Source organism: Faecalibacillus sp. H12, from assembly GCF_013361255.1.
Classification (GTDB): Bacteria; Bacillota_I; Bacilli_A; order Erysipelotrichales; family Coprobacillaceae; genus Faecalibacillus; species Faecalibacillus intestinalis.
Genome location: NZ_JABWDK010000009.1, coordinates 1 through 57671, shown reverse-complemented (window position 1 = coordinate 57671; position 57671 = coordinate 1). Strand labels below are relative to the sequence as shown.

Annotated in this window: 55 protein-coding genes, 1 pseudogene, 1 riboswitch and 1 other annotated feature (1 of these 58 running past the window's edge); of the genes and pseudogenes, 7 read left to right on the top strand and 49 right to left on the bottom strand. The window is 29.4% G+C overall.

What is annotated here, in order from left to right; all coding sequences use genetic code 11:
* Together HUU89_RS07995 and HUU89_RS07990 are read right to left on the bottom strand one after the other, a co-directional pair.
* On the bottom strand, positions 1-606 hold the beginning of the coding sequence (locus HUU89_RS07995; protein ID WP_175301480.1) for an ABC transporter ATP-binding protein. It extends 1125 nt beyond the left edge of the window; the window shows 606 of its 1731 coding nt (coding positions 1-606); it begins with the start codon at positions 604-606; its stop codon lies beyond the left edge, outside the window.
* Positions 607-649: 43 nt separating this feature from the next.
* Entirely contained in the window at positions 650-1093 is a 444-nt protein-coding gene (locus HUU89_RS07990) for a MarR family winged helix-turn-helix transcriptional regulator (RefSeq protein ID WP_117851424.1), read from the bottom strand.
* A gap of 124 nt (positions 1094-1217) precedes the next feature.
* Here HUU89_RS07990 and pepT point away from each other — a divergent pair, with 124 nt between their 5' ends.
* A complete protein-coding gene (pepT, locus tag HUU89_RS07985; RefSeq protein WP_175301479.1) occupies positions 1218-2441 on the top strand; it encodes a peptidase T in 1224 nt (407 codons plus the stop codon).
* 147 nt (positions 2442-2588) lie between these two features.
* Here pepT and HUU89_RS07980 read toward each other — a convergent pair whose 3' ends face one another.
* The 13 genes and pseudogenes from HUU89_RS07980 to pflB form a co-directional block, all read right to left on the bottom strand.
* Positions 2589-3878, bottom strand: coding sequence for a PTS sugar transporter subunit IIC (locus HUU89_RS07980; RefSeq protein WP_175301478.1), 1290 nt, complete (start codon positions 3876-3878; stop codon positions 2589-2591).
* Between the two features lie 12 nt (positions 3879-3890).
* On the bottom strand, positions 3891-5294 hold the full coding sequence (locus tag HUU89_RS07975; RefSeq protein WP_199664653.1) for a 6-phospho-beta-glucosidase: 1404 nt from the start codon (positions 5292-5294) through the stop codon (positions 3891-3893).
* Positions 5291-6121: a MurR/RpiR family transcriptional regulator gene (locus HUU89_RS07970; RefSeq protein WP_175301477.1), complete on the bottom strand. Its 831-nt coding sequence runs from the start codon at positions 6119-6121 to the stop codon at positions 5291-5293. The genes HUU89_RS07975 and HUU89_RS07970 overlap by 4 nt, the downstream gene beginning before the upstream one ends.
* 351 nt (positions 6122-6472) lie before the next feature.
* Positions 6473-7402 (bottom strand): ABC transporter ATP-binding protein, encoded by a 930-nt coding sequence (locus HUU89_RS07965; RefSeq protein WP_032089804.1) that lies wholly within the window; start codon positions 7400-7402, stop codon positions 6473-6475.
* On the bottom strand, positions 7402-8487 hold the full coding sequence (locus HUU89_RS07960) for an ABC transporter ATP-binding protein (protein WP_032089803.1): 1086 nt from the start codon (positions 8485-8487) through the stop codon (positions 7402-7404). Before HUU89_RS07960 ends, HUU89_RS07965 begins: the two co-directional genes overlap by 1 nt.
* Before the next feature lie 2 nt (positions 8488-8489).
* Positions 8490-9422 (bottom strand): ABC transporter permease, encoded by a 933-nt coding sequence (locus HUU89_RS07955; protein ID WP_175301476.1) that lies wholly within the window; start codon positions 9420-9422, stop codon positions 8490-8492.
* Positions 9423-9424: 2 nt separating this feature from the next.
* A complete protein-coding gene (locus HUU89_RS07950; protein ID WP_175301475.1) occupies positions 9425-10369 on the bottom strand; it encodes an ABC transporter permease in 945 nt (314 codons plus the stop codon).
* An 88-nt stretch (positions 10370-10457) separates the two neighbouring features.
* Entirely contained in the window at positions 10458-12077 is a 1620-nt protein-coding gene (locus HUU89_RS07945; RefSeq protein ID WP_032089800.1) for a peptide ABC transporter substrate-binding protein, read from the bottom strand.
* Between the two features lie 304 nt (positions 12078-12381).
* Positions 12382-14004, bottom strand: coding sequence for a peptide ABC transporter substrate-binding protein (locus HUU89_RS07940; RefSeq protein WP_175301474.1), 1623 nt, complete (start codon positions 14002-14004; stop codon positions 12382-12384).
* 210 nt (positions 14005-14214) lie between these two features.
* A pseudogene (locus tag HUU89_RS15000) lies at positions 14215-15807 on the bottom strand (peptide ABC transporter substrate-binding protein).
* A gap of 85 nt (positions 15808-15892) precedes the next feature.
* A complete protein-coding gene (locus HUU89_RS07925) occupies positions 15893-16768 on the bottom strand; it encodes an ROK family protein (protein ID WP_147580572.1) in 876 nt (291 codons plus the stop codon).
* Positions 16769-16897: 129 nt separating this feature from the next.
* Positions 16898-17653: a pyruvate formate-lyase-activating protein gene (pflA, locus tag HUU89_RS07920; RefSeq protein WP_032089797.1), complete on the bottom strand. Its 756-nt coding sequence runs from the start codon at positions 17651-17653 to the stop codon at positions 16898-16900.
* Between the two features lie 62 nt (positions 17654-17715).
* Positions 17716-19980 carry a formate C-acetyltransferase gene (gene pflB / locus HUU89_RS07915; protein WP_032089796.1) on the bottom strand — a complete coding sequence of 755 codons (2265 nt, stop codon included), beginning with the start codon at positions 19978-19980 and terminating at the stop codon, positions 17716-17718.
* A gap of 236 nt (positions 19981-20216) precedes the next feature.
* Here pflB and HUU89_RS07910 point away from each other — a divergent pair, with 236 nt between their 5' ends.
* A complete protein-coding gene (locus HUU89_RS07910; protein WP_052010826.1) occupies positions 20217-20906 on the top strand; it encodes a BglG family transcription antiterminator in 690 nt (229 codons plus the stop codon).
* Positions 20907-20931: 25 nt separating this feature from the next.
* Here HUU89_RS07910 and HUU89_RS07905 read toward each other — a convergent pair whose 3' ends face one another.
* The 8 genes from HUU89_RS07905 to HUU89_RS07870 form a co-directional block, all read right to left on the bottom strand.
* Positions 20932-23418 carry an ATP-binding cassette domain-containing protein gene (locus HUU89_RS07905; RefSeq protein WP_175301471.1) on the bottom strand — a complete coding sequence of 829 codons (2487 nt, stop codon included), beginning with the start codon at positions 23416-23418 and terminating at the stop codon, positions 20932-20934.
* Positions 23419-23561: 143 nt separating this feature from the next.
* Positions 23562-24203: a deoxyribose-phosphate aldolase gene (gene deoC / locus HUU89_RS07900; RefSeq protein ID WP_022002489.1), complete on the bottom strand. Its 642-nt coding sequence runs from the start codon at positions 24201-24203 to the stop codon at positions 23562-23564.
* Positions 24181-25647, bottom strand: coding sequence for a UDP-N-acetylmuramoyl-L-alanyl-D-glutamate--2,6-diaminopimelate ligase (locus HUU89_RS07895; RefSeq protein ID WP_147580575.1), 1467 nt, complete (start codon positions 25645-25647; stop codon positions 24181-24183). Before HUU89_RS07895 ends, deoC begins: the two co-directional genes overlap by 23 nt.
* Entirely contained in the window at positions 25647-26927 is a 1281-nt protein-coding gene (gene mtaB, locus HUU89_RS07890; protein WP_022002491.1) for a tRNA (N(6)-L-threonylcarbamoyladenosine(37)-C(2))-methylthiotransferase MtaB, read from the bottom strand. Before mtaB ends, HUU89_RS07895 begins: the two co-directional genes overlap by 1 nt.
* An 8-nt stretch (positions 26928-26935) precedes the next feature.
* A complete protein-coding gene (locus HUU89_RS07885; protein WP_175301470.1) occupies positions 26936-27688 on the bottom strand; it encodes a hypothetical protein in 753 nt (250 codons plus the stop codon).
* Positions 27685-28425, bottom strand: coding sequence for an RsmE family RNA methyltransferase (locus HUU89_RS07880; RefSeq protein WP_175301469.1), 741 nt, complete (start codon positions 28423-28425; stop codon positions 27685-27687). Before HUU89_RS07880 ends, HUU89_RS07885 begins: the two co-directional genes overlap by 4 nt.
* Before the next feature lie 182 nt (positions 28426-28607).
* Positions 28608-31175, bottom strand: coding sequence for an ATP-dependent chaperone ClpB (clpB, locus tag HUU89_RS07875; protein WP_175301468.1), 2568 nt, complete (start codon positions 31173-31175; stop codon positions 28608-28610).
* A gap of 241 nt (positions 31176-31416) precedes the next feature.
* Positions 31417-31701 (bottom strand): DUF4143 domain-containing protein, encoded by a 285-nt coding sequence (locus tag HUU89_RS07870; RefSeq protein ID WP_394802867.1) that lies wholly within the window; start codon positions 31699-31701, stop codon positions 31417-31419.
* Between the two features lie 78 nt (positions 31702-31779).
* Between HUU89_RS07870 and HUU89_RS07865 the strand changes: the two genes are divergently transcribed.
* On the top strand, positions 31780-32019 hold the full coding sequence (locus tag HUU89_RS07865; protein WP_175301467.1) for a hypothetical protein: 240 nt from the start codon (positions 31780-31782) through the stop codon (positions 32017-32019).
* Between the two features lie 108 nt (positions 32020-32127).
* Here HUU89_RS07865 and HUU89_RS07860 read toward each other — a convergent pair whose 3' ends face one another.
* The 4 genes from HUU89_RS07860 to HUU89_RS15305 form a co-directional block, all read right to left on the bottom strand.
* Positions 32128-33414: a diguanylate cyclase domain-containing protein gene (locus HUU89_RS07860; RefSeq protein WP_032089787.1), complete on the bottom strand. Its 1287-nt coding sequence runs from the start codon at positions 33412-33414 to the stop codon at positions 32128-32130.
* Positions 33401-33946 (bottom strand): V4R domain-containing protein, encoded by a 546-nt coding sequence (locus tag HUU89_RS07855; protein WP_175301466.1) that lies wholly within the window; start codon positions 33944-33946, stop codon positions 33401-33403. Before HUU89_RS07855 ends, HUU89_RS07860 begins: the two co-directional genes overlap by 14 nt.
* Positions 33947-34473: 527 nt before the next feature.
* Positions 34474-34725, bottom strand: coding sequence for a MetQ/NlpA family ABC transporter substrate-binding protein (locus HUU89_RS15445; protein WP_411897125.1), 252 nt, complete (start codon positions 34723-34725; stop codon positions 34474-34476).
* Positions 34726-35014: 289 nt separating this feature from the next.
* Positions 35015-35656, bottom strand: a complete 642-nt coding sequence (locus tag HUU89_RS15305) for a LytTR family DNA-binding domain-containing protein (protein WP_317992332.1) — start codon at positions 35654-35656, stop codon at positions 35015-35017.
* A 209-nt stretch (positions 35657-35865) separates the two neighbouring features.
* Between HUU89_RS15305 and HUU89_RS07840 the strand changes: the two genes are divergently transcribed.
* Positions 35866-37029 carry an FprA family A-type flavoprotein gene (locus HUU89_RS07840; RefSeq protein WP_175301465.1) on the top strand — a complete coding sequence of 388 codons (1164 nt, stop codon included), beginning with the start codon at positions 35866-35868 and terminating at the stop codon, positions 37027-37029.
* Between the two features lie 24 nt (positions 37030-37053).
* On the opposite strand, the gene HUU89_RS07835 is transcribed toward HUU89_RS07840, so the two are convergent.
* The 9 genes from HUU89_RS07835 to HUU89_RS07795 all read right to left on the bottom strand — a co-directional run bounded on the left by HUU89_RS07835 (position 37054) and on the right by HUU89_RS07795 (position 45615).
* On the bottom strand, positions 37054-37467 hold the full coding sequence (locus HUU89_RS07835) for a peptide deformylase (RefSeq protein WP_032089784.1): 414 nt from the start codon (positions 37465-37467) through the stop codon (positions 37054-37056).
* Positions 37468-37469: 2 nt separating this feature from the next.
* The gene (locus tag HUU89_RS07830; protein ID WP_147580582.1) at positions 37470-37991 is read right to left on the bottom strand and encodes a nitroreductase family protein; all 522 of its coding nucleotides are present in this window, start codon (positions 37989-37991) and stop codon (positions 37470-37472) included.
* Positions 37991-38278 (bottom strand): putative quinol monooxygenase, encoded by a 288-nt coding sequence (locus HUU89_RS07825; RefSeq protein ID WP_175301464.1) that lies wholly within the window; start codon positions 38276-38278, stop codon positions 37991-37993. The genes HUU89_RS07830 and HUU89_RS07825 overlap by 1 nt, the downstream gene beginning before the upstream one ends.
* An 86-nt stretch (positions 38279-38364) precedes the next feature.
* The gene (locus HUU89_RS07820) at positions 38365-39231 is read right to left on the bottom strand and encodes a shikimate dehydrogenase (RefSeq protein WP_175301463.1); all 867 of its coding nucleotides are present in this window, start codon (positions 39229-39231) and stop codon (positions 38365-38367) included.
* 41 nt (positions 39232-39272) lie between these two features.
* Positions 39273-39506: a binding site (T-box leader), on the bottom strand.
* Positions 39507-39593: 87 nt separating this feature from the next.
* Positions 39594-41666 (bottom strand): hypothetical protein, encoded by a 2073-nt coding sequence (locus tag HUU89_RS07815; RefSeq protein WP_175301462.1) that lies wholly within the window; start codon positions 41664-41666, stop codon positions 39594-39596.
* Between the two features lie 222 nt (positions 41667-41888).
* Positions 41889-42287 (bottom strand): GNAT family N-acetyltransferase, encoded by a 399-nt coding sequence (locus tag HUU89_RS07810; protein WP_175301461.1) that lies wholly within the window; start codon positions 42285-42287, stop codon positions 41889-41891.
* A gap of 9 nt (positions 42288-42296) precedes the next feature.
* Positions 42297-43220, bottom strand: a complete 924-nt coding sequence (locus HUU89_RS07805) for an AEC family transporter (protein ID WP_022002318.1) — start codon at positions 43218-43220, stop codon at positions 42297-42299.
* Positions 43221-43389: 169 nt separating this feature from the next.
* The gene (locus HUU89_RS07800; protein ID WP_032089778.1) at positions 43390-44067 is read right to left on the bottom strand and encodes a Pr6Pr family membrane protein; all 678 of its coding nucleotides are present in this window, start codon (positions 44065-44067) and stop codon (positions 43390-43392) included.
* Between the two features lie 51 nt (positions 44068-44118).
* The gene (locus tag HUU89_RS07795) at positions 44119-45615 is read right to left on the bottom strand and encodes a Na+/H+ antiporter NhaC family protein (protein ID WP_032089777.1); all 1497 of its coding nucleotides are present in this window, start codon (positions 45613-45615) and stop codon (positions 44119-44121) included.
* A 48-nt stretch (positions 45616-45663) separates the two neighbouring features.
* A riboswitch (Lysine riboswitch) is annotated at positions 45664-45832 on the bottom strand.
* A gap of 106 nt (positions 45833-45938) precedes the next feature.
* Here HUU89_RS07795 and HUU89_RS07790 point away from each other — a divergent pair.
* Entirely contained in the window at positions 45939-46955 is a 1017-nt protein-coding gene (locus tag HUU89_RS07790) for a M42 family metallopeptidase (protein ID WP_175301460.1), read from the top strand.
* 24 nt (positions 46956-46979) lie between these two features.
* Here HUU89_RS07790 and HUU89_RS07785 read toward each other — a convergent pair whose 3' ends face one another.
* From HUU89_RS07785 to HUU89_RS07725, 13 genes are all read right to left on the bottom strand, one after another.
* A complete protein-coding gene (locus HUU89_RS07785; protein WP_175301459.1) occupies positions 46980-47603 on the bottom strand; it encodes a pentapeptide repeat-containing protein in 624 nt (207 codons plus the stop codon).
* Entirely contained in the window at positions 47600-48103 is a 504-nt protein-coding gene (locus HUU89_RS07780) for a GNAT family N-acetyltransferase (RefSeq protein WP_118661997.1), read from the bottom strand. The genes HUU89_RS07785 and HUU89_RS07780 overlap by 4 nt, the downstream gene beginning before the upstream one ends.
* A gap of 28 nt (positions 48104-48131) precedes the next feature.
* Complete coding sequence (locus tag HUU89_RS07775; RefSeq protein ID WP_175301458.1) at positions 48132-48947, bottom strand: Cof-type HAD-IIB family hydrolase; 816 nt, start codon at positions 48945-48947, stop codon at positions 48132-48134.
* Positions 48948-49077: 130 nt separating this feature from the next.
* Entirely contained in the window at positions 49078-49569 is a 492-nt protein-coding gene (locus tag HUU89_RS07770) for an HD domain-containing protein (RefSeq protein ID WP_175301457.1), read from the bottom strand.
* Positions 49562-49960, bottom strand: coding sequence for a C-GCAxxG-C-C family protein (locus HUU89_RS07765; RefSeq protein WP_032089773.1), 399 nt, complete (start codon positions 49958-49960; stop codon positions 49562-49564). Before HUU89_RS07765 ends, HUU89_RS07770 begins: the two co-directional genes overlap by 8 nt.
* 44 nt (positions 49961-50004) lie before the next feature.
* Entirely contained in the window at positions 50005-50613 is a 609-nt protein-coding gene (locus HUU89_RS07760) for a helix-turn-helix domain-containing protein (protein WP_175301456.1), read from the bottom strand.
* 78 nt (positions 50614-50691) lie between these two features.
* Positions 50692-52050 (bottom strand): MATE family efflux transporter, encoded by a 1359-nt coding sequence (locus HUU89_RS07755; RefSeq protein WP_175301455.1) that lies wholly within the window; start codon positions 52048-52050, stop codon positions 50692-50694.
* 184 nt (positions 52051-52234) lie between these two features.
* Positions 52235-52483, bottom strand: coding sequence for a transcriptional regulator (locus tag HUU89_RS07750; protein ID WP_022002329.1), 249 nt, complete (start codon positions 52481-52483; stop codon positions 52235-52237).
* A gap of 99 nt (positions 52484-52582) precedes the next feature.
* Complete coding sequence (locus HUU89_RS07745) at positions 52583-53785, bottom strand: class I SAM-dependent rRNA methyltransferase (protein WP_175301454.1); 1203 nt, start codon at positions 53783-53785, stop codon at positions 52583-52585.
* Positions 53786-53799: 14 nt separating this feature from the next.
* A complete protein-coding gene (locus HUU89_RS07740; RefSeq protein WP_175301453.1) occupies positions 53800-54417 on the bottom strand; it encodes a LiaF transmembrane domain-containing protein in 618 nt (205 codons plus the stop codon).
* A 73-nt stretch (positions 54418-54490) separates the two neighbouring features.
* Entirely contained in the window at positions 54491-54763 is a 273-nt protein-coding gene (locus HUU89_RS07735) for a DUF2624 family protein (RefSeq protein ID WP_032089768.1), read from the bottom strand.
* A gap of 63 nt (positions 54764-54826) precedes the next feature.
* Positions 54827-55234, bottom strand: coding sequence for a YolD-like family protein (locus HUU89_RS07730; protein ID WP_032089767.1), 408 nt, complete (start codon positions 55232-55234; stop codon positions 54827-54829).
* Positions 55234-56715: a DNA methylase gene (locus tag HUU89_RS07725; protein WP_254697729.1), complete on the bottom strand. Its 1482-nt coding sequence runs from the start codon at positions 56713-56715 to the stop codon at positions 55234-55236. The genes HUU89_RS07730 and HUU89_RS07725 overlap by 1 nt, the downstream gene beginning before the upstream one ends.
* A gap of 179 nt (positions 56716-56894) precedes the next feature.
* On the opposite strand from HUU89_RS07725, the gene HUU89_RS14985 reads away from it, so the two are divergent.
* Together HUU89_RS14985 and HUU89_RS14980 are read left to right on the top strand one after the other, a co-directional pair.
* A complete protein-coding gene (locus HUU89_RS14985) occupies positions 56895-57092 on the top strand; it encodes a hypothetical protein (protein WP_254697728.1) in 198 nt (65 codons plus the stop codon).
* Between the two features lie 38 nt (positions 57093-57130).
* Positions 57131-57571 carry an HAD-IA family hydrolase gene (locus tag HUU89_RS14980; protein ID WP_317992331.1) on the top strand — a complete coding sequence of 147 codons (441 nt, stop codon included), beginning with the start codon at positions 57131-57133 and terminating at the stop codon, positions 57569-57571.
* Positions 57572-57671 lie beyond the last annotated feature (100 nt).

The window sequence follows — 57671 nt, the reverse complement described above, 5'->3', positions numbered from 1 at the left end:
ACCAACAACGTTTTCTTGAACACTTTCATTTAAAGTATCATATTTAGGAAAAACATCATTAAAATATTTTGTGGCATGATACATAATTATTGTAAGGACCGCTACTAAGAAAACAATGGCAACAACAAAAATCATACTTAATCTAAAGTTGATCATCATTGCCATGGTAAGGGCACAAATAAGTGACATTGGCGCACGAATGCACATACGAATAATCATTTGATAAGCCATTTGCACATTTGTCACATCTGTCGTTAAACGTGTTACAAGTCCTGCAGTACTATATTTATCAATGTTTGAAAAAGAGAATGTTTGAATGTTTGTATACATGGCATCTCTTAAATTGGCTGCAAAACCCGTTGAAGCTTTAGCTGCATGGTTACCAGCTAAAAAACCAAGTGATAATGTTCCAATTGCAATAACAAACATGAATGTTCCATATTTTGTAACATTAGACATATTACCTGCCTCAATCCCTTTATCAATAAGACTTGCCATTAATAAAGGAATAATGATTTCTAAGATAACTTCTAATGCCGCAAATAACATTGTAAGTAATGAATCTTTTTTATATTCTTTGATTTGTTTCATTAAAGTTTTTACCATAATTGACTTCCTTTCCTATTCATTTACCGAACTTCATGAATATTTATAAATCTTCTTTGATATTATTAATTAATTTATCGGATATTTTAATAAACATATTTATTTCTTCTTCAGATAAATCTTTAATAAGTTTTTGATGCATTTCTTTCATCTTATCTTCAATTTGTCGATTATGATTTCTTGAAGATTCTGTTAAAACGATTTTCTTTAATCTTGCATCATATTCTACTTCTTCTCGTTCAATCATTCCCTTTTTACACATCAATTTCAACATTTCTGATGTCGTAGAACGATTGATTGAAAATTCTTTTTCTATATCTTTAGGAAATGTATCAAGCCCACTATCTTCTCTATCTTGAACAAACCCAATAATCCAACAATGCATTAAAGTTACACGATCAGGCCTCTGACCTGTTTTCTTATCCATTGTTTTTCTCATTAGGTTATTTATGGTCTTAATACGATGTCCAATGGGATCTCTATACATATCATTCCTCCTATATTGTTCGGTTACGAATTGTATGGTAACATACAATTTAAGATTTGTAAACTTTTTTCATAGAAGTTCTTTATAAGTCGTTGTATAATAGAAAAGAAAGTGAGGAAGACAAATGGAAATTAAAGAAAGGTTTTTAAATTATGTGAATTTTGACACACAATCAGATAGTTATTCACATACTGTTCCTTCAACTTCAAAACAATTAAAATTAGGAAATTATTTAGTTGAAGAATTAAAATCATTAGGAATTGAAAACGCAAAAATAGATGAATTTGGTGTAGTTTATGGAACAATTCCTAGTAATAATAATCATCAAGGAGATGTTATAGGTTTTATTGCCCACATGGATACTTCTCCTGATGCAAGTGGTAAAGATATTCATCCACAAATTATCAAAGATTATCAAGGTCAAAAAATTACTTTAAATGAAGATAAAGAACTTTATCTAGACCCTGAACAATATCCTCAACTCTTACAACTTATTCATCATGATTTAATTACTACAGATGGAACAACTTTATTAGGAGCTGATGATAAAGCTGGTATTGCAATCATTATGCAAATGGTGGAATATATTTATAATCATCCAGAATTTAAACATAATGATATTCAAATTGCTTTTACACCTGATGAAGAAATTGGACATGGTAGTGATCACTTTAATGTTGATTACTTCAATGCACAATATGCTTATACCATTGATGGTGGAGATATTCACATTGTTGAATATGAAAACTTTAACGCATTTAGTGCCGAAGTGAAAGTCCATGGAAGAAGTATTCATCCAGGAAGTGCTAAAAATAAAATGATCAATTCAACGCGTGTTGCCTATGAATTTGATTCACTTTTACCTGTGCATATGCGCCCTGAATCAACAGAAGGTTATGAAGGATTTAATCACCTTCACTCGATTCAAGGAACTTGTGAAGAAACAGTTGCTGAATATATTATTCGTAACCATGACTTACAACAAGCAAATAAACAATGCCAAGACTTTAAAGACATTGCAGAGTTCTTAAATAAAAAATATGGTTATAAAATTGTTGAAGTAACGATTACAGAAAGTTATTTAAACATGAAAGAAGCTCTAAAAGATCATATGTTCATTGTTGAACAAGCTTTAGCTGCCATTAAAGAAAATGGTTTAGATGCTTATTGTTCACCAATTCGTGGTGGTACAGATGGTGCACGTTTAACATTCAAAGGACTTCCTTGTCCTAATCTTGGTACAGGTGGTTTTAACTATCATGGACCCTATGAATATTGTTCACTTACTATGATGGAAAAACAAGTTCAAATCTTACTTCATATTTTAAAAAACACTGCTTCTAAATAAGCATTAACAAAAAATCGTGTGGATTTCTTAGACAATAAATAAAGCAAAAGTATTAACTTAATTTCTTAACTTAGTAGCATTACAAAAAAAGCCGTGATTTTTCACGACTTTTTGATATTAAAATTAAATATTTGTATTTCTTATAATTTACTTTTGATTTTCTTTATTTAATTCCAAAGTATCTATTTTTTTAATAAATGGTAAATAAATAACAAAAGATACAACAATCATCACAAATTGCCATAATGCAACACGCCATCCACCAATCAAAAGTCCTGATATAATTGGTGGTGTTGTCCAAGGAACCATAACCCCGCTAAATAATGGTAAAATTCCCATATACATTAATAAGTAACTACTTATACCTATAATTAAAGGAACAAGAACAAATGGAATTAATAGATATATATTAAGTACAATTGGTGTCCCAAAAATAATTGGTTCATTAATGTTAAAGATATTAGGTACAATGGATAATTTACCTAAGCTACGTAATGACTTTGATTTGGCAAAAAATGTAATATAAATCACTAACCCAATCACAATTCCAGCACCAGACATACATAAGAAATTGTCCCAAAATTGTTGTGTAAAAATATGTCCACCATTTTGAATTGTAAGAGGCAATCCTGAATCTATAATTTTTTGATTAGCTGCCATATTTGCTTGTAAAATTGGTGAAAGAATTCCTCCACATATAGAACCACCATGGACGCCTGTCCACCATAATAAAGACATAACAACTGTCATAATAATAACGCCAAAGAATGAATCTGTAATTCCTTGTAAAGGAATTTGAATTACCGAATAAATAAGTTCTGCAAATGTTGTATTAAATATAAAGTGACATATAGCATAAATAATTGCACAAATAGTAATAATAATTCCAGTTGGTAATAGTGACGAAAATGAATCTGCAACACCACTAGGCACACCATCTGGCATTTTAATGCTAATATCTTTTTTTACACATAAAGAATAAATATATCCAACTAAAAAACCAATTAAAATAGCACAAATCATTCCTTGACCAGCAGTCCAATCTTTAGAAATAATTCCTGTAACTGATTCCCCACTGTCTAATACCTTAGAAGATGGAGTTAATAAAATAAAAGCTGCTAAACCAGTTAAAGCGCCATTTATAGCTGTTATTACTTGATCATTCTTCAAATAAGAATAAGTAATTCCTATTACTGTAAAGAAGGCCATTAATGAAAACGTAGAAGAATATACTTGAGAACATATATCTCCTATTCCACTTTCACTAATTACTTTACTTACTGATTCAATTGGTAAGTTGGCAATCAACAGGAACAATGATCCTATCATTAAAAACGGTAAAGAAAACATCATTCCATCCTTTAAAGCCTTTATAACTTTTGTATTTGTAAACTTCGATATATAAATAACTAATGTTTCATTTATAAATTTGTTCATATTATTTATCTCCTATAAAATTTCACCATTTGATGAAATAACTCTTTTATACCATTCAAAAGAAGCTTTTCGATATCTTCTTCCACTACCTTTAGCTTGGTCATCTAAATCAACATAGATAAATCCATATCTTTTTGCCAATTCACCAGTAGAAGCACTTACAATATCGATTGCTGACCAAGGAGTATATCCCATGACTTCTACACCATCTAACTCAATTGCTTTTTTCATTTCTGAAATATGGTTTCTTAAGTAATCAATACGATAATCATCATTAATGATTCCATTTTCTAATTTATCATAAGCTCCAAAACCATTTTCAACAATAAACATTGGTTTTTGATATCTTTCATAAACTTCATTTAAAATAATCCTTAATCCTGTAGGATCAATAGCCCAACCCCAATCACTTTTCTTTAACAATGGATTTTGTACTTCAATAAAGTCATGTATTTTATCATATTCTGCAATCGTTGATTTATAATAACTAAACCCTATATAATCCACAGTACCTCGTTTTAAATCTTTTAAATCTTCATCAGTTATATCTAATTGAATATTACTCCTTTCCCACTTTTTTAAAGTATAGGTTGGATAATATCCCCTTACATGAACATCACTAAAGAAATACCTCTTATCCATTGCTTTAATTCCTGCAAGAATATCTTGTGGATTACAAGAAGAAGGATAAATTGGGCCAAAATGCAACATGCAACCTACTTGCATAGAGGCATTAATTTCTTTGGCTCTTTGAACTGCTCTAGCACTTGCAACAAACTGATAATGAGATATTTGATACATTGTTTGTTCAATATTTTCATTATCTTCATATAAAACACCTGCTCCAGTCCAAGCATTAAAAGGATTATCGGTATCTATAAGATTATTAATTTCATTAAATGTCATCCAATATTTGACCTTTTTGCTATATCTTTTAAAACATGTAATCGCATATCTTTCAAAGAATGTAATTAATTGTCTATTTCTCCAACCACCATATTTTTTTGCTAAATAAAGAGGCATTTCAAAATGAGATAAAGTAACAATAGGCTCTATTCCATATTTTAAACATTCATCAAAAACATGATCATAATACTCTAGCCCTTCTTCATTAGGCTCTAATTCGTCACCTTGAGGATAGATCCGTGGCCATGAAATACTTAAACGGAAACATTTAAAGCCCATTTCAGCAAATAATTTAATATCTTCTTTATAATGATGATAAAAATCAATTCCATAATGGTTAGGATAATATTTATCATCTAATATTTCATAAGAAATTTCTCGAGGGTGATCAACGTCACCAGCTGACATAACATCGGTTACACTTAATCCTTTATGTCCTTCTTGATAGCCACCTTCGTATTGATTAGCAGCAACAGCGCCACCCCATAGAAAACTTTTATTCATAATCATTCTCCCATTTTAAATTTATCAACTGCTTTTGTTGTTTCTTCTAAATAAGAATAATTACTTATTAATTTTAACGAAGTAAATATATTAAAAACATACTGTAAAGAAGCAATATAAACAGCATTAGATAGTTCAGTTGTATTTTGAGTGGTCATAATTACAATTGTTTCATCACAATATTTACAAATTTCTCTTTTTTTATGATCACAAATCACAATTGATTTAGCATGATATTTGCGAATATCCTTTGCTATTTTTAACATTTCCATATTTTGACCTGTATGTGTTAAATAAATGCAAACTGTATCATTTGGTTTCCTTTGCCTTAAGTATTGAAGATGCATTGGATTTAAACTGTTATATGCTTTAGAAATAACCCCTTCTTCTTCAAAATTCAAACTATAAATTTCTGCTAAAGAAAAATTAATACCAGTTCCATAAATTTCAATATATTTAGCATTTTTAATAAGTTGATAAATTCTTTCTATAACTTGTCTATCTAGTAAACTTTTTGTATACTCTATCGCTCTTTTATGTAAAAGTTCGATTTTATTTAAAGCATCATCAATTGAACTCTCACTTGAAAAAGGTTCAATTTTAAAATCATTTTTCAATTCAAGTAAATGAGAATATTCAGCCGCATATTGATATTTAAATTCTTTATATCCATTAAAGCCCAGTTTCTTACACAACCTAGAAATCGTTGCACTACTGGTATAACTTAATTTTGCCAGTTCATTAATATTCTTTTTTAAAATATCTTCTTGATTATTTATTATATAATCCACTAAATACTTTTCTTGAATTGTTAAATGGTCTAATGTTTTCATTTTGTCAATAATCATCATATTTCCTCTTTTCACCGGTTAAAAGATTCAAATTAATTATCTTCTTATCTAGAAGACATCTTCATCATAATTAACAACAACTTGTAAGTCAATCTTCTGTAAGCATTTACAATCAAATCGAAAAAAACTTTCAATTTCACAATTATTAACAATAAAAATTGAAAGAAATTATCAAAAAAGGTTATTACGAAATTCAATAAATAATTTCATAACAACCTTTTTATTTTGTATTATTTTTATTTATATAAAAAGAGAACAACATTTCGCATTCGTTCTCTTTTTTTGAAGATTTTCTTACAATATTTTAGGTTGCCTTCTTAAGTGCCTCCTAAACTATTTTTTTGTCCATTTTTCAAATTCTTCATCAGTAGCTAAAACATAATGAGTTCCATCTACTAAATGTTCAGTACCTTTTGTATAATCGACTCCACTTTCTTTATAATCGTAAGTAAATGATTTACGTACTTTTTCTACACGTGGATTAGGATGAGGAATAGCACTTAATAATGATTTTGTATATGGATGAATTGGATTATCAAAGATTTCTTCAGTAGTCCCTGTTTCTACTAAATGTCCTAAATGTAATACCCCAATTTTATCACTGATATATTTAACCATTGATAAGTCATGCGCAATAAATAAATATGCAATTCCTGTTTCTTTTTGAATCTTTTTCATTAAGTTAACAACTTGTGCTTGAATAGATACATCTAACGCTGAGATTGCTTCATCAGCAATAATTAAATCAGGATTCATAATTAATGCTCTTGCAATACCAATACGTTGTCTTTGTCCACCTGAGAATTGATGTGGATAACGTGAAGCATGTTCTCTTGATAAACCAACAAGTTCAAGCATTTCATAGATTTTTTCATTTCTTTCTTCAATAGAAGAATAAGATTTATGAATATCTAAACCTTGACCAATGATATCAATAACTTTCTTTCTTGGATTTAAACAAGCCATTGGATCTTGGAAAATCATTTGCATCTTTGTATGTAATTCTTTAGATGTTTCCTTATCTAATTTTCCACCAATTTCTTTTCCATTGAAAACAATTGAACCAGAAGTTGGTTTATATAAACGAATAATACTTCTACCAGTAGTTGATTTACCTGAACCAGATTCACCTACTAAACCATAAGTTTCACCTGGCATAATATCAAATGAAATACCATCAACTGCTTTTACAGTAAAGTTACGATTAATTTTAAAATGTTGTTTTAAATCTTTAACGACAAGGATAGGTTCTTTATTTTCCATTATTCAACACCCTCCTTTTTCATTTTTTCTAATCTGTTTTTTAATTCAACTGGCATTTCAACTTTTGGAGCTTTTTCATGCATTAACCATGAAGCAACTTTATGAGTTGTACTACCAGGTACTTTAAACATTGGAGGTTCAATTCTTAAGTCAATATTTAAAGCATACTTGTTACGTGGAGCAAAAGCATCACCTTTTACTTCATGTGCTAAGTTTGGTGGTGTACCAGGGATTGTGTATAATTCATCATCATCAGTATCTAAATCTGGCATAGATGATAATAATCCCCAAGTATATGGATGACGTGGATCATAGAAAATTTCATCAATGGTTCCAGTCTCTACGATTTTACCAGCGTACATAACATTTACATAATCAGCTACTTTAGCAACAACACCTAAGTCATGTGTGATATAAATAACTGATAAATCTTTTTTCTTTTGAATATCTTGAATTAATTCAAGAATTTTAGCTTGGATAGTAACGTCCAATGCAGTTGTAGGTTCATCACAAATTAAAACATAAGGATCACAAGATAAAGCAATTGCGATAACAATTCTTTGTCTCATCCCACCTGATAATTGGTGAGGATAGTTTTTCATACGTTTTTCAGCATTAGTAATACCTACTAATTGTAATAATTCAACTGCTTTTTTATAAGCTTCTTCTTTTGGTGTATTGTAATGATGAATCATTGGTTCCATAATTTGATTTCCAATTGTCATTGTAGGGTTTAATGATGTCATTGGATCTTGGAAAACCATGGCAATTTTACGACCACGAATTTCACTTTGCATTTCTTTTTCACTTAATTGACAAATGTCTTTTGTGATTCTTTCACCTGTATTTTCATCTGTCCAAGTGTAGTTAATAGAACCACCATCAATTGAACCATTTCCAGCCATGATACCCATGATTGCTTTAGTAGTAACTGACTTACCTGATCCAGATTCACCAACGATAGCGATTGTTTCACCTTTATATAAATCTAAGTTAACACCACGAATTGCATTAACAATACCACTATCAGTTCTAAAAGAGATATTTAAATCTCTGACTTCTAATATTTTTTCTCTTTCTGCCATAATTACATCTCCTTCATAGTTGGATCAAGTGCATCACGAAGTCCATCACCAAATAAGTTGAAACTTAACATTAAGATAGAGAAAATAATAACTGGAATTACCATCATGTAAGGGTAAATAGTAATTGAGTTAAATCCATCATTAATTAATGTACCTAATGAAGCCATTGGAATTGGTAAACCTAAACCAACGAATGATAAGTATGCTTCATAGAAGATAGCATTTGGAATAGACATCATAATCATAATAATCATTTGACTATAAATATTTGGTAAAATTTCTTTAAAGATAATAAATAAGTTACTAGCTCCTAAAGTACGTGAAGCTAAAACGAATTCTTCTTCTTTTACTCTTAAAACTTGAGCTCTTGTAATACGTGACATACCAATCCATTCAGTAAATGATAAAGCCATGATAATTGTGAATAATGATGCTTTCATCACCATTAATAACAATGTTAATATTACTAAAGTTGGGATAGAGTTTATGATTTCTTGAATTCTTTGCATTACTGAATCAACTTTACCTCCGAAATAACCAGAGATAAGTCCATATGTCATACCTACAATCACGTCAATGAAGATTGCAACAACGGCAATGAATAATGAATATCTTGTACCTGTCCAAACACGTACAAATAAATCACGACCATAAGTGTCTGTACCAAAGAAATGTTCAGCACCTGGTGAAATACTTGCAATTCTTGTATTGATTGCATCAAATTTATATGATGAAAACATTGGAGCAAAAATAGCAAATACTGCGATAACTAAAATACAAATTAAACCGATAACGGCACCTTTGTTCTTTTTAAAACGATTTAAAGAATCTTTCCAAGCAGGAAGTGATGGAGCAACAACGTCTTTAGTAATGTCTTGTTTGTCTCCAACGAATTCAAAATCGTCTGGTAAAAATTCAATCTTTTCTAAATCCATTATTAATCATCCTTTCCTAATCTAATTCTTGGATCAATAATTCCATAAGAAATATCAATAATTAACATCATGAAAATGTACATTGCAGCATATAAGAATGAACAAGCTAAAATGATGTTGTAATCATTTGATAAAATACTATTAATTAATAATTTACCTAATCCAGGAACAGAACAAATCTTTTCAACAACCATAGTACCTGTCATTAAGTTAACTAAGATAGGTCCTAAAATTGTGATTACTGGAATTAAAGCATTTCTTAATGCATGTTTGAAAATTAAAGTTTTACGATCTAATCCTTTTGCTTTTGCAAGAGTCATATATTCACTTGTTAAAACTGAAACCATTTCAGTACGTGTAAAACGTGCAACGTTTGCAATAACACCAACAGATAAAGCTAAAATTGGCATAATTGATGATTTAATTGCATTCGATGAACTATATGAAGTTGGTAACAATCTTAATTTTGAAGCAAATAATAATAAAATTAACATTGCAAATACGAATGATGGGATGGAAACCCCAATTACAGAAATAACTGTAGCAATTGTATCCCAAATTGTATTTTTATGTAATGCAGCAAATACTCCTAAGAACATACCAATAACTGTTCCAATAACTACTGCACATAAACCGTAAATCATAGATAATTTTGCAGCACTTCCTACAAGTGAAGATACTTGCATATCTTTGTATAAGTTAAATGATACCCCGAAATCCCCTGTTAACATATTTTGAATATAACGTACGAATTGAACCGGAATTGGTTGATCCAATCCATATTGTGCTTCAATAGCAGCTCTGGCTGAAGCACTTAATTTTTCATTGTTAATTGGAGAACCTGGTAAAAATTTAACCATTAAAAATAATACCATTAAAATAACGAATAATGTAATTAACGAAATAACTAAACGTTTTCCGATATATTTTAAGGTTGAATTACTCATCTTTTTTCCTCCTATATTTATTTAAAAAAGAAACACAATACAGAATACTATATTGTGTTGTCTTCTCTATGTTCTTTTTTAGATTGAACTATTTTGATACATATTCGAATGTATATGGAACACCAACTGGTTTAATACCTAAGTTTTTAACTTTTGTATTTTGTAAAGTAGCAGTTCCTTTTTCGAATACTGGAATATATCCTAAATCTTCACATAAGATTTTTTCTGCATCGATCATTAATTGCCAACGAGCATTAGCATCAGTTTCACTGTTAACTTTTCCCATGATTGAATCATATTCAGCATTTGACCAATGACCATAGTTGTTATTGTTGTCAGTTAAAGCTAATGTTAAATAAGTTGTAGGATCACCATAGTCAGGTCCCCAACGAGTTACTGATAAATCGAAATCTCCATTTTTTTGTTTGTTGTAGATACGATCTTGTTTAGTAGTAGCAACCATTTCAATTTTTAATCCTTTTAAGCTAGAGAAAGCGTTTTGTAAATAAGTTGCAAATACATCCATTGGAGATTCATCTGTACCATAAGTTAATCTTAAAGTAATTTCAGATTTTCCTAATTCTTTTAATCCTTCATCTAAAGCAGCTTGTGCAGCTTTTTTGTCATATGAAGTATATGTTGCAGCTTCATCACGGAAATCTTTTCCTTCTGGAGAAATTGATAATCCTGAAGGTACGAAACCTTTAGCAGCTTGTGAACCGTCTTTTAATACGTTTTCACATAAATCTTTTCTGTTGATAGCTAATGATAAAGCTTTTCTTACATTTAAGTTAGCTAAATCACTATTTTCTAAATTTGGTTGAATGTAGAATAAGAATCCTTCAGAAATATTTTTGAATGATTCATCTTTTTTGTATTTATCAACTAAGTCAGAGTTGATAATAGCGAAATCAGTTTCACCTGCTTCAAAAGCTTGAGCAGCAACTTTTGGCTCTTGAACTAATTTCATCACTAATTTGTCGATTTTTACATCTTTAGCAGCATAGAATTTATCATTTTTTTCGAATTCAGCTACTGAACCTGGTTCCCAGTTTGTCATAACGAAAGCACCGTTACCTAAAATAGAATCAGCACTCTTACCATATTTATCACCTTGTTTTTCACAGAATTTTTGGTTAATTGGATAGAAACATGGGAATGACATTAATTCATCAAAGAATGAAACTCTTGTAGTTGTAGTAATTTCTAACGTTTTGTCGTCTACAGCTTTTACCCCTAATTTGTTTAAGTCTTCATCAGTTAAATCTTGTTCTGCATCGATTTTATCTGATAATTCTTGAGCACCTGCGATGTTAGCAATACCATCGCAGAACATGTAATAGTAGTTTCCTTTCTTTTTGAAAATTCTTTGCCATGCATAAACGAAATCGTTTGCTGTCACAGCATCACCATTAGACCATTTAGCATCTCTTAATTTATAAGTGTGTGTTAAACCGTCTTCTGAAACTTCTGAAGATTTAGCAATACCATATGTAGTAGTACCATCTTTAGCAGGTTTCATTAGCCCATCAATAATTGCATGTAATGCAGTAAATGAGCATCCGTCTTCGGCATCTGATGAGTCTAAATTTTTGATATCTAATTCACTTGAATAAGTGTAAGTAGATGAATCATCACTAGATCCCCCACACCCAGCAAGAGTTAGAGCCATCATAGCACAAAGTACCATAGATAATAATTTTTTCATTTTTTCTCTTCCCTTCTATAAATCGCCTTTGTATACACTAATACATATACAATAAAAATTTATGCTTTAATATTAGTACAATGCGTTATAGAAGTCAACAAAAAAAACGAACTTTGTATACAAAATTGTATTATTGTTTATACAAAAAAATATTTTTCAATCTACATTCAAGAATAAAATAGAACAATTGTTTTTTATACATTTATTTTTGACGTTTATATTAATTGGAAGACAACATATTTTTTTATTCTTTTTTAAGAAGAAACACAATACCGAAATATTGTGTTTCTGTTGATTTTATCGACTATTTTGATACATATTGGAATGTATATGGAACCCCTACAGGTCTAATTACTAAACCTTTTACATCTTTATTTTGTAAAGTTGCAGTACCTTTTTCAAATACTGGGATGTAACATAAATCATCCATCATAATTTTTTCTGCATCAATCATTTCTTGCCAACGAGTATTAACATCAGATTCATTAGCAACTTTATCCATTAATGCATCTAATTCACTGTTTGTATATTTACCATAGTTGTTACCATTAGTAGAAATACCCATTGTTAAGTAAGTTGTAGGATCACCATAATCAGGTCCCCAACGAGTTGTAGCTAAATCGAAATCTCCATTTTTTTGTTTGTTGTAAATACGATCTTGTTTAGTAGTAGCTACCATTTCTACTTTAATACCATCTAATTTACTTAAAGCGTTTTGTAAATAAGTTGCAAATACATCCATTGGTGATTCATCTGTACCATAAGTAACTCTTAAAGTAATTTCAGATTTTCCTAATTCTTTTAATCCTTCATCTAATGCAGCTTGAGCAGCTTTTTTATCATATGAAGTATAAGCATCTGCTTCATCACGGAAATCTTTTCCTTCTGGAGAAATTGATAATCCTGATGGAACAAATCCTGAAGCAGCTTGTGAACCATCTTTTAAGACGTTTTCACATAAATCTTTTCTATTGATTGCTAGTGAGATTGCTTTTCTTACATTTAAGTTAGCTAAATCACTATTTTGGAAGTTTACTGAAATATAGAATAAGTAACCTTCATTAATTTGTTTGAATGAATCATCTTTTTTGTATTTATCAACTAAGTCTGAGTTGATTGGAGCGAAATCAGTTTCACCTGCTTCGAATGCTTGAGCAGCAACTTTTGGATCTTGAACTAATTTCATTACTAATTTGTCAATTTTAACTGTTTTAGCATCATAATATTTATCATTTTTTTCAAATTCAGCTACTGAACCTGGTTCCCAGTTTGTCATAGTGAAAGCACCATTTCCTAAAATAGTTTTAGCACTCTTACCATATTTATCACCTTGTTTTTCGCAGAACTTTTCATTGATTGGATAGAAACATGGGAATGACATTAATTCATCAAAGAATGAAACACGAGTAGTTGTAGTAACTTCTAATGTTTTATCATCGACTGCTTTAACACCCATTGCATCTAAATCAGCATCTGTAATATCTTCTTCATTGTCAATTTTATCTGACATTTCTTGTGCCCCTACAATACTTGCAATACCATCACAGAACATGTAGTAATATTGACCTTTCTTTTGGAAGATTCTATGCCAAGCATAAACGAAATCATTTGCAGTAACAGGATCACCGTTAGCCCATTTAGCATCTTTTCTGATTTTGTAAGTATGAGTTAACCCGTCATCTGAAACTTCAGAAGATGAAGCAACACCATTTACGATATTACCTTTCTTATCTGTTTTCATAAGCCCATCAATAACAGCATGCATTGCTGTAAATGAGCATCCGTCATCGGCATCTGATGAATCTAAGTTTTTAATATCTAATTCACTTGAGAAAGTGTAAGTAGATGAATCTCCTCCTGATCCCCCACAACCAGCAAGAGTTAGAGCCATCATAGCACAAAGCACCATTGATAATAGTTTTTTCATATTCTCTCTTCCCTTCTTAAATTATCTTTTGTGCAATAAATCGACATGTTGTATACAATTTATCGATTTATTAACTTCATAATAGTGTATTAGTCTTTAAAAGTCAATACTATTTTGGATATTTGTATACAATGCAATATATTAATTTATTACCGTGATAGTTTTTTATTAAAAAAGACATCATATTTTCTTATTATGCCTTTTCTCTTTTTATTCAGTTTTTTCTACATATTCAAAAGAAATTGTTCTACATGGTTTAATAACTAGATTTTTTACTTTTGGATTTTGTAATGTTGCCGCTCCTTTTTCAAAAACAGGAATATATGCATAACCATCTAGTAAGATTTTTTCTGCATCTTTCATTTTTTGCCAACGAGTATTAGCATCAGATTCATTAGCAACTTTATCCATTAATGCATCTAATTCACTGTTTGTATATTTACCATAGTTGTTACCATTAGTAGAAATACCCATTGTTAAGTAAGTTGTAGGATCACCATAATCAGGTCCCCAACGAGTTGTAGCTAAATCGAAATCTCCATTTTTTTGTTTGTTGTAAATACGATCTTGTTTAGTAGTAGCTACCATTTCTACTTTAATACCATCTAATTCACTTAAAGCATTTTGTAAATAAGTTACAAATACATCCTTTGGAGATTCATCTTTACCATATGTAAATCTTAACGTAATTTGATCTTTTCCTAATTCTTTTAATCCTTCATCTAAAGATTCTTGTGCTTTTTTCTTATCATAAGATGTAAAGTTTCCAGAATCTTTTCTAAAATCAACGCCATCTGGACTCGTTGCTAAACCAGAAAGAATAAATCCTGTTGCTGCAAAAGAACCGTCTTTTAATATTTTTTCGCATAAATCATTTCGATTAATTGAAAGTGAAACTGCTTGTCTGATATTCGCATTAGCAAGATCTGCATTTTGAAAATTCACAGATAAATAATAAAGGAAGCCTTCTGGTACTTGTTTAAAAGCTTCATCATCTTTATATTTATCTACCAAATCCTAATTGATTGGTGCATAGTCTGTTTCTCCTGCCATAAATGATTGAGCCGCAACTTTTGGATTTTGAACAAGTTTCATGACAAGTTTATTTAATTTAACATGTTTTTGATCATAATAACTTTCGTTCTTTTCAAATTCAACCACTGATCCTGGTTCCCAATTTGTCATAATAAAAGCACCATTTCCTAAAATAGCTTTTGCGCTTTTACCATATTTATCTCCTTGTTTTTCACAAAACTTTTCATTAATTAGGAAAAAACATGGAAATGCCATTAATTCATCAAAGAAAGAAACACGTACAGTTGTTTTTACTTCTAAAGTATAGTCATCAATTGCTTTTACACCCATAGAATTTAAATCATCATCCGTAAGTTCTTCACCTGCATCAATTTTATCTGATAACTCTTGAGCCCCTTCAATACTTGCAATTCCATCTGCAAACATATAATAATAACTTCCCTTTTTTCTAAAAATACGTTGCCATGCATAAACGAAATCATGAGCTGTTACAGGATCTCCATTTGTCCATTTAAAATCTTTTCGAAGTTTGTAGGTATGTGTTAAACCGTCTTCAGACAATTCTTCACTTTTAGCAACCGCGTTTACGATATTTCCTTTTTTATCTGTTTTTGTAAGTCCATCGATTACTGCATGAATTGCCTTGAGTGAACATCCATCATCTGCATCTGACGAATCTAAATTTTTAATATCCAATTCACTTGAATACGTATAAGTCGTTATGTCATCTCCATTTGATCCACCACATCCCGTTAATGTTAAAACCATTAAACAACATAAAAATAATGAGAGTATTTTTTCATATTCCCTTTCTCCTTTTTTATCAAAAAAAGAAGTAGATTTCTCTACTTCATTATTTTACTACACTCATGGCAAGAGCTAAAGCTCCAACAACCCCAGCATTATCCCCTAATTCTGGATAAACGATATAATCTTTAATTTTATCAGTAGTCACTTCTTCTTTTTGAATATAACCATTTAAGAATTCTTGAGTATATTTATGAATCATTGGAAAAAGTTGTTTTTGATGCATAACACCACCACCTAGAATAATTTTCTTAGGTGAAAGAGTTAAAATATAATTTGCCATCGCTTGTCCAATATAATAAGCTTCTAAATCCCATGCCGGATGATCTCCTGGAAGTTCACTTCCTTTTACTCCCCATCTTGCTTCAATGGCAGGACCAGCTGCTAAACCTTCAAAACATGTTCCATGATATGGACATTTTCCTGAATATTTATCATCTTCTCTAACAATCATTTTCATATGTCCCATTTCTGGATGAAGTAACCCGTGTACAAGTTTACCACCAACAACGGCTCCTCCACCAATTCCTGTTCCAATTGTAAGATAAAGGGCACTGTCTAATCCTTTTGCCGCACCAAATGTTGCTTCACCTAAAGCAGCCCCATTAACATCTGTATCAAAAGCCATAGGAATGTCATATCTTTCTTTTAAAGCACCCATAATGTTATAATTATTCCATCCTGGTTTAGGTGTTGTTGTAATATAACCATAAGTTGGACTTGTAAGATCTGGATCAATAGGTCCAAAACTTCCTACACCTAATGCTTCAATTTCTTTTCCATCAAAGAATTTAAAAACATTTTCCATTGTTTTTTCAGGTGCTTCTGTAGGAAATGATTCTCTTTCTAAAACTTCTCCTTTTTCATTTCCAATACAAACTACAAATTTAGTTCCACCTGCTTCAATTGCTCCTAATTTCATTATTATATCTCCTTTTTTCCTTTACTCTTATTTTAAACAACTCTGATTATAAAGTAAATATGCAATTATAAATTGAAAAAGAGTTACATGATTTAGATGATAAATCTAAATTCATGAACTCTTTTTTCATTAATTATCTAAATATCTTGTATAACGATCTACATGTAATAATCTGTTAGCATTATCTACACGTTCTTTAGTTGGAGGTTTTATTCCTTCTAATTGATAAGGAATCTTCAATTCTTCCCACTTAAAGACACCTAAAGTATGATAAGGAAGTATTTCTACACGATAAACATTAGAAAGGGTAGAAATAAAACGATCTAATTCAATTAAATCTTCATCATAATCACTTCTTTCTGGAACAAGTACATGTCTAATCCAAATTGGTTTATTAATTTCAGATAAATACTTTGCCATATCTAAAATATTTTCATTACTTCTTCCTGTTAAAGTCTTATGTCTTTCATTATTGATCTCTTTAATATCAACAAGTAATAAATCTGTATACTCCATCAATTCTTTAAATTTTGAAAAGAACGGTTCTTCTCTAGTAAAACATCCACCACTGGTATCAATACATGTATTGATACCTTCTTTTTTTGCAAGTTTAAATAATTCTAAAACAAAATCAATTTGAGCTAAAGGTTCTCCACCACTAATCGTAATGCCCCCTTTTTTACCCCAATATGTTTTGTACTTCATTGCTTGTTGAAGCGCTTTTTCAGGAGTATATTCTTCGTATTTCTTTGAACCCCATGTATCAGGATTATGACAAAATTGACATCTTAAAGGACATCCATGTAAGAAATAAATATAACGTACTCCTGGACCATCGACTGATCCAAAGCTTTCTATTGAATGAATTCTACCAATTGTTTCCATTTTTCCTCCGTAACAAAACAACCTCATAAGAGGTTGTTTTCATTATTTGATTAAGTTATTGATTACATATGTTCATGACAAGTTCTTGCGATAACATCTAATTGTTGTTCACGAGTTAAGTCAATGAATTTAACAGCATATCCAGATACACGAATTGTGAAGTTTGCATATTCTTCTTTTTCTGGATGTTCCATAGCATCAATTAATTTTTCAGTTCCAAATACGTTAACATTTAAGTGATGAGCACCTTGTTCAAAATATCCATCCATAACTTGTACTAAGTTATTAACTCTTTCACCTTCATCATGTCCTAAAGCATCTGGGTTGATTGTTTGAGTATTAGAAATACCATCCAATGCCCATTCATATGGTAATTTAGCAACTGAGTTTAATGAAGCTAATAAACCATTTTGTTCTGCACCATAAGATGGGTTAGCACCTGGTGATAATGGTTCACCTGCTTTACGTCCATCAGGTAATGAACCTGTAGCTTTACCATAAACAACGTTTGAAGTGATTGTTAAGATAGAAGTTGTTGGTTCTGAATCTCTATAAGTATGATGTTTTTTGATTTTAGCTAAGAATTCACCTAATAACCATACAGCGATATCATCAGCACGATCATCATCGTTACCATATCTTGGGAAGTCACCTTCAACTTCATAATCTACTACGATACCATCTTCATCTCTGATTGTTTTAACTTTAGCATATTTGATTGCGCTTAATGAATCTACTACATGTGAGAATCCAGCAATACCAGTTGCGAAAGTACGTTTTAGATCAGTATCAATTAATGACATTTGTGCAGCTTCATAATAATATTTATCATGCATATATTGAATTAAGTTTAATGTATTAACATAAAGATCTGCTAACCATTCCATCATTTGGTCATAACGTTCCATAACTTCATCATAGTCTAAGTATTCAGAAGTAATTGGACGATATTTTGGAGCCACTTGATCTTTAGTTTTTTCATCAATACCACCATTGATAGCATATGTTAAACATTTAGCTAAGTTTGCACGTGCACCAAAGAATTGCATTTCTTTACCAGTTTGAGTAGCTGATACACAACAACAAATTGAGTAATCATCTCCCCATACAGGACGCATTACATCATCATTTTCATATTGGATTGAGCTAGTATCTACTGAGATTTTAGCAGCAAAACGTTTGAAGTTTTCTGGTAATGCTTTTGTATATAAAACTGTTAAGTTTGGTTCTGGTGAAGGACCCATATTTTCTAATGTGTGTAAGAAACGGAAACAGTTTTTAGTAACCATTGAACGTCCATCAGTTCCTAAACCTGCAACTTCAAGTGTAGCCCATACTGGGTCACCAGAGAATAATTGGTTGTAAGAAGGAATACGAGCAAATTTAACCATTCTACATTTCATAACGAAATGGTCTACTAATTCTTGTGCTTCTTCTTCTGTTAATGTTCCGTTAGCTAAATCTCTTTCTACATAGATATCTAAGAAAGTAGAAATACGTCCAACTGACATTGCAGCACCATTTTGAGTTTTGATTGCAGCTAAGTATCCAAAGTATAACCATTGGAATGCTTCATGAGCATTTTTAGCTGGTTTAGAAATGTCATATCCGTAGATAGCAGCCATTTCTTTCATACCTTTTAATGCTTTTACTTGTTCAGCAATTTCTTCTCTTTTACGAATGATGTCTTCAGTCATTGATCCACTACCACAATGATTGAAATCATTTACTTTTTGTTCAATTAAGAAATCAATACCATATAAAGCAACACGACGATAGTCACCAACAATACGTCCACGTCCGTATGTATCAGGTAAACCTGTAATTACTTTATTATGACGAGCTTTTTTAATTTCTGGTGTATAAACATCGAATACTGCTTGGTTATGTGTTTTATGATATTTTGTGAAAATTTCATGTAATTTTTCATCTGGTTCATATCCATAAGTTGCAGCAGCTTGTTCTGCCATTTTGATACCACCATAAGGCATGAAAGCTCTTTTTAAAGGTTTGTCAGTTTGTAAACCAACAACTTTTTCTAAATCTTTCATTTCTTCATCGATATATCCAGGACCATAAGCAGTAAGTCCACTTACTACTTTAGTTTCACATTCTAATACTCCACCTTTAGCTCTTTCTTCTTTTTGTAACTTTTGAAGTTTTCCCCAAAGTTTATTAGTAGCTTCTGTAGGACCAGCTAAAAATGATTCATCTCCATCATAAGGTTTATAGTTATCTTGAATGAATTGACGAGTGTTTACTTCTTCTTTCCAAAGTCTTCCTTTAAATCCGTTCCATTCTTCATTGAATTTATCTGTTAAAGCCATTTTGTTTATTTCCTCCTAAATCAAAATTCCTTCATAATTATAGCACTTACATTTTGCATAGACAACAAAAACTTAAAGAAAATGATGAGCGCTTACATAATTATTTTACAAGTTTAGTATAACAGGAATGATTCCTAAAATCCAATCATATGCTCTTATAAAGAATATTTATTTTTTCCTAGCTTTTCTAATTGATTTAGTATATAGTTTACGTAGACATTTTAGGAGGCTTTTTTATGACATTAACAAACCAAGCTTTATCAAGCGCTGCTGATAAAGATTTAGAATTATCAAAACAAGTATGTCGCGAAGCAGTAAATGAAGTAATCGAGAAAAATCATTTAACATTATCTCCACAATTTACGCAAAATCTCGTTGTACATCTTGCAATTGCAATACTTAGAATCAAAACAAACAATTACATTCCTTTAAGTCAAGGACAAATCACATCATATAAAGCAAACACTAACTATGATTCAGCAGTTGAAATTTGTAATATTCTTAGTAAAAAATTTGATATTGAATTTCCAGAATCAGAATTAGCACTTATTTCAATGTACCTATCTAAAAATAACGTATTAGATGTTGAATTTAATGCTGGTGTTAATTTATTAGATGATGAAATTATTGATGTTCTACAAAACACTTTAGATTCTTTATTTAAACAAAAAGGTATAGATTTAAGAAATAATGAAAAATTACTTGTTTCTTTAGGATTACATTTAACACCTGCACTTGATCGATTATTAGATGATAGTCAAATCGAAAATCCTTTAACTGCAAAGATTAAAGAAAGACATCCTAAAGAATTTGCAATGGCAGAAATCTTAAATGACGCTATTGAATCTATTTATCATAAAAGATTTACTGAAGATGAAGTGGCTTATTTTGCATTACACTTTATTGTTTCAGCAAGACAAAAATAGAAGTTCACATTGAACTTCTATTTTTTTATAAATATTTACCTGTAATACTCTTTATATTATTTTTTATTTCTTCAACACTACCAGTAGCTACAATCATTCCACCATCTTGACCACCACCTGGCCCCATATCAATTATATAATCCGCATTTTTTATCACATCACGATCATGTTCAATGACGACGACTGTCGCACCTTGATCTACAAGTGATTGAAAAACTTTAACTAATATTTGAACATCTAAAGGATGTAATCCAATCGTAGGTTCATCAAAGATAAAAATTGAATCATTTTGAGACTTACTCATTTCACTTGCAAGTTTTAAACGCTGTGCCTCTCCACCAGATAAACTTGGTGTTTCCTCACCCAATGTCAAATATCCTAAACCTAAGTTTTCTAATACTTCCAGTTTTCGATAAACACCTTTTAAACCTTGACAAGCTTCTTTAGCAAAACTCACATCCATTTCCATCAATTCAGGTAAAGAATACTCTTTCTCTTTTGACGTTTTATATTTAATAAAATAACTTTCTTTATTATATCTAGAACCATGACAATCAGGACAAGTCACATGAACATCTGGCAAGAATTGTACATCCAAACTTAATGTCCCTGTTCCATCACAAGTTGGACATCTAAGCTTTCCTGTATTATAAGAAAAATCTCCTGCTTTGTACCCCTTAGACTTAGCGCTTTCTGTTTTGGCAAATCTTTTTCTAAGTTCATCATGAACATTAATATAAGTAGCAACAGTCGAACGAATATTAATACCAATAGGTGAAGCATCAATCAGTTTAATATGTTCTATTCCTTCCATTTGAACATCTTTAACATGATCAGGTAATGATGAGTCATTGATTTTAGTTTGAATCGCTGGTAACAAGCTTTCTAGAATCATCGTTGTTTTTCCAGAACCTGACACTCCTGTAACAACCGTTAATTTCCCTTTAGGAATATCTACTTCTAAAGGATGGACTGTATGTATTTGATTTGTTGAAAGATGAATTTTTCCAAATTCAAATAGTTGTTCAATTGGAGATATTGGACGCATTTTTTCATCATAATGATTTGTAAGGAATGGCCCAATCATTGACTTTTTATCATTTTTAATTTGTTCTATTGTTCCTTCCGTAAAAACATAACCTCCATTTTTTCCTGCTTCTGGTCCCATTTCAATGAGCCAATTCGCTTCTTTAATAATTTCAGTATCATGATCTACTAATAAAATAGAATTTCCATCATGAATTAAATCATTCATGACTTCTATAAGTCCATAAATATTAGAAGGATGTAATCCAATAGAAGGTTCATCTAAAACATAGAGAATACCTGTTGTACGATTTCTTACTGCTCTAGCAAGTTGCATACGTTGTCTTTCTCCTGTTGAAAGTGTAGAAGCAGCTCTATCTAAAGAAAGATAGCCCAATCCTAAATCTAACAGCCTTTTAGAAACATCTAAAAACGAATCACAGATTTCACAAGCCATTGGCTTCATTTCATCAGGCATTGAATTTGGAATACCTCTTACCCATTCTACTAAATCATTTAATGGCATTTGACAAGCTTTATCTAAACCAATTCCTCTAATCAAAGGTTTTCTTGCTTCTTTTGATAAACGTGTTCCCTGACATTCTGGACAAATTTCTTCTTTTAAAAACTTTTCAACTCTTTTCATTCCTTTATCATCTTTAACTTTTGATAAAGCATTTTCTACTGTATAAGTTGCATTAAAATAAGTAAAATCCATTTCTCCTGCATGATCTGTATTTTTAGCCTTATAAAAAATATGTTTCTTTTCCGCCGGTCCATAATAAACAATATTTTTTTCTTCATCAGTTAATTGATTAAAAGGCACATCTGTTCTTACTCCCATGGCACGACAAACATCTGTCATCAAAGTCCACATTAATGAGTTCCATGGAGCGACTGCTCCTTCATCTATGGTAAGTGTTTTATCAGGAACAAGCGAATCAATATCAACAATTCTAACAATTCCTGTTCCACCACATTTAAGACAAGCTCCTTGACTATTAAAAGCTAACTCTTCAGCACTTGGTGCATGTATTTTTTCTTTACAAATTGGACAGATGATTTCTTTTTCAGCAGCCACATTTAAAGTTGGTTCAATATAATGACCATTTTTACAACAATGCTTAGCAAGACGTGAATACATGAGTCTTAAACTATTTAAAAGTTCTGTCCCTGTTCCAAACGTACTACGAATACCTGGAACAGCCGGTCGTTGGTGAAGTGCTAAAGCCGCAGGAACATAAAGAACTTCATCTACTTGTGCCTTCGTTGCACTCGTCATACGCCTTCTTGTATAAGTTGATAAAGATTCTAAGTATCTTCTTGACCCCTCACTATAAAGAACACCCATGGCTAGTGATGATTTTCCTGACCCTGAAACACCTGTAATAGCAACTATTTGATTTAATGGTATATCAACATTGATATTTTTTAAGTTATGTACTTTTGCACCTCTTACTTTTATTTTCTTTGGTGTATTTCCCATATAATCCCTCATTTCTTCTTTAGTTATATATTATTTTTGGAATAAAAAAAGTAAATGATATTCATTTCGAATACCATTTACATATTTTTCATTTTATACCTGTATTTTGTAAATAACATTAAAAAATTAAAATTACATCCAACTTATTTTTTAACTAAAGAACATCCTGCACTTGTTCCAATACGATCAGCTCCAGCAGCAACGATTTTCACCATATCTTCAGGTGTTCTAACACCACCTGCAGCTTTTACTTTTGCTTTTCCATGAACAGCTTCTTTCATGATTCTAACATCTTCAATTGTAGCCCCTCTTGTTGAAAAACCAGTACTTGTTTTTACATAATCAGCTTTTGCTTCTACGCATAATTCACATGCTTTTTTAATTTCATCTTCTGTAAGTAAACAAGTTTCTAAAATAACTTTTACTAATGTTCCATTAGCAGCTTCAACTACCGCTTTAACATCATCTCTTACTAAATCATAATTTTTATCTTTTAAAGCTCCGATATTCATTACCATATCAATTTCATCAGCCCCATTAGCAATCGCATCCTTTGTTTCAAATGCTTTCACTGCACTTGTATTAGCCCCTAATGGAAAACCAATAACTGTACATACATTGACATCACTATCTTTTAGATAGTCTGCACAATAAGCAACATGGCATGGATTAATACAAACACTTGCAAAACCATATTCCATTGCTTCATCACAAATTCTTTTAACTGTTTCTAAAGGTGTATCTGCTTTTAAAACAGTATGATCAATCATTTTGTTGTAGTTCATTTTCTTCTTCTCCTTCGTATACTCTTTTAATAGCTTTTAATGCTATCGCTTTATCTCCTTCATACTCTCTTTGACCAACTTCTAAGGCAATAAATTTTTCATGACCTTTTCCTAATAATAAAACAACATCTCCTGGACTTGCTTGTTCAATGGCTTGTTCAACAGCTACTGCACGATTAGGAATAATAATGCTTGGAATATCTGTAATCTCACTTTGAATTTCTTTACAAATTTCCTCAATATTTTCTCCTCGATCATCTAATTCAGTCAAAATCACATGATCTAAATATCTATTGGCCAATGCTCCTATTTTCTTTCTTCTTGCCATATGTCTTTTACTTGGTGCTCCTAAAACAGCAATAATATTTCCTCTAGAAACACGATCTGCAAATTTAAAAACATTTTCAAAATCTTTTGTATGACAACAATAATCGACAATAATCGTAATTTTATGTTTATTAGGAATAAGCTCCATTCTTCCATTAACTGGTTTTAAATCACTAATGGCTTCAATGATCATGCGATCATCAAATCCTAAACCAACAAGTACTCCTACCGTTGCTAGAACATTATAAATATTAAAATCAGCAATTGTTGGACAAACAATATGATATAGATTTCCTTTTAATGAAAGATCAAATTCACTATGATCAATATAAAGTTCTATATTTTTAGCCATAATTTCACTTTCATTTTTAATACCATAAGTCATAATTCTTGCTTTCGTAGCTGCTTTAAATTCAGCAAAAACTTCTTCATCTTTATTTAAAACAGCAATCGAATTTGTAGATAACATTGAAAATAATTTTTTCTTACTTTCAATATATTGTCTTCTAGTTCCATGAAAATCTAAATGTTCATCAGAAATATTTGTTAAAACAGCAATATTAAAATCGACTGCATCAATTCTTTTAAGTGCCAAACCATGACTACTTGCTTCCATGGCAACAACCTTAACACCACGTCTTGCCATATCAAACAATTTCTTTTGTACATATAAAGTTTCTGGCGTCGTATAAGGGCACTGTTCTTCTACCCCATCATACTCTAAAGAAATTGTTCCCATGTAAGCTGCTTTACAATAATGATCCATCACACTTTTAACCATTGAAGCAACAACTGTTTTACCACTTGTTCCAGTCACTCCAACAACACGCATTTTCTTACTTGGATAATCATAGAATACATTAGAAACTCTATTTAATTCATCTAAAGCATCTGCTACCTTAATATAAATAATGCCTGGTTGTTTTTCTATATCCTTGCTATGAACAATAACTTTTGCTCCTTGAAAAATAGCATCATCCACATAACGATGTCCATCTACACTCAATCCTTCAATACAAAAGAATATAGAATAGGGTTTTACATATCTTGAATCACTATGAATTGAGTATATTTTCATATCATTATCAATATTAAACAACTCATTTAATCGTTTCATTATACCACTCTTCCAATTAACATTTCATCATATGAATCAATTATAACATTCTTCAATTGACCTATCAATTGTTCATCACTTTGTACTTTTATAAGTAAATAATTATCTCCATGTCCCACATAATATCCATGATCTTCTTTTTCAAAAAGAACTCTTAAAGTTTTACCAATTTGAGATTTTGCATAATTTTCATTTAACTCATGAGATAATGCAATCAATCGATTAACTCTTTCATGTTTAATTTTTTCATCAACTTGTACCATACGTGCTGCTGGTGTTCCTTTACGCATAGAATAAGGGAAAACATGAAGTTGTGTATATCCCACTTTTTTAATAAATTCATAAGTTTTTTCAAACTCTTCTTCGCTTTCTCCAGGAAAACCAACAATGACATCTGTTGTAAAAACAATATCAGGAATCAATCTTCTAATTTTTGATAATTTTTCATAATATTGTTCACAATTATATTTTCTATTCATACGTTTAAGTGTTTCATCACACCCAGCTTGAAGCGGTACATGTAAATGATCCACAATAATTTTAGATTTTGAAATTAAATCAATAATATCATCAGTAATTTGACTTGTTTCAATAGAAGAAATACGAAGTCTCTTTAATCCTTCTATTTTTGTTAAATCTACTAATAAATCATAAAAACTATAATTTTCTAAATCTTCACCATATCCTGCTGTATGAATCCCTGTTAAAACAATTTCTACATATCCTTTAGCTACTAATTCCTTTGCTTGTTTAATAACACTTTCTGGTTTTCTAGATCGCACTCTTCCTCTAGCATAAGGAATAATACAATATGTACAGAAATTATTACATCCATCTTGAATCTTTAAATAAGCTCTCGTATGTAAAAAACGATCAATATTTAAATCTTCAAATTTTCTTAATTGTTTAACTTCAGAAACTTTCACAATTCTTTCATGTGTTTGTTGATACTTTTCTACTAAATCAACAATTTCATTTCTAAATTGTGTCCCTAAAATGATACTTACACCTTCAATTGCTTCAATATCTTGAGGTGCTACTTGGCTATAACATCCAACAACACAAACGGTTGCTTGAGGATTTTTACGAATTGCTTTGCGTATCATTTGACGAGATTTACTATCTCCTGTATTTGTGACAGTACATGTATTAACAACATAAACATCTGCCACTTCTTTAAAATCAACTTCTTCATATCCTGCTTCTTCAAACATATTTAGCATTGCTTGAGATTCATAGGAATTAACTTTACATCCTAATGTATGGAATGCAACTTTCATTCTTTCACCTACTTTAATTTTTTCATAATTTTTTTATGTACTTTATCACTTAAATAATTTAATTCATGTAATTGATTTATAAATTGTTGAGGTTGTTTATAATAAGTCATAACTTCTCTTATATCATCTAAAGATGTATTTCCTTGGAAATATTTATCAATTATTGGAAAACTATCTACTAAACCATATTCTTTCTTATCAAAAATATAGATTTTCTTTAAACCATCATAATAATAATATTCATAATTTTCATCTTCAGCTATTCCTTTTAAAGAAGAAAAAGCAGAACGTAATACTTTTAAACCATAAAGTTGATAAGGAATTTCTATATTTCTTTGATAATTTTTAACATACAATTGATGTTGTTTTAATGTTAATAACATATAATTATTTAAATATCTTTCATTTATAAAAGGTTCTAAATAAGGAATTAAAATAATTTGTTGATCAGCTTTCATGAGTTTTAAATTTTTTAACGTTTCACTAATAATACTATTAAACATTTTTTGTTTTTCTTCATAATTTAAATATTGAATAGCATCTTGTGTCTCATAAACAAATCGCTTATATTCCCCTTCTATTTTTGTCTTATTATAAATACCATTTAAAATCACTTCATATTTAAACATTTCTTCTTCATTTGTCATTTTAAAAGCAAAACCATCTTCAAGAAAAGTATCTTTTTGTCCTTCAATAAGACGAAACAAATCACATTTTTTTAATTTTAACTCTACCCCATATTTCTTTAATAATTTAATCATTTTGTAAGCTCCCTTGAATAACCAATGACACTCATTAAATAAAGTGGTGCTGTTTCACTTCTTAAAATACGGTTACCTAATGAACAACATTTAACGCCCATCTCGTTTAATTCTTGAATTTCACTTTCATCAAAGCCACCTTCACAACCAATAATAATCAATAATTGATCCCCTGCTTTTAATTGTTGTAAAGTATGAAATAATTCACCATGTTCATGTTGTTTAGCAGTTTCTTCATAAGCCACTAAATTATAATCTTTTAAATAGGGTTTTAATTCTTTAATTGTTTTTACTTCTTCTATTGAAGGTATTCTATTTCTTCCTGATTGTTCACTTGCTTCTTTTAATATTTTTTGATAGCGGGGCAGTTTTTTATTGAATTTGTCTTTAGTAAGTTTAACAACACATCTTTTAGAACTTAATGGAATAATATGATGAACTCCTAACTCACAAGCTTTTTGTAAAACAAATTCAAATTTATCTCCTTTAGGTAAAGCATAAACAAGTGTAACTTCTACATCTAATTCATTATTAATATCTAATTTTTCAATTGGTAAAATTGTACCTTCTTGAACATTTTCAATTAAACATAAATATTGAATATGTTTTAAGTCTACACAAATAATTTGATCACCATTTTTATTACGCATTACTTTTTCTATATGATGTTGATCACTACTTTCTATTTTGAAAGATTTATTTAATTCGATATTTTCATTTATAAAATATTTTTGCATCGTCTTTCACCCCAACATATTCTAGCATAATATTTCCCCAAGAAAAAACAATTTTACATTTTTATTTATATTCCTACAATTTCAAAAAGAAAAGTACGATTTTTCGTACTTAATTAGCTATTATTTTCTTTCTAAATACAAAATAGTTTTATAAAAAAAGAAGTAGCTTTTATACTACTTCCTTATTGAGCTTTTAAAACAAATCCATCTTGATAATCAACTTCTACATGTTGTCCTTGATGAACTGTTCCTTTAATAATTTCTTTAGCAAGTTTTGTTTCAATTTGAGATTGAATAAATCTCTTTAATGGTCTTGCTCCATAGATTGGATCAAATCCTTCTTCTTGAATCATTTGATAAGCTTGATCAGTTAAAGAAATCGTAATCTTTTTATCTTGTAAACGATGAACTAATTGACCAATAAATTTATCAATAATTTTTCTTACTACTGAACTATCTAATGAATTAAACATAACAATTTCATCAATACGATTTAAGAATTCTGGTTTAAAGTGCACTTTTAATTCTTCTTTGACAAGTTTTCTATTTTCTTCATTATTTCCTTCTAATAAATATTGAGAACCAATATTGCTTGTCATAATAATAATTGTATTTTTAAAGCTAACTGTATTACCTTTACTATCTGTAATACGTCCATCATCTAAGACTTGAAGTAAGATATTGAAAACATCAGGATGGGCTTTTTCAATTTCATCCAATAATACAATACTATAAGGATGACGTCTTACTGCTTCTGTTAATTGTCCACCTTCTTCATAACCAACATATCCTGGTGGAGCTCCTACTAAACGAGAGACACTGAATTTTTCCATATATTCAGACATATCAATACGCACAATATTCTTTTCAGTATCAAATAATTGTTCTGCTAAAGCTTTAGCCACTTCTGTTTTACCAACCCCAGTTGGACCTAAGAATAAGAAGGAACCAATTGGTTTTTCTTCATCATTGATACCAGCACGGCTACGTAAGATAGCATCTGTTACTTTAGTGATTGCATCATCTTGACCAATAACACGTACTTTTAATGTATCATCTAAGGCTAAAAGTTTTTCTCTTTCAGAAGCCATTAATTTATTCATTGGAATACCTGTCCATCTTGAAATAACTTCTGAGACATTATCAACAGTTACTTTTTCTTGAAGTAAAGCATCATCCGATTCTTTTGCTTCAAGATCAGCAATTTCTTTGGTGATTTTTGGAATATCACCATATTGAAGTTTAGAAGCTTCTTGTAAATTGCCTTCTTGCATATATTTATCTTGTAAAGCTACAAGTTTATTTTTTTGATTCTTTAATTCTTTAATATGATCTAATGAAGACTTTTCTTCTTTCCATTTTGCTTTTAATGCTGTTTCTTGTTCAGTTAAAGAAGCAATACGTTCTTTAATATCATTTAAACGTTTTACATTATCTTCATTACTATCTTCTTTTTCAATCGAAATTCTTTCCATTTCTAATCGATTCTTTTCACGTGTAATACCATCTAATTCTTCTGGTAAAGAATCAATTTCCATACGAATTGAAGCACACGCTTCATCGATTAAATCGATGGCTTTATCTGGTAAGAAACGATCCGTAATATATCTTTGTGATAAATTAACAGCCCCAATAATAGCACTATCATTGATTTTAACCCCATGATGTCTTTCAAAAGAATCTTTTAAACCACGTAAGATAGCAATACTATCATCAATTGTTGGTTCATCAACTTGTACCTTTTGGAAACGTCTTTCAAGAGCTGCATCTTTTTCAATATATTGTCTATATTCATCTAAAGTCGTTGCTCCAATACAATGAAGTTCACCACGAGCCAACATTGGTTTTAATAAGTTAGCAGCATCCATCGCACCATCTGTTTTACCAGCACCAACTAATTGATGGATTTCATCAATAAATAAGATGATATTCCCATTTGCTTTTTTAATTTCACCTAAAACTGCTTTCAATCTTTCTTCAAATTCACCACGGTATTTAGCACCAGCTACAAGTGAACCTAAATCAAGTTCATATAAAGTTTTATTTTGTAAAGAAATTGGTACATCATTTTTATAAATACGCCATGCCAATCCTTCAACGATGGCTGTTTTACCAACACCTGGTTCACCAATTAAAATTGGATTATTTTTTGTTTTACGTGACAAGATTTGAATGACACGACGAATTTCATCATCACGTCCAATAACTGGATCTAATTTTCCATTTTCCACATCTTTTGTTAAGTCACGTCCATATTTTTCTAATACTTCATAAGTATTTTCTGGATTTGGATTGTCTACCATATGATCACCCCGCATTTCTAAAATCACCTTTTTTGTATCCTTTTTATTCATACCTTCTTGGTTTAATAAATCTTTGACCCAATTTTCATTTATTTCAAATAAAGCCATAATGACATGTTCTACAGACATATATTCATCTTTAAACGATGTCATTTGACTATTTGCTTTCGCAAGTAAATCATTTAAGCTATAGCTTATTCTCATGCTATTGACATCAATATTTTCAAGTGTCGTTTTTTGTTGAAGCCTTTGTTCTAATACTTGAATGAAATGATTTTTATCTTTATTTAGCTTAGATAACACCCTTGGAAAAATACCACTACTATCATTCAATAAAACATACAATACATGTTCAATGTCAATTACTTGATGCTTATAACTTAATGCTAATTGACTTGCTTTTTGAATTGCCTCTTGCATCTTGGCTGTAAATTTTTCGATATCCATGTTATCACTCTCCTTTAGCACTCCTTTATCCCTAGTGCTAATTTTATTATATCCATATTTTTAGCACTGTCAACACTTAAGTGCTAAAAAATTAAAAAAATCCTCTTTAAAAGATCCCCTATTCTATATTATTTAACACTAATAAAACTATTCAATTAGCCCTAATAACCAATTTCGTGCATTAATACGTCGTATTCCTTCATATTGCACTTCAGGATCATCATCCATTGTAAGAATAACTTTAGGGTAATTCTTGAATAGCTTGAAGATGTCTTAACTCTCTTTGAAGTGTTTTTTCATCACGTACAGTTAATGCAACTTGATAGTATTCGATACCTTTAGAATTTTGCGCAACAAAATCCACTTCAAAATGATCAACTTTCCCTACAAATACTTTATTTTCTCTTCTTAATAATTCTAAATACACAACATTTTCTAAAATATGTCCAGCATCTATTTTTTGTGTTCCTAGTAACATATAGCGCATTCCAATATCTACAATATAGTACTTTTCAAGTATCTTCAAATATTCTTTTCTTTTGTATAACCATACTTTTAATTGCTTCACATTTTCATAATTTGTTCTTTTTATAGAGGTCATTCTTTGTATATTGGTTGTGGGAAAGTACTTTGGAAAATACTTGTTGCTTTAAAGAGACGAAACATTCATTTTTTAAATAAACAGTTATGTGTTCTTTCTCCTTTTTATTGGTTTAATACCGGTAGAAAAAGTATTCACTTTGCATGCCTTTTACCTCAAATCACGACATTTCCAATTTGTTTATTCTTTGGAACAACTGTTATTGGTATGATTTTGTTTACTTTTAAATCAAAATCAAATTGAATCGAAAAAATTATCAATGTGATTGCTCTGGATGTTTTATTTTAGGTGTTCTTAGTCTTTTCTTTTTTGATAAATAAAAAAGTGAGATCACCTTGATCCCACTTAAAACTATCTTTCTTCATAATTCACTGCTTCATCGACTCGTGTAAGTATTCCTGCAAAAAGATTGGGTTCTTTAGCCGTTCTTCCTCTTAAGACATATCCTTCACAACGACATTTTATATATTTACCATTTTTTAAACGTGCACGATATGTTAAATCATGACATTCTTTCTTTCCAGAGAAAACTGCTTCAATATCTTCTTCATATTCTTTACAATCATCTGGATGAATATGTTCTTCCCATATTTTACCTGCATCATACATATATTCATAAGGTAAATCAAAGTCTTTGACAGCTTGTACGGACCATCTTGAAACATTTGTTTCCATATTACATATATAAGCATAGCGGTTGATTGATGTTTGAGAAAAAGCATCAAAAATACGACTATCTAAACCACTTTTATCAATATGATTACTGTATTTAGGTCGTCTTTGATCAATATAATGTTGCATTTTAAAATGATACATTTTTTTATCAGCAAGACTTAAATATTCACTAATTGTTTTGTTTTCTTTTTTATCAATATCCACACAACCAAAACTAAAATCACATGGATACGGTACTTTCTTTTTCATTTCTTCTCTAAATTGTAAGCGTATTTCTAGTAGACGTTCTTCACATATATGTGCATCTTCTTTTTTAGATAAAATAAGTAGTTCATCCCCACCAATTCTAAAAATAAATTCATCTTCTTTTAAATTCATTTTCAAGATTTGACATACCTCTTTAATATAGCGATTTCCTCCAGAATGACCATAATTATCATTTACATACTTCAAACCATCAATATCAATAAATACAATGGCACAAGGAATATCTTTATCCCAAAGCTTTTTAATCATTTGATTAAAAGCACGTCGATTCGCAGTTCCCGTTAAGACATCTGTATTACTGATATGTTCCATCTTTTCTCGATAATGGCTTAATTGATCAATCATTTCATTAAATGAATCAGAAAAGCTTCCTAAGCTTGAAACATGTTGTTTATAATCACCTGCCGCAACTCTTTGAGCAACCCATGATAAATGCTTTAAATTACTTTGAATGCTTTTAACAGGAGCCGCTAAATAATTGTGAGATATAGAAAATTCTTCATCTACTTCTCCTTGGGCCATTTTAGATAAAACAATCTTTTCATCTTTGATCACTTCACCTAAATATTCAATTCCATCTGCAAGCTGTGTTACATCATCTGAAAGTTCATCACGACAAAGTGTTGCTTCATCTGTGTTATATAAAAGTTGTTTAATGTAATCTAAGAAAAGTTCTTGATCCTTATCGATCATCATCTACTGTCCCTTTAAAACGACATACTCTACTTCCACTAGACCAGCAATCAACTTCTCTTACTTTAAAAGGCTTCTTGGTATATACTTCTAAAATTCCCGCAAAAAAACCTTCATCATATTTACATACAACTTCACCTGTTGGTGGCAATCCACTACAATCAAGATCTTCATGAATTGTAATTACAAATTCACCTTTTTCAAAGTCCGCTTCTTCCATTCTTAAAATACCTACTTTTAAAGTTTCTAAAGTTTGAACAAGCGTACTTACAAATGTACTTTCATCAGCATCAAGAGGCAATGCATTTTTCGCAAATTCACATCCTGCAAGATAACCAGCTTGTCTAAAAATTTCATCTGTTTTTTCAATACCAAAATTTTTAAACAAGACATCATTCATACTGTATTCTAATAATCTATAGACAAGAACCGGCATTTCCTCACCTAAATGTTCTCTTCCTTTTTTGATATTTCCTAATTTATCCCATTCAAATTGATAATGGCTTTCAAGAGATACTTCAAAGATATTTTTCATATTTTCCCTCCTAACATTCATATAAATATTTATCTTCATTATTCCTGAAGTTCTTTTTTCTCTTTGAAATTTGTTTAAGTTCGTAGCTTATTATATCATCATAATTTTAAAATACAATTTCAATTGTAAGCGTTATTATAAGGATATAAAAATATCTTTTTTTTCAAGGAATTGCATGTCAAAAAAAGAAATATTCTCTCTATAAAAAAAGAAATAAAAAGAAAATGAGTTTTGTCATTTTCTACGTCTTGTTTCTTTAAGGACCATAATAATGATATTACACTATAATAGACCCATTACAATGATCCTATTTATTTCATCTGAAAAGATTTTACTTGTTTCTAAAGCATATACATTCTTTTCAAATAAAAACATAAAGTGTTTTCTTCATTTTTCCCCTTTTCAATAAATGTTTCTAATTTAAAACATTGTATCATTTGTTTTTAAAAATCTTCTATTTTTGCACAAAAAGTAATAAAAAAAGCACATTTGTTTTGTTTTTTAACAATTGTGCTTTTTTTACACGTTTATTTTTCCCCAGCTAATGTTTTTAATGCTTCTAAAGAACCTACGTTTTTAGAATATAATGTAAAAGGAGCAGAAGATGTATCTCCAATAGTCGTTAAATCATGCCCTTGTTTTTTGCATTCATTTTCTAAATAAGTTTTATGTTGGAATGAATTTAAATCAATTTCACCATTATTTAAAGCCTCATTAGGTAAATTATAAGCATCTAAAACTTTTTGTACAGCTCTAAATGTATCTGCTGAACCACATATACCAATTTTGATAACTTTTTTCCATCTTTGCTTGATTGATATCCTTCAATATCTTTGACAAAGTTTTTGCATTTGTATCTATAAATTGGCAAAATTGTTCTTTGAATTTTGACATATAATATAACTACAATTATAATCAAATTCTATTTATTACATCATTTTATAAATTTCAAAATTCCTCCAACTTAAAAAGCATTAAAATACTTTTCTATTTTAATGTACCCTATTTCATAAAAGACTTTTCCACATGTTAAAAAGCACATTTGTTTTATTAACTAACAATTGTACCTTATAAATGATCATTCATTCTTTCTGAACTATAATACTTATGATATCTTTCAATAATTTCTTTTCGTCCTCTTACTCTAATTGGTATTCTTATATCATTACTAAGAATAAAATCTGTTTTTGCATCTTTTATATAATCCATATTAACAAGATAACTTTGGTGACAACGAATAAATCTTTTTGAATTAATCGTTTTTTTTAATTCACTCAACTTTTCTGTTGTTTGAATCACTCTACTATCTTTTAAATGAATATTTAATACATGTTTATCACTTTCAACATACATAATATCATTAATTTCAAGATATCGATGTTGTTTTTTAACTTTAACAGCAATTCTTTTTTGAACACTTCTTTGTAATACTTCATCTAAAAGCAATGTTAATTTATTTGTATCATAAGGTTTTAACAAATATCCCGCTACATATACTTCATAACTTTCTACCGCATAGTCTGCATGAGCTGTAAGAAAGATGATTGGTGCTTTAAATTGAATATCTCTTAATTTTCTAGCTATCTTCATTCCATTCATAATGATATCTAGAAATAAGAGTTCTACTTCAATATCATCTAATAAATTATCTCCTAATTCATATTCAAAGATTTTAAATTCTTCTTCATTATTTTCAAAATATGTTTGTATAACAACTTTTAAAAGCTATCGATCCAATTTACTATCATCACAAATAGCTATTTTTCTCATAACATACTCCTTAATACTTTGATTTTATCGATAATAATATATCTCTCCTTTATTTTTGGTAAGAAATTTTTATAAAATATTATTTTCATATCACGAAAACAATATTTCATTAAGAAATTAGTGTTATAATGACTAAAAGGAGGATTTTTATGAATAATGTTATAATTAGTGATTCGATTAAATATATTGGGGTTGATGATACAACACTTGATCTTTTTGAAAGTCAATATATTGTACCTAATGGGGTTAGTTATAACTCTTATCTTATTTTAGATGAAAAGATTGCAGTTATGGATACAGTTGATGCAAGAAAGACAAAAGAATGGTTTGATAATTTAGATAAGGAATTAAAGGAACATGTTCCTGATTATTTGATTGTTTCTCATTTAGAACCTGATCATTCCGCAAATATTCAATTATTTACAGAAAAGTATAAAGAAGCAAAACTTGTTTTAAGTGCCAAAGCAAAAGCGATGCTTCCTCAATTTTTTAATATTGAAGGATTAGATGAAAGATGTATTGTGGTTAAAGAAGGAGAAGAATTAGATTTAGGAAATCATCATTTGAAATTTATCATGGCACCGATGGTGCATTGGCCTGAAGTAATGGTTGAATATGAAACAACTGAAAAAATATTATTCTCAGCAGACGGCTTTGGTAAATTTGGGGCTTTATCACATGATGAAGATTGGGCTTGTGAAGCAAGACGTTATTATTTTAATATTGTTGGTAAATATGGTGCTCCTGTACAAACTTTATTAAAAAAAGCCAGCACTTTAGATATTAAAATGATTTGTCCTTTACATGGTCCTATTTTAAAAGATAATTTAGGATATTATATTGATAAATACCAAATTTGGAGTAGTTATCAAAGTGAAGATGAAGGTGTTTTAGTGGCCAGTGCTTCTATCCATGGAAATACCAAAGAAGTGGCTTTAAAAGTAGTTGATTTATTAAAAGAAAAAGGTGTTAAAGTTGCCTTCACTGATCTTACAAGAGATGACATGGCTGAAGCAGTTGAAGATGCTTTTAGATATTCTAAAATGATTTTAGCTGGAGCTACTTATGATGGTGGTGTCTTTAGTCCAATGGAAGATTTCTTACATAGATTACAACATAAAGGATATCAAAATAAAACTGTTGGACTTATTGAAAATGGTTCTTGGGCTCCTCTTGCAAATAAAGTGATGAAAGATATGCTTACTCCAATGAAAAATATTACTATTTGTGAAAATACGGTCACAATTAAATCTACTTATAAAGATGAAAATCAAGAGGCAATTAATCAACTTATTGAAGAAATATGTCATTAAAAAAATCAGCTAATGCTGATTTTTTTATATGATTTTTCCTTCAAAATGATCAAGTTCATGTTGAATGATTTGAGCTGTATACCCTTTAAACGTTTTAATTTTCTTTTTAAAATCTTGATCTAAATAACTTACTTTGATACTTTCATATCTTTGTGTCTTTCTTACACCTTGTAATGATAGACAACCTTCTTCTGTTTGATACGTTTTTCCACTTGTTTTTAAAATAACAGGATTAATTAAAATAAGATATTTATTTTCATCTAAAACAACCATCATTGTTTTTAAATATCCAATCATATTCGCTGCCATACCAACACATTGTTCTTTGTAAGCTTGAATTGTTTCTAATAATTCATTGGCGATATATAAATCCTCTTTTGTACATGACTTTGATTTTTGTTTTAAAAAGAATTCATCTTTAATAATTTCTTTAACCATTTTTACCACTTATTATAATGAACAACAGCTTCATCATAATATTCTTCTTTCTCTTTAATTTCATCTAGAGGATAACCAAAAGCAATAATTGAATGAGGAATTTGATCATTTGGTAAATCAAACAATTTACTTTGGGCAAAAACACGATCCATTTGTGGCCATGTACCAAGCCAAACACTTCCAATACCTAAAGACCAAGCTGCTAAAATCATATTTTGTCCAGCAATAGAACCATCTACAGCAAAATAATCTTTAGAGAATTTAAATGCTTTTGAGTAATCTCCACAAATTAAAATAGCAAAAGCACATTCAAGTAATGGTTTCGCTGGTACACCATTTGCTTTATACATTTTATGAAGAACTTCTGGATCGTCAACAACGATAAATGACCAATCTTTTGAATTAACACATGTTGGTCCTGACATTCCTGCTTTTAAGATTGTTTTGATGTCTTTTTCATCTACTTTTTGATTTTTAAATTGTCGAACACTTTTTCTTGTAAAAATTGTTTCTAATGTATTCATTATTGCACCTCTTTATATTTAATTGCTCTTGAAGGTTTTGAAGCAAAGCTTTTGATTTGAGGAACAATTGTTGTAAAGTGTTTTGTTTGATTATGTTCATCAATTGCTTCTTGATTTTGCCATTCTTCAATAAAAATAAAATGACTATCATCATTAATATCTTGATAAAGATGATAAGAGATATTTCCTTTTTCTTCTCTACTTAAAATAATAAGTTCTTTTGTAAGTTTTAAAAATTCTTCTTGATATTCTTCTTTAATATAATTTTCTGCAACAATTTTAATCATAGTATACCTCCGTTAGTTGATATATCAACAATATAATAAAATATTCTATTTGTCAAATAAAAAAATGCTATGCACTGCATAACATTTTAAAAGTCTAAAGCTTCTTTTACAACATCAATTGGCATATCTTGATCTGTCCATAATTTAAATGAAGCAGCTCCTTGATAAAGCATCATTCCTAGACCATTAATTGTTTTACATCCTATTTTTTCAGCTTCTTCTAATAATTTTGTTTTTTCTGGCATATAAATAACATCTGAAACAATTAAATCTTTTCTTAAATAAGAAGTATCTGGTAAAACCATTTTTCCTTCTAATTTACCCATACCTACATTTGTTGCATTTGTAAAAATAATTGACTCATTGATTTCTTTTCTTAATGTTTCATGATCATTTAAATCAAATAATTGTGCTTTACATTGAGTTTGTGAATTGATTTTTTCTACATTTTCTAAAGCACGATCCCATGAAGCATCTTTAATATTGAAAATACTGATTTCTTTAACACCATCTAATGCAGCTTGCATGACGATTGCAGTAGCTGCTCCACCTGCACCAACAATTGTCATCTTTTTACCAATAATATCAATTCCTTGATCTTTTAAAGCTGTCATATAACCTGTTCCATCTGTAATAGTTCCAGTTAAAACACCATGATCATTAATAACAGTATTAATAGCGCCACACATTTTAGCAATTGGTGTAATATGATCTAAATATTGACCAATTGTTGTTTTATAAGGCATTGAAACATTCCATCCTCTTACATTTAAAGCTTTGAAACCTTTTACTGCATCTTCTAATTGATCTGGTTGAATATCAAAAGCTAAATATGCATAATCTAAGCCTAAAGCACGGCATGCAGCATTGTGCATCACTGGTGATTTAGAATGTCTAATTGGTGTTGCTACTAAACCTAATAATTCTGTATGTCCTGTAATTCTCTTTTCCATTTTTATTTCCCCCATATATTAATAAAAAAGTCTCTTCATCCCATAAGGACGAAAGAGACCATCGCGTTACCACCTTACTTCGTTATTATTTCACAATAATAACCTTACTAAGTACCTACATACTCATACACGTTAACGGGTGTTACCGGAGATATTTACTAACTTCAATACTCTACTCCAAGAGGAATTCAATCATCAAACATAACTTTTTTTCACCAACCAAAAGCTCTCTACTTATGTTTTAATCATCTACTACTTCTTTTCACTGTATTTATTTGTATTAAACCACTTCATCATTTATTTGTCAAAGATTTTTATAAGCATATTGCAAAATATCGCCCCCTCATGGGACGATATTTATTTTAATCTATTTTCTTTTTTCTAATATAAGTTAAAACAACTAAACTTCCTACCAATAATAAAGCAATACCTATAATATTTTCATCATCACCTGTTTTTACTTTTTTAACATCTTGTTTGTTTTCTGCTTTTACAGGTGTTTCCACCACATTTGATTCAATAATAAATTCAGTAGATGCACTTCCTGTTGTTGAATTAATACTTATTGTATGTTTTCCAACTGATAAAGTATTTAAATAATCACTTTTTAATGTGATAATCGTGCTTCCTTCTTTAGATGAATAATTCTTTGAATCAATTATCTTACCATCAATAGATACACTTACAAAATCAGAATAATCTGCATCTGAAACAAATACAAAATCTATTTTGCTATCTTTTTTCCATTTACTATTTTGACCTTTTATAATTTTAGGCGTTTTAATATTTACCATTCTTTCATATCCACAAACATTACAAACAGTATCTTTATCATCATCAAATATATGTTTCGATTCATCTTTATGATTATGACATACTGTACATTCTTGCCAATGAATTTCTTCATTATTCATCCATTTTGTAGAATAATTATGTTCTAATAAATCACCATATTCTTGATTACAAAGTTCACAAACAGCTTTTTGTATGCAAGTAGCTTTTCCACCTGAATGATTTGTACATATAATTTGTCCATTATTTATAATTGTGCCATTTACAACAACCGTACCATTGTTCGTAAATTTAGCTTTATCAGGAATTGTTAATGTTGTTCCTTCTGGTATTATTAAAGTTTTTTCAGATGAAACCGTTTCTTCACCGATTACAGTGGCATTACCAATAACTTTACCATTATTACCATTGAAAAGAACACTATCATTAATAGAATCATAAGATTCATTTCCTGTTGTTGTTATCCAAGATTGATTAATTATTGTTGTTTGTCTAGCTTTTATTCCTTCTATATCTTGTGGAGCATTAGCGTCTACTTTACTGTTTTCTATAGAAAGATTACCTCTTGTAAAGATTGCGATATCACCTGTACTAGTTGCATTAATGGTACTATTTGAAATAGATAAAGCAGCATTTCCAAATAAAGCAGGATAGTATCCTTCAGCTTCAATTTGTGCATTTTCAATTTTTAAATTATTCGCATAAATACCGTTGCTTTCTTTACTTATTGCCTTAATAGTTCCACCATTAATTTCTAAATTATTATCTACGCTTAAAGCAGCATCATAGCCTCTAGCCACCACTTTAGAATTCCCAAGCACTTTCATAGGAGAAAGAGAAATAATTCCAAAACCTGCATATTTTCCTGTTGTTGATTTTGCTTCCGCTTCTAAATAACTATTATCTTTTAAAGTTATAGATGCACCAAATGATTCTAGTCCTGAAACAGAATATTCCGATGGCGTTTCAGGGTCATCTTGTAAACAAATAAGTTTCGCGTTATCTTCTAATAAAACCGAATGAGTAGTATCCCCATTCTTTACTCCCAATTGTAAAGGCGCGTATGTTCCATTTCCTGTATATGTAAGAACCGCATTTCCTGATATCACACATTTTCCATTCCATTCAGCCGAATTTCGTGCCACATTTACATTGATTGTTGTATCCGTAACATGAAGTGCACTATCCATATAAGATGTTTTTTGTGTTACAGTAAAACCTTCTGTATTCAATACTCCTGATCCATATATAGTTAAATCATTAGCTGAAATTCTTTTTAGTTTATTATTTGTATCTTTAGGCACTTCAACTACCATCTTCACAGGGCTATTTTGTACTATAAAGCCCCCATTACATACTAAATTATTAAGTTTTAAATAAAAAGCTTGATCAACTTCATTAGGATTATTACTTCCCCAAAAATTAATTTGTTTATCAGTCGTACCTGTCAATTCATAATTAACATCTCTTTTACGAATATTAATGCCTGTATCTGTAATTTTATAGTTTTCATTTTCAACATTTGCTCCTCCTACATCAATGACGATTGGTGCATTCGTTGGTGTTGCCGCCATTACTGAAACTGGCGCTAATAGTAGCATAAAGCAAAATGTTACAAGCATTGTAATGAGTTTCTTATTCATATTTTTTCCTCCTTCACCATTAAATATTGATACCGCAACTCTCATATAAAACTAATAAATAATCGTTACTTTAAATTGTACAAGCACCATTTTTTGAGACTGTATGTCTCATCTATCTATAATATACTTCTTTCCCTCTTATTTGTCAATTTCACACACAAAAATTATATGCAAAATAAAAAACATCAACTTAAGAATATAATCTTAAAGTTGATGTCTCTTTTATTTTTTCATCCATGTATGGGGACAATATTCATCATAATCTATTTTACCATAAGCTTTAAAGCCTAATTTTTCATAAAAAGGTTTAGCTTGTAATTGCGCATGTAAACAAACATTTCCTTGAATTAAAGAACAGGCAGTTTTAACAATATATTGTCCTACTTTTTTTCCTCGATATTCTTTAATAACTGCAATTCTTCCAAGCACATTTGACTTTAAAGATTCATCATAATAAAAACGACATGTTCCTATCGGTTGATTATTTCCAAAAACAACAAGATGTTGACAAAGATCATCTAAATCATCAAATTCATCTTTAAATCCTTGTTCTTCCATAAAAACTTTAATTCTAATTTCTTTTGCTTCTTGAGGCAATTGATCATAAATTTTATAATTCATATTTTTCTCCTATAATAACATTGTTGCGACAACAATTGGAATTGTAATCACTGATAATAAAGTTGAAACAACAATATTTCTTGTAACGATTTTTACATTTGCATTATATTGTGTTGCCAGCATTAAAACCATTGATCCTACTGGCATCGCATTTGTAATAATTGTAATATTAGCGTAATAAGCATCAATGTGTAATAAACGACACATGATCATTGTTACAAAAGGAACAATCATTAAACGAACAAAAGCAAAGACATAACTACGCCAATCTGTAAAACTATCTTTAATAGGATAAACAGCTAATGATGAACCAATCATCATCATTGAAAGTGGAGCTGTAAGTGAACCAACACTATTAATCGTATCCATAAGTACACTAGGAAGTTGAATATCGAACAAGTAAATAAATATTCCTACAAAAATCAAAATAATTCCTGGTGTTAATAATTGTTTAAAATTTAATTTAAATTCACTATCGTCTCCTTTTGTTAGACACATAATAGCGTATGTATACACAAAAAAGTTAAAAGCCATATGAATAAGTGATGCATAGAAAACAGCTTCTTGTCCAAAAACATCTAATAAAACAGGATATCCCATAAATCCTGTATTCGCAAAAACGACCATACATTCATAAACAGGCCAATCTTTTTTAGGAAATGGAAAGATTCGATTAATGATTTTCCCTAAAATAATAAAACCGATATACATTAAAATACCTGCACCTATCATTAAAAAGACAATACTTTTATTACTTCCTTCAACCCCCGCAATAGAACTAATAATCAACATTGGTGAAGCAACATTGACAATTAAAGCTGATATTTTTTTATTTGTATATTCATCAAAAATATGACATTTAAATAAAACAAATCCTAAAATAAGTAATAAAAACAATTTTAACATTGTTTGAAAGACAACCATGATATCCATAAATTTCCCCCTCTATAAATCCTTACTATCTTATCACAATTCAATTTTTTCTTTTGTTTTTTTCAAAAAACTAAAATATTATCATTTTTGCCTGTGTATCATAACAAAAAAATTGTAATAAAAGGGGTAATCCCAAATTATTACAATCTTTTAATTAATCTAACAAAGATTAATATAAATCTTTCTTTGTTCTCTTTAATTTTAAAAATAAAGTACCTAAACCAATAAAAATAATTAATAAAACAACAATCATATAGAAAGTTCCAATACCTAATGTTTTTGAACCTAATAAAGATAAATCAAATCCAAACCATCCTGTTGGTGCACCATAATTTAAAAAATTATAAGGAGCCAACATATCCTTGTACCATCTTATATGAAAAACATTTCCTAAAACAATCACATAACCTACATAAACAAGTGGTGGTACTACTGAATAATAAACATGTTTTTCATCTGGTCTATAGTGTTCACTAAATAATAGAAAATCAATAATAGCAAGAACTGGTGTAATGAAATGTACACATAAACTTCCTGCTCCATTATTTAAATAGGCACCAATAAATCCCTGACTATTCGTTGGTGCAAGTAACAACATATAAACAAAGAACGTTAATGTAATGGAAATCGTTGCCATAAATTTAATAAGGTACATCCCTTGTGGTATATATTTTGCTTTTTTTAGATCATAAATAATGAAAATCACTAACATAATATCTATAAAGATATTGGATAAATTCGTAAAATACGTAAAAAACATCCAATGATCTAATGATTGTAACATTCCATAAAGAGATGCGACTACTGCAATGATTTTCATTATTAAAGATATCTTACTCTTTTTCATTTTTATCACCCGCAACACTATACCACAATATATTTTGAGGTTCAAATGTTTTTATGAACTCTTTTTTTGATAAAGACGAATTACAAAAATAATGATGCTTAATGAAACAAAAGCAACAAATAATGTTAATAATACATTTTGTGTAAATCCAGCAACAAGATATCCTATAAAACAAGCACTTGCGACAACTAAGGCATATGGAATTTGAGTGGTTACATGATAAAGATGATTACATTGCGCCCCTGTAGAAGCCATAATTGTCGTATCTGAAATAGGTGAAATATGATCACCACAAACGGCACCTGCAAGAATGGAAGCAATGGAAATCACCAACATTGTTGATCCTTCTGGAAATAAAGAAGTTGCCATCGGAATCAAAATACCAAAAGTTCCCCAAGATGTCCCTGTTGAAAAAGAAAGACCTGCCCCAACAATAAATAAACATGCTGGTAAAATAGCTGTTGAAATAGAAGCAGATTGTAACGTATTATAAACAAATGCCCCTGCTTGTAACTGATTAGAAACTAAATCTCCTAAAGACCATGCAAGAACCAAAATCAAAATAGACGGAACCATTGCTTTAAAACCTTCAGGAATACATTCTACAAATTCATTATAAGAAATAATTTTTCTTGGAATATATAAAATAAAGACAAAGATCAAAGTAACAAATGTACCATAAACAAGCCCTCTTGAAGCATCACATTGACTAAAAGCAGTAATTAAATCTTTTCCATCAAAGAATCCTCCAGTATAAATCATCCCAATAATACAACTCATAATTAAAACAATAACAGGTAAAATCAAATCTAGAACTTTCCCCTTTTGATTATAAGAAATTTCTTCATTTGTCTGATAAGAATCATCCCCAAAACAAACATCGCCATTTTGAGCAGCTAATTCATGTTTTTTCATTTTTCCAAGATGAAACTCACTGCCAATAACATAACAAACCATGACAATTGTTAAAAGAGCATAAAGATTAAAAGGAATTGTATTTAAAAACAATTGAAAACCATCCCCTGAGGTATAACCACTTACAGCTGCAGCCCATGATGAAATAGGTGCAATAATACAAACAGGTGCTGCTGTACTATCAATAATATAGGCAAGCATTGCTCTTGAAACTTTAAATTCATCTGTGATTTCACGCATAACACTTCCAACTGTTAAACAGTTAAAGTAATCATCAACAAAGATAACAACGCCTAAAATAAAAGTAGAAAACAAAGATTGTTTAGAAGATTTCATCTTCTTTTTAGCCCATTTTCCATAAGCTTGACTTCCTCCACTTTTAGTCATTAAAGTCACAATAATTCCTAACATTACTAAAAATATTAAAATTCCAATATTAGAAGGTTTACTTAAACAATTAACAACTGTATCAAACAATAAATTTAAACTTTCAACAAGATGAAAATTTGTTAGTAATAAAGTTCCTGAAACAATTCCAATGAGTAATGAAATATAAACTTCTTTTGTTTTTAAAGCAAAAATAATTGCGATTACAGGCGGTAATAAAGCCCATATTGTCTTTACATAATTCATTCTTTCCCTCCATAAAAAAAGTACCTTGAGAATATCAAAGTACTTTACATACAAGATAGCTCTCCACTAAAAAGTGACAAGAAATTATATATTTTATAATTTCCCAGATAAATAACATTTGGTGCTGTTATTTTCTTCGGCACGTTTCCCTTTCATTGTTGACTGTCACCAAACATTATCAACAATTACTCTTGATTCATGCACCTCTACCAATTCTTCTATTTTGTCTTTTCAAGAATAACAAAGTCCAACATACTTGTCAATCAAATTGTATGAAATCAAGTACAATTTATTATGATATAATACCTTTAGGAGGTAGTAAAATGAATGATTATATCATAAACTTTTTAAAAGAAATCATGGCAATTGATAGTCCTTCTGGATATACCAAAGAAGTCATTCACCATTGTCAAAAAGAAGCTGAGAATTTAGGATTTCATACGCATCAAACAAATAAAGGAAATCTAGAAATTTATGTTGAAGGTCAAGATGATTATACAGTAGGATTTTGTGGTCATGTGGATACTTTAGGATTAATGGTTAGAAGTATTAAAAGTGATGGCACATTAGCTTTTACAAATGTTGGTGGTCCAATTATTCCTACATTGGATGGTGAATATTGTCGTATTCATACAAGAAGTAGTAAATGTTATACAGGAACAATTCTTTCTAATTATCCTGCTGTTCATGTTTATAAAGATGCTAAAAGTGCACCAAGAGATTGTGAAAATATGCATGTAAGAATTGATGAAGTAGTTAAAAATAAAGAAGATGTACAAGCTTTAGGTATTCAAAATGGTGATTATATTGCTTATGATCCTAAAACTGAAATTACAGCATCTGGTTTTATTAAATCACGTTTTTTAGATGATAAAATGTCTGTCGCTATTTTATTTGGAATGCTTAAGCATTTAGCTAATAATCATATTAAACCCAAATATAATCTCATTGTTATTATTTCTACTTATGAAGAAGTAGGACACGGAAGTAGTTATATTCATCCTAATATTGATGAATTGATTGCTGTAGATATGGGATGTATTGGTGAAGATTTAGCTTGTAGTGAATATGATGTCAGTATTTGTGCTAAAGATGGTAGTGGACCTTATGATTATGATTTAACTTCTAAACTCATTGAACTTGCAAGTACGCATCAGTTACAATACGCTATTGATATTTATCCTTATTACAGCAGTGATGTTTCAGCCGCTTTACGTGGTGGTCAAAATATTAAAGGCGCTTTAATTGGCCCAGGTGTAGCAGCTAGTCATGGTATGGAAAGAACACATCTTCAAGCTGTAGAAAATACTTTAAAATTATTACTTGCTTATATAGCATAAAAATGTTGCCAAATGACAACATTTTTATTTTACTTTAACACCAAGGATCCCTATTAAATCTACAGCTTGAAAATCATTAATAATCAATCCTTTTAAACTTGCTAGATCAAACATTGCCCCTTGTATTTGACATGTAGATAAATCTAATCCTTTATGATGTAATGAAGCAAGTTCACTTTGTATTAAATTTGTTTCATTAAATTGTATTTTTTTTAAGTTTGCATCATAAAATGATGCTTCTTGTAAATCACAATGATCAAACATAACATTGAACAATTGACTTGATGATAAATTACTATAACGTCCCTGACAATGATCAAATAAAACATCTTTTAAATTTGTTTCAATAAAAGAAGTTCCTGTTAATTTACAGTTTTTAAATTGTACACGATTTAAATATTGATGATCAAAATTTTGATTTGATAGATCACATTTATCAAAAGTAACATCTATTAAATCAAGATGCTTTAATGAAACTTTAGTAAAATCAATATTTTCAAAAAGACAACCATCAAAAGTTAAATCTTGAATAATTGTTCTTTGTTGAATATTTTGATCAATATGAACATCTTGAAATTTCATTTTTTTTAAACATTCTTCAAAACTTGTTTTTTCTATATAGGATAGTTTAGGTGCAACTAACTTCATTTTTTCTCCTTCTTTAAGGAATCCCAAAAATTCCAAAATTCTTTTTTTTGAACAATTCCATTTCTACTTAAAATAACATAATCTTCTCCTTGCCAAGCATAAAAGACATCTGTTTCTTTAAAATCATTTTTTAAATAAAATTGTTTTCTTTTTATTCTTTGCTCTTTATTAGAAGTATCTTTAATTTTTTCAATATCTACAATAATCTTTTTAGAATCATATTGTTTTGCTAGATCATTAAGAATATAGCTTCCTATACCTTGATCACGATATTCTTTTTTTACAGCAAGATATAAAATATGCGCTATTTGACTTTGAATACATAAAATAGCAAAACCTACAAGTTGATTTTCTTGATAATAACCATAAATAGCGCCTAAATGTAATTCATCAAATAATCGAGTTAAATCCATTTGTTCATTTTTTGGAAATGCTTGTTGATAAAGGGTATATACTTCTTCTATTTCTGTGCTATGAAAAGCGATTTGTTTTTTTATCATTTTAAAAAACTCTTAATTTCTTAAGAGTTTAAATAAGTCCTTTTTCTTCTAATTGTTTTAAACAATAAGCAATTCCATTATCGTTGTTAGATAAAGTAATGTAGTTTGCTCTTTCTTTTACTTCATCTACAGCATTTTCCATAGCAACACCATATCCACAATATTCAATTAATGATAAATCATTATAACCATCACCAAAAGCAATTGTTTCTTCTTGTTTAATTCCTAATTTCTTACATAAAACATCTAAAGAAGCAGCTTTATCAATTCCATTTGCCATACATTCAATAAAATAAGGATCACTTCTATAAATAGACATCTTTCCTTCATATGGAGCTTTGAATTCATCTAAAATTTGAGCCACATACGCAGGTTCTCCAGTGATCAATACTTTATTGACATCAAAGTTCACTTCTTTTTTAAAATCTTGAACATGTTTAATATTCATTTTTGTTGTGAAACTTTCTAATTGAATCCAATGATCTCCAATATCTTCTGTAATGATTTCAGTAGCGTTATATGTAAGTGGTGATAAACCAAATGCTTTGGCACGATCATACATTTCATGAGCAACTTCACTTGATAATGTTTGTTCATAAACAACTTCATTTGTTTTATAATCTAAAACTCTTGCTCCATTGAAAGATAATAAATATCCTCCTACTTGATCTAAAGTTAATTCTTTTGCTTCTTTAAAGATACCAGCTGTTGGTCTTCCAGAAGCTAAAACAATAATAACACCTTTTTGTGCTAATTTAATAAGTTCTTGCTTTGTTTCTTCTAAAATATTTTTATTTTTATCTGTTAATGTTCCATCTAAATCTAATGCTATTAATTTATACATTTTTCTACCTACCTTTGCGACTATTATAACAAAGCCTTTATAAAAAACAAAATTATTTCTTAAAAAGAAAAAACAATGTTTTCACATTGCTTTTTCACGCCCCTGCCAAGGACTTTCATTATAACATATTTTATAATTCAAAAATATGATTTAATAGTTCTATTCCTGTTTTTGTTTTAAAAACATTCTTTTTCATTTTTTCGATAGCTTCTTTAGTTAAATTCGATTCATCACCATTTACTAAAAAGTCAGCTTCTAATAAAATTTGATAATCTAAACCATCTACATCTTTATACGTATGATGATGTCCTACTAAATAAGCCACACGTTCAATAAAAGCTTCATCTAAAGAATAATTTTTTAAGAAATCTTTTACTAAAGCTGGTCCTTCTTGTTCTTGTAAATATCCTGCAGAATTTCCATATTTTTCACGACACATTGGACAAGCTATATCATGAACAATAGCAGCTACTTCGAGTATTTCTTGTTCTCTTTTTTCTAAATGCTCTAATTTTCCAATAATACGTGCATATTGATGCACTTTTAAAAAATGGGCAACATCATGTTTGATTTTATTTCCTTGAGTATATAAAATCATGCCTTGTTCAATTTCTTCAATCATTTTCTTTCTCCATTTGATCAATAAGTTCGATTACTTCTTGAATCATCCCATCACAATGAGGTTTCTTTTGTCCACCATTCTTTGCATTTTCTTTAAGTAAATCTGCACAATTAATAAGTCCATGATGATTATTAGAAATTGTTTTGATAAATTGGTTCACTTTTGCTGGTGAATCAATTCCTCTTGCTCCTAAAATCATTAAACCACTGGTAATAGCACCACAGACGCTCCCACATTTCATACCACCACCAAAGTTACATCCCAAATGATTAGCAAGTTCTTTATTGATTCCTAAATCATCGGCATAAACTTCCATAATTGTTTGTGCACAATTATGAACCATGGGTGTAGCATTTCTTAATTCTTTTGCTTTTTCTATATGTTTATTCATCTTTCAAATTCCTTTTCTTTTTATATCTTTATTATAACGAATTTTTATTTTGAATAAATCTTTTTTTGCCAACTTCTTTTTTGACAATGTGGACATTTCATATATCTTGTTCTTCCATAATGCATTGCAAAATAAACTTGTTGATAGCTTGGAATATATTTATGATGACACTTTTGACATTCATAATAGCCTTCTTCTGTTTCTATTTTTAAAGCAATTGATACACCAATAATCAAAAAGATAAAACTTAAGATAAACAAGACGACTTTTAATACACTGTTTTCAACAAAATAAGCAGACATAAAAATTAAAATCAAAAAGATACTCGTTGAACCAATGCCAATAACATTTTCATAAAAGAACATTTTCTTTGTTTGTTTTACTTCTTGATTGGCCATCATTAATAAATTATCTTCTGCTTTTTGTTGATAATTTCTTTCTTCGATAAATTCTCCCGTTAACAGCTCATTGACTGAAATATCTAATATTTGACAGAGTTCTAACATATACATAGGATCTGGTAGACCCTTTCCTCTTTCCCATTTAGAAATTGTCCGATCACTAATTCCTAAATAGCTTGCAAGCTTAGCTTGTGTAAGCTTTTTATCTTTTCTTCTTTGAGCAATAAAACTTCCTATTTTTTCTTGATTCATAACTTTCACCTCACTTGCATTTTATGTATATTCATACAAAATGTAAACAAACGCATCGTAGAGATAAGAAAAGCAGCCTTAATTGGCTGCTTGATGATGATAAACTTTTGGGCGTACATGAATGAAATAAACAAGTGCTAGTGCTAATACAGTAACAAACCAACTAATTGGATAAATGATTAATAAATGATCGTATGAGGCAATTGATGGATAAATTGTATATAAGTAAGCAAGTCTTACTCCACAAATTCCCGCAACACAAATACCTGCTGGAACACTTGAATAACCAACACCTCTCATTACACTTGAGAAAACTTCAATTGACATGTTAAGGAATTGGAATGGTAAAATAATTTTCATTCTTGTATAAGCTAAACTAGCTACTGAAGCATCTGATGTAAAGAAACTAATAAAGAAATGATCAAAGATTACAAATATCATACAAGCAACCATTGTTGTTGCTCCCCCTAATAAGAAAGATTGAAGTGTAATCTTTTTACAACGGTCATATTTTTTAGCACTATAATTTTGTCCAATAAATGTAACCGCAGCTTGAGCAAATGAACTTAATATATAATAAGCAAAATATTCATAGTTTAAAGCTGCTGAACTGGCTGCAATAGCATCTGATCCTAAAGCATTTAATGATGATTGAATGCAAACATTTGAAATAGAGAAAACCATACCTTGTAAACCAGCTGGAACCCCAATTTTCGCAATTCTTTTTAAAATTCTTCCATTAATTTTTAATTCTTTTAAATCAATTCTTAAAGCATCTGTTTCATGCATTAACCAATAAAGTAACATCATAGAACTAAAGATATTAGAAACAACAGTTCCAATAGCTACTCCTTCTACAGACATATGTAAAACAACAACAAAGAATAAATTTAAAATAATGTTAATGACTCCACCAATAAATAATGCAATAAGTGGTCTTTGAGTATCTCCTTTACTTCTTAAAACAGCTGCAGCAAAGTTATAGAGCATGACAAAAGGAACCCCAATAAAATAAATTTTTAAATATACTTCTGCAAGATTAATAATATCATCTGGTGTTGACATCAACTCTAAAATAGGTCTTGCGAAAAAGAATCCTACAAACAATAAAACAATTCCAATAATCACCGACATTAAAATTGAAGTATGTGCTGCAAGCGATGTTCTCTTTTCATCATTTTGTCCTATAAATGATGCAATAACAACATTAGCACCTATTGATAACCCTACAAATGAGTTAACAAGTAAATTAATGATTGGACCATTTGCTCCAACGGCAGCTAATGCCCCACTTCCTGCAAAACTTCCGACAACAGCAACATCTGCTGCATTAAATAATTGTTGTAAAATACTACTTGCTGCTAATGGTAAAGCAAAAAGTATGAGCTTGTTCCAAATAGAACCATTTAACATATCAAATGTTTTCTTTTTCTTCATATTATCCCTCCTGTTTACTATTCTATTTCTTTTAATTCAAGATGTACAATAATAATTGTGCAATCTACTATAACTTAAATGTATAGTGATATTTTATCTTCTTTATTTTTATTATTCCAATACTTTTATTGTAGATAATATTATGCTTATAAAGCATATTTTGACAAAGAAAAAAGAAATGAAATCATTTCTTTGTCATACGATATTGCTTTTCTAAAGTAAGCCAACGTGATGCCTCCACATGAAAGAATGCTTCTAATTTTTTAGCAATTTCTTCATTAAGTTCACATTCCCCTAAAATAAGTTGTGTCACTTCATCTAGATTCATATCCATCTTTTGTGCAAAATCGTTATAAGAGATATTTAAAGTTGTAAGTATATCTCGAATATAATATCCCGGTGCATAAGCAACCGCATTTGTACTTTTATCCATCTTTTTCACCCAATATGTATTATATTCTTTCTGTTATTTTGTTGCAATAAATTATTTCCAAGGAAATAATTTAGAAAAGAGTCAGAAAAAATCTAACTCTTAAATAATTTGGAAAATATAGAATTTTAAATAAGATGTTTCTTCCATTGTCCATAAAATAGGATGATCTGCATTTTGTTGAGTAACAGAAACTTGTTTTAAAACAGCGCCTGCTTCACTTGCAGCTTCTCTTAACATTTTTTCAAAATTAGCTGTTTCCATAAAACGTGAACAACTACATGTAATAAGATATCCTCCATTTTTTAAAACTTTCATTGCTTGTTTATTGATTCTTTTATAACCATTATAAGCTTTTTGAACAGTTCTTCTTGATTTCGTAAATGCTGGTGGATCTAAAACAATTATATCAAATTCATTTTCTTTTAATTCATCTAAATAATCAAAGACATCTGCTTGTACAAAATCAATTTTTTCTTCTAAATGATTAAGTTTAGCATTTTGATAGCCTTGATCTAATGCTGTTTTAGAAACATCAACAGAAACAACATGACTAGCATTTCCCATAGCAGCATTTAAGGCAAAACCACCTGTATGACTAAAACAGTCAACGACACGTTTTCCATGAGCAATTTTTCTAAGTAAATAACGATTTGATTTTTGATCTAAAAAATATCCTGTTTTTTGTCCATTTTCAACATCTACATGTAATAATAAACCATTTTCATTAATAATTGTTTGTGTAGGTAAATCTTTATTTTTATAATAGCCTTTATATTGTTCTAAACCTTCTTTAGTTCTAATTTGGATATCATTTCTTTCATAAATACCTTTAACATCTTCTCCATCTGCTTTTAAGACATCTAAAACAATTTCATAAATCATATCTTTAATTTGTTCTAAACCATAAGAACTGATTTGACTTACTAAAATATCATTATAACGATCTATCACAAGTCCAGGTAATAAATCAGCTTCTCCAAAAATTAAACGACAATTAGATAAATTATCTCCTTCAACAGTTTTTCTAAAATCATAAGCTTGTTGAATTCTCTTTTTAAAAAATTCACGATCAATTATTTCTTTTCTATCTTTAGATAAAATACGTACCGTAATATGACTTTTTAAAGAAATAAAACCTGTTCCTAAATATCTTCCTTTATTTGTAACAATATCAACAAGTTCACCATTTTTTATTTGAGGATCACATTGTTCTAAATTATTTTTATACATCCACATTTGACCTTTATCAAGCCAAGTAACACCTTCATCTGAAATAATAATTTCTGGATAATTTCTTTCCATTCTATTGACTCCTTTTATTTAATATTTATACCACCAAAAATACAACGTGCATTAAGATAAATAACTTTTGTATTTTCTCTTTTATTTTCTCTTTTATGAAGATCGACACCACCTAAAAAATTAGATGATTGTATTTGAATATTTACATCATCTGGCAAATATAAATCAACCCCACCAAACAAAGTTGAAATCGTAATGTTCGTTTTCTCATTTAAATAAGCATTTGATAAATCTAATATCAATCCATTAAAAGTAACATCATAATTTCCACCTGTATATAACTGATTATCATAAATATTTTGACGAGGTTTCTTTTTATTAAAAGTATCTTTAAAAATCATTTTCAATCCTATTAATACAAAGATAACAGGAACCACTAATTTCCATGCAAATTGAAAATTTATTAATCCTTGACAATAAAGCAATAAATAGATACCTACAATCAAACCTATGATGTTTCCTGTTTTATCTTGATCTTTAAATAAACCAAAAAAACAAGGAACAATAATAAATAATGTCCACCATCCATCAAAGAATAAATCTATATTTGTAATATGAAAAGCATTTAGTCCGATAATAACTCCAATAATGATCAAAATAAGGCCTATAACGGTATTTTCAATTTTTTTCATAAATTTCTCCTCAATTCATCATTATAGCATATAAATAGCATTTTGATTAAACAAAAATAGCACTTATGTGCTATTAATGAAGTAATTCGATTTCATGAATGAAATCATGTTTTAAGATATCTTCGAATTCATCTGATATTTCTTTAGAAGTTTCTTTCTTTAATTCAATAAGAAATATAATTTGATATTCTTCGATTAGGATTGATGAAGGATTATTCTTCATCAAATGTAAAGCAATCGATAAATTATCATCATTGATTTTACAATTATGTGATTTACAAATTGCCCCTAACTCCTTTCTTGTCATGGTTTGTAACTTATGATTTAATGCGTTCATATCCTTCATATTCACCCCTTCTTTCTTACAAATATTATATCTCTAATAAATAAGGGATTCAACGAATATGACCTATTGTTCGATTTCATAAATGTCTTCCATTTTAATAATTTGACCATTTTGAAGAGTAATTGTTTGATAAATTGAATCTATCTTTTTTATTCTTTGAATGGTCGTCAAATAATCTCCACCTGATTTTTTTTGATCTTTTTTGAAGTAAGTAATTTTTATCTTTTCTTTAGTTTCTATAAAATAAAGTAATTTTTGATTTAAAATACTTTTTTTATTTTCATCAAGCTCCTTTTTATCTTCTGTTAGCCTTTGGGTTTCTTGAATAAGTTGTTTATGTCCTGTAAGAGCAGCAAAAGGAGCAAACTGTGCTGCACGATTTTTTTGAGACATATGTTTATACTTTTTAGATTTTTTATAAGGAAGATTTATGATATCACTATAATCATGAATATTTTTGATTGTGGCCATTACGCTTTATGTCCCCCTATAATTTCATTTCTTTCTCTTGTTGTTGCTCCTTCTTCTAAATTCATTCCTTTAAGAATTGCATTTTTACCATATTTTTGTTTGATTTTAAGAGTTGCTTTTTGTAAATTCTTTTCTTTTTCTAAAGATTCTTTTTCATATTTTTGATTTATATTTTGATGATTTGTAAATAAATTCAATTGTTGATGATAAATCATATCTTTTACTTTATCTTCATATAAAACATTGGATGCTGAAATATTGATTCTTTTAACCAATAAATTCCTATTTACTATTTCATCAAATTTCTTTATTACTTCTTTAATTATCAATTTTGATGATGAAGTATAACGCTCTAAATTGATTGTTCCGTGTGCATGTTTAGGAATCTTTCGATTATAACGATCAATCATCATTTCTCCATGATATTCATTATCTTTATCATAACCAATCGTTAAAACAATTTGATTGGTTACTAATCCTTTTTCTACTAAATCAAGTGCTAACAAATCTAACATTTCTTTAACAATCAATTTTGTTTTTTCAAAATTATAAGGACGACTTAATACCTGACCTGTTCCAATACTATTTCTTTCGGGTTTATAATTTTTAATATCTTTCATTGTACATGATTCATAACCCCATGCATGGTCAATAAGTAACTCAGCATTAACACCAAATAAATCATAAAGAAGTTTTTCATTATAATATTCATTCTCTGCACCTTGTGAACATTTTGCGATATCTCCCATTGTATAAAGTCCTTCTTTTTCTAATTTTTTAGCATATCCTTTCCCTACTCGCCAAAAATCAGTGATTGGACGATGATTCCATAAATACTTTCGATATCTTTCTTCATTAAGTAAGGCAATACGTTGCCCATTATCATCTTTGTTTATATGCTTAGCAACTATATCCATTGCGACTTTACATAAATATAAATTCGTACCAATTCCTGCTGTCGCTATAAGGCCTGTTGTTTCATAAATATCACTTAAAATTTGGGAAGCTAACTCTTTAGGTGTTTTTTGATAAATGTGAGTATAATGTGTTATATCCATAAAAACTTCATCAATTGAATAAACATGAATGTCTTCAGGAGAAACATATTTAAGATAAATTTTATATATTTCTTGGCTCCACTTCATATAATGGGACATTCTTGGAGTTGCTATTTCATAAGCTATTTTTAAATGTTTATTTTTTTGTAGTTTACTTTCTAAGCATGATTCACCATTAAAATAATGACTTTCTTTTAACCTTTTATTATTTTCTTTGTTAATGATTTGGATTACTTCAAATAATCTTGCTCTACCTGAAATACCATATTTCTTTAAAGAAGGAGAAACAGCTAGACAAATTGTTTTTTCTGTCCTGCTAGCATCAGCAACAACAAGATTTGTATCTAAAGGATCATAACCTTTTTCAATACATTCGACAGAAGCATAAAATGATTTAAGATCTATCGCTAAAAAAATGCCCATTTTGCATCTCCTTTCTTTCATAAAAATATAGTAAAATATCTTATCTAAATATATAACAAAAATTCAAAAAAAGTAATAAGTTATTTTATAAATAATATTTAACTGATTATTTATGGTGTATACACTTTTTTATTTATTTTTTTAAACTTTTCTATATAATAAAGACCTAGGAGGAATTTATGAAAGAATATAAAACACTTTTATTTGATATAGATGGTACTTTACTTGATTTTAAAAAAGCTGAAGACTATGCTATGCATAAAACATTTAGTGATCATCATTTAGAATTAACATCAGAAATATTTGAAATTTATGAAGAAATAAATTCAAAATTATGGAAAGATTTTGAATTAGGATTAATTGATAAAAAACAGTAGTTTATACGCGTTTTGTTAAATTATTTAATAAACTTGGAATTAATGAAGATGGTGTTGCATTTGAAGATGAATATCAATGGAATTTAGGGCATGGTACGTATTTGATTAAACATGCCATTGAAATATTAGAATATCTTTCTAAAAAATATGATCTTTATGTTGTGACAAATGGCGTGGCTAGTACACAATATAATCGATTAAAGTTATTAGATTTAAATAAATATTTTAAAGATATTTTTATATCTGAAGAAATTGGATACCAAAAACCTAAAATTGAGTTTTTTGATTACTGTTTTAGACATATTGAACACTTTGATAAAGATACAGCACTTATTATCGGTGATTCTCTTACAAGTGATATGCAAGGCGGTATAAATGCACAAATTGATACATGTTGGTATAATCCACAACATGATAAAGCATCCATAAAAATTGATTATATTATCCATGATTTAAAAGAATTAGAAAATATGTTATAAGGGTTCTCATATAGGAGAACCTTTTTTGATGAATAAAAAAACGTAAAAAAAAGAAGGAACTGGCAACGAGCTATTTTCGCACAATGTACTATCTTCGCCG

Coding starts and splice junctions, on each gene's coding strand:
- HUU89_RS07740 (WP_175301453.1), bottom strand. CDS start 54,417: ATGAAAAAAATTGAAAATACCGTTATAGGCCTTATTTTGATCATTATT.
- HUU89_RS07975 (WP_199664653.1), bottom strand. CDS start 5,294: ATGATTATGAATAAAAGTTTTCTATGGGGTGGCGCTGTTGCTGCTAAT.
- HUU89_RS07735 (WP_032089768.1), bottom strand. CDS start 54,763: ATGAAGGATATGAACGCATTAAATCATAAGTTACAAACCATGACAAGA.
- HUU89_RS07810 (WP_175301461.1), bottom strand. CDS start 42,287: ATGAATTATAAAATTTATGATCAATTGCCTCAAGAAGCAAAAGAAATT.
- pflB (WP_032089796.1), bottom strand. CDS start 19,980: ATGGCTTTAACAGATAAATTCAATGAAGAATGGAACGGATTTAAAGGA.
- HUU89_RS07895 (WP_147580575.1), bottom strand. CDS start 25,647: ATGAAACGATTAAATGAGTTGTTTAATATTGATAATGATATGAAAATA.
- HUU89_RS07775 (WP_175301458.1), bottom strand. CDS start 48,947: ATGTATAAATTAATAGCATTAGATTTAGATGGAACATTAACAGATAAA.
- HUU89_RS07780 (WP_118661997.1), bottom strand. CDS start 48,103: ATGATAAAAAAACAAATCGCTTTTCATAGCACAGAAATAGAAGAAGTA.
- HUU89_RS07980 (WP_175301478.1), bottom strand. CDS start 3,878: ATGAACAAATTTATAAATGAAACATTAGTTATTTATATATCGAAGTTT.
- HUU89_RS07950 (WP_175301475.1), bottom strand. CDS start 10,369: ATGAGTAATTCAACCTTAAAATATATCGGAAAACGTTTAGTTATTTCG.
- HUU89_RS07750 (WP_022002329.1), bottom strand. CDS start 52,483: ATGGATAAAAGTACAAATGCGGTTGCTTATGCACCGGGATATTATATT.
- HUU89_RS07820 (WP_175301463.1), bottom strand. CDS start 39,231: ATGGAAAAGAGAATTACAGGACATACAGAATTATTAGGTTTAGTAGCA.
- pflA (WP_032089797.1), bottom strand. CDS start 17,653: ATGGAAACAATTGGTAGAATTCATTCAATAGAAAGCTTTGGATCAGTC.
- HUU89_RS07795 (WP_032089777.1), bottom strand. CDS start 45,615: ATGAATTATGTAAAGACAATATGGGCTTTATTACCGCCTGTAATCGCA.
- HUU89_RS07725 (WP_254697729.1), bottom strand. CDS start 56,715: ATGGGCATTTTTTTAGCGATAGATCTTAAATCATTTTATGCTTCTGTC.
- HUU89_RS07800 (WP_032089778.1), bottom strand. CDS start 44,067: ATGAAAAAGAGTAAGATATCTTTAATAATGAAAATCATTGCAGTAGTC.
- HUU89_RS07785 (WP_175301459.1), bottom strand. CDS start 47,603: ATGAAGTTAGTTGCACCTAAACTATCCTATATAGAAAAAACAAGTTTT.
- HUU89_RS07855 (WP_175301466.1), bottom strand. CDS start 33,946: ATGAAAAATATCTTTGAAGTATCTCTTGAAAGCCATTATCAATTTGAA.
- HUU89_RS07840 (WP_175301465.1), top strand. CDS start 35,866: ATGAATAATGTTATAATTAGTGATTCGATTAAATATATTGGGGTTGAT.
- pepT (WP_175301479.1), top strand. CDS start 1,218: ATGGAAATTAAAGAAAGGTTTTTAAATTATGTGAATTTTGACACACAA.
- HUU89_RS07830 (WP_147580582.1), bottom strand. CDS start 37,991: ATGAATACATTAGAAACAATTTTTACAAGAAAAAGTGTTCGACAATTT.
- HUU89_RS07730 (WP_032089767.1), bottom strand. CDS start 55,234: ATGGCCACAATCAAAAATATTCATGATTATAGTGATATCATAAATCTT.
- HUU89_RS07945 (WP_032089800.1), bottom strand. CDS start 12,077: ATGAAAAAATTATTATCTATGGTACTTTGTGCTATGATGGCTCTAACT.
- HUU89_RS07880 (WP_175301469.1), bottom strand. CDS start 28,425: ATGCAAAAATATTTTATAAATGAAAATATCGAATTAAATAAATCTTTC.
- HUU89_RS07815 (WP_175301462.1), bottom strand. CDS start 41,666: ATGAATAAGAAACTCATTACAATGCTTGTAACATTTTGCTTTATGCTA.
- HUU89_RS07905 (WP_175301471.1), bottom strand. CDS start 23,418: ATGGGAAATACACCAAAGAAAATAAAAGTAAGAGGTGCAAAAGTACAT.
- HUU89_RS14985 (WP_254697728.1), top strand. CDS start 56,895: ATGAAAGAATATAAAACACTTTTATTTGATATAGATGGTACTTTACTT.
- HUU89_RS07790 (WP_175301460.1), top strand. CDS start 45,939: ATGAATGATTATATCATAAACTTTTTAAAAGAAATCATGGCAATTGAT.
- HUU89_RS07965 (WP_032089804.1), bottom strand. CDS start 7,402: ATGGAAAATAAAGAACCTATCCTTGTCGTTAAAGATTTAAAACAACAT.
- HUU89_RS07770 (WP_175301457.1), bottom strand. CDS start 49,569: ATGATTGAAGAAATTGAACAAGGCATGATTTTATATACTCAAGGAAAT.
- HUU89_RS07960 (WP_032089803.1), bottom strand. CDS start 8,487: ATGGCAGAAAGAGAAAAAATATTAGAAGTCAGAGATTTAAATATCTCT.
- HUU89_RS07805 (WP_022002318.1), bottom strand. CDS start 43,220: ATGGATATCATGGTTGTCTTTCAAACAATGTTAAAATTGTTTTTATTA.
- HUU89_RS07825 (WP_175301464.1), bottom strand. CDS start 38,278: ATGATTAAAATTGTTGCAGAAAATTATATTAAAGAAGAATATCAAGAA.
- HUU89_RS07835 (WP_032089784.1), bottom strand. CDS start 37,467: ATGGTTAAAGAAATTATTAAAGATGAATTCTTTTTAAAACAAAAATCA.
- HUU89_RS07990 (WP_117851424.1), bottom strand. CDS start 1,093: ATGTATAGAGATCCCATTGGACATCGTATTAAGACCATAAATAACCTA.
- HUU89_RS07755 (WP_175301455.1), bottom strand. CDS start 52,050: ATGAAGAAAAAGAAAACATTTGATATGTTAAATGGTTCTATTTGGAAC.
- clpB (WP_175301468.1), bottom strand. CDS start 31,175: ATGGATATCGAAAAATTTACAGCCAAGATGCAAGAGGCAATTCAAAAA.
- HUU89_RS07885 (WP_175301470.1), bottom strand. CDS start 27,688: ATGATTAAATTATTAAAGAAATATGGGGTAGAGTTAAAATTAAAAAAA.
- HUU89_RS07765 (WP_032089773.1), bottom strand. CDS start 49,960: ATGAATAAACATATAGAAAAAGCAAAAGAATTAAGAAATGCTACACCC.
- HUU89_RS07970 (WP_175301477.1), bottom strand. CDS start 6,121: ATGAAAACATTAGACCATTTAACAATTCAAGAAAAGTATTTAGTGGAT.
- HUU89_RS07940 (WP_175301474.1), bottom strand. CDS start 14,004: ATGAAAAAACTATTATCAATGGTGCTTTGTGCTATGATGGCTCTAACT.
- HUU89_RS07860 (WP_032089787.1), bottom strand. CDS start 33,414: ATGATGATCGATAAGGATCAAGAACTTTTCTTAGATTACATTAAACAA.
- HUU89_RS07955 (WP_175301476.1), bottom strand. CDS start 9,422: ATGGATTTAGAAAAGATTGAATTTTTACCAGACGATTTTGAATTCGTT.
- deoC (WP_022002489.1), bottom strand. CDS start 24,203: ATGAACTACAACAAAATGATTGATCATACTGTTTTAAAAGCAGATACA.
- HUU89_RS07925 (WP_147580572.1), bottom strand. CDS start 16,768: ATGAAATTAGGAGCAATTGAAGCAGGTGGAACTAAATTTGTAGTTTGT.
- HUU89_RS07910 (WP_052010826.1), top strand. CDS start 20,217: ATGACATTAACAAACCAAGCTTTATCAAGCGCTGCTGATAAAGATTTA.
- HUU89_RS07760 (WP_175301456.1), bottom strand. CDS start 50,613: ATGAATCAAGAAAAAATAGGAAGTTTTATTGCTCAAAGAAGAAAAGAT.
- mtaB (WP_022002491.1), bottom strand. CDS start 26,927: ATGAAAGTTGCATTCCATACATTAGGATGTAAAGTTAATTCCTATGAA.
- HUU89_RS07745 (WP_175301454.1), bottom strand. CDS start 53,785: ATGGAAAGAAATTATCCAGAAATTATTATTTCAGATGAAGGTGTTACT.